This window comes from Mycobacterium sp. KBS0706, assembly GCF_005938675.2.
Classification (GTDB): domain Bacteria; phylum Pseudomonadota; class Alphaproteobacteria; order DSM-16000; family Inquilinaceae; genus Inquilinus.
Window position 1 is genome coordinate 1 of record NZ_VCCH02000004.1, and the last position, 54934, is coordinate 54934.

Genomic DNA, 54934 nt, shown 5'->3' on the forward strand with positions numbered 1-54934 from the left:
CAGGCTGATGCCGGACTGGGTGGCGCCGAGCGCGTCGGCCGCCCGGGTGAAGCTGCCGTGGTCGGCGACCAGGACGAAGGCCCGGACGGCGTCGAGGTCGAGGGAGCGCATGGCCTTATCATTTCAGATCATCATCATTGTTAGTGATATCGAGTTCATTCCGAAATGATCAAGCCTGCGGTAGATAGGGTGCATCGCGGCACCAGCCGCCCGACATCGGAGACATGCCATGCCCCTCGTCCGGATCTCGCTGCGCAAGGGCAAGCCCGCCGGCCACATCAAGGCCATCCGCGACGGTGTCTACCTGGCCATGCGCGAGACCTTCAACGTGCCGGAGAACGACCGCTTCATCCTGGTGCACGAGCATGACGACACCGGCTTCGACTATGACCCGGCCTATCCCGGCCTGGCCCGGACCGGCGACGTCGTGTTCATCCAGATCACCGCCAACAACACCCGCACGGTCGAGCAGAAGCAGGCGCTGTACCGCCGCATCGCCGACCGGCTGGCCGAGAGCCCCGGGCTGCGCGGCGACGACGTGTTCATCAACCTGGTCGAGGTGGCGAAGGAGAACTGGTCCTTCGGCAACGGCATCGCGCAATACGTCTCGCCATAATCCCGCGCCCCTTCCGGTAATACAAGCACCGAAGGGGAACGATGCGGGGGGATCATGGCCAGGAGGGGATCGACGCGCCGACGCGTGCTGGCGACGGGTGCCGTGGCGCTGGGCGCGGCGGCGCTGGGGGGCGTGGGCGGGGCCTGGCTGCAGCGCCTGTCGGACGCGGCCAAGCTGCCGCCTCCAGCCCCGCCCCGGACCCTGCTGGACGATGCCAGCGGCCTGAACCCGACGCCGGTGCGCGGCGTCGCCTTCGCCGAGGCGGAGCCGGATGCTGCGGCCAGGCAGCTGGCGCCGCTGCTGCAGCGGATCGCCGCCGGGCAGGAGCCGGGCCTGGCCGTGTCCGGCGCGCGCCATTCGATGGGCGGGCAGAGCCTGCTGCGCGACGGCTGGGTGCTGGACGCGCTGCCGCTGAACGGGCTGGCGATCGACGCCGAGGCGCGGGTGATGCGGGTGGGCGGCGGGGCGCTGTGGCGCGACGTGGTGCCGGCGCTGAACGCCGCCGGCTTGTCCCCCGCCGTGATGCAGTCGAACAACGACTTCAGCATCGGCGGCACGCTGAGCGTCAACGCCCATGGCTGGCACGCCAACAGCCCGCCGGCCGCGGGGACGGTGCGGCGGCTGCGGCTGCTGACAGCCGACGGCGCGGTGGTGGAGTGCGGCCCGGGCGACGAGCTGTTCGGCCTGGCGCTGGGCGGCTATGGGTTGTTCGGGGTGATCCTGGAGGCCGAGATCACGGTGCTGCCCAACGCGCTCTACGTGCCGGACTTCGCCGCCATGCCCACCCGGGACTACGCGGCCGCCTTCGCCGAGCGGGTGGTCGCCCCGGTGGAGATGGCCTATGGCCGGCTATCGGTCGATCCCGGCAGCCTGTTCGAGGAGGCGGTGCTGGGCTGGTACGTGCCGGTGCCGGAGACCGGCGGCGCGGTGCTGCCCCTGCCCGCTCTGGACCATGGCGGGATGCAGCGGCTGGTGTTCCGCAACGCCGCCGGCAGCGACACCGGCAAGGCGCTGCGCTGGTGGCTGGAACGCGAGGCCGGGCCGTGGCTGGCGGAGCGGACCAGCCGCAACAGCCTGCTCAACGAGCCGGCGGCGGTCTTCGCCAATCGCGAGGCCGGATCGACCGACATCCTGCACGAGTACTTCGTGCCGCGGGCCCGGCTGTGGGACTTCGCCCAGGCGGCCCGCGCGGTGATCCGGCGCGACGAGGGCAACCTGCTGAACGTGACGGTGCGCGACGTCCGCCGCGACGACCGCAGCGCCCTGGCCTATGCCCGCGAGGACGTGTTCGGCCTGGTCATGCTGTTCGTGCAGGAGAAATCCGCCGCCGGGGAGGAGCGGATGCAGCGCATGACCCGCGGCCTGATCGACGCCGCGCTCGACGCCGGGGGCACCTATTACCTGCCCTACCGGCTGCACGCGACCGCGGAACAGCTGCGCCGCGCCTACCCCGCCTGGGACGAGGTGGTCGCGGCGCAGCGCCGGCACGACCCGCAGGGCGTGTTCCGCAACGGGTTGTACCAGCGCTACGCCACGGCCTGACCGGTCACTCCGCCGGGATCCGCAGCGCCTCGTCCTCGCCGTGGATCGGGTGCTGCAGCCGCGACACCATCTCCTTCGGCACCACCTGCCAGAACTTCGACCGTTCGATCGGCCAGTCGTGCAGGATCGAGGCGGCCCAGGCGCTCTGGGTCTCGCGCACATGCTCGGCGATCAGAGCGCGCAGCTGGTCGTCATAGTGCCGGGTCTCGACCCGCTGCCACAGCACGCTCTCCGGGTTGACCCGGCGGGCGAAGCTGCCCTCGGCGTCGTAGACGAAGGCCATGCCCCCGGTCATGCCGGCGCCGAAATTGTCGCCGACCGGGCCGAGGATCACGGCGGTGCCGCCGGTCATGTATTCGCAGCCGTTCGAGCCGCAGCCCTCGACCACCACCACGGCGCCGGAGTTGCGCACCGCGAAGCGCTCGCCCGCCTGGCCCGCCGCGAACAACTTACCCGCGGTAGCGCCGTACAGCACCGTGTTGCCGATGATGGTGTTCTCGTTGGTCTTCAGCGTCGACGCCGCGAAGGGCCGGACCACGATGGTGCCGCCGGACAGGCCCTTGCCGACATAGTCGTTGGCGTCGCCGAACACCTCCAGCTTCAGCCCCTGCACCGCCCAGGCGCCGAGCGACTGGCCGGCATTGCCGCGCAGCCGCACCGTGACATGGCCCGGCTGCAGCCCGGTCATCCCGAACTTGCGGGTGATCATCGCCGACATCCGCGTGCCCACGGCGCGGTGGGTGTTGCGGATCGAGTAGGTCAGCTGGGTCTTCTCGCCGAGCTCGAACAGCGGCCGGGCGTCGGCGATCATCTGCGCGTCGAGCGTGTCCGGCACCGGGTTGCGGCCCTCGAGCGTGCAGTACATCGCATGCTCGCCCGGATCGGCCTTGGCCAGCAGCGGGTTGAGGTCGAGGTCGTCGAGATGGGCGGCGCCGCGGCTGACCTCGCGCAGCAGCTCGGTCCGGCCGACGATCTCGTTGATCGAGCGGTAGCCGAGCTGGGCCAGGATCTCGCGCACCTCCTCGGCGATGAAGCTGAACAGGTTCACCACCTTCTCGGGCGTGCCGCTGAACTTCGCCCGCAGCTCCGGATCCTGGGTGCAGACGCCGACCGGGCAGGTGTTGGAGTGGCACTGCCGGACCATGATGCAGCCCATGGCGATCAGGCTGGCGGTGCCGATGCCGTATTCCTCGGCGCCGAGGATCGCGGCGATCACCACGTCGCGCCCGGTCTTGATGCCGCCGTCGGTGCGCAGCCGGATGCGGTGGCGCAGCCGGTTCAGGGTCAGCACCTGATGCACCTCGGACAGGCCCATCTCCCACGGCACGCCGGCGAATTTCAGCGAGGTCTGGGGCGAGGCGCCGGTGCCGCCGACATGGCCCGAGATCAGGATGATGTCGGCATTGGCCTTGGCGACGCCGGCGGCGATGGTGCCGATGCCGGTGCGGCTGACCAGCTTGACCGTGACCTTGGCGTCCGGGTTGATCTGCTTCAGGTCGTAGATGAGCTGGGCCAGGTCCTCGATCGAGTAGATGTCGTGGTGCGGCGGCGGGCTGATCAGCATCACGCCCGGGGTGGCGTGGCGCAGCTTGGCGATCTCCACCGTCACCTTGAAGCCGGGCAGCTGGCCGCCCTCGCCGGGCTTGGCGCCCTGGGCGACCTTGATCTCCAGCTCGCGCGCCTGGTTCAGGTATTCCGCCGTGACGCCGAAGCGGCCCGACGCGACCTGCTTGATCGCGGAGTTCCAGTTGTCGCCGTTCTTGTCCGGGCGGAACCGGGCCGGGTCCTCGCCGCCCTCGCCCGAATCCGACTTGGCGCCGATCCGGTTCATGGCGACGTTCAGCGTGCCATGCGCCTCCGGCCCCAGCGCGCCGAGCGACATGCCGGGTGTGACGAAGCGCTTGCGGATCTCGGTGATGCTCTCGACCTCGTCGATCGACACCGACTCGCGCACCGGCACGAAGTCCAGGAGGTCGCGCAGCGCCACCGGCGACTGGCGCCGGATCAGGTCCGAGTATTTGCGGTACAGGGAATAGCTGTCGGTCGCCACCGCCTGCTGCAGCATGTGGATCATCTGGCCTTCCCAGGCGTGCCGCTCCTGCCCCTGGCGGTAGCGGTAGAAGCCGCCGATCGGAAGGGTGACCACGCTGCGGTTCCACGCCGCCTCGTGCATCTCGATCGCCTTCATCTGCAGCCCGGCCATGCCGATGCCGGAGATGCGGCTGGGCATGCCGGGGAAGTATTCGGCGACCAGCGAGCGCGACAGGCCGACGGCCTCGAAGTTGCAGCCGCCGCGGTAGGACGAGATCACCGAGATGCCCATCTTGGACATGATCTTCAGCAGCCCGTCATCCACCGCCTGGCGGTAGCGCTTCATGCAGGCGTCGAGCGACAGGTCGCCGAACAGGCCGCGGCGCTGCCGGTCGGCGATCGCCTCCTGCGCCAGATAGGCGTTCACCGTGGTGGCGCCGACGCCGATCAGCACCGCGAAATGGTGCACGTCGACGCATTCCATCGACCGCACGTTCAGCGAGGTGAAGGTGCGCAGCGACTGGCGGATGAGATGGGTGTGGACGGCGCCGGTGGCCAGGATCATCTGGATCGCCACCCGGTCCTGGCCGACATGCTGGTCGGTCAGGACGATGTGGGTGGCGCCGCCGCGCACCGCGTCCTCGGCCTCGCGGCAGATCCGGCGCAGCGCGTCGCGCAGGGCGTGCTCGCCCCCACCTTCGCCCGAGGCCCGCGGATCGAAGGTGCAGTCGATCTCCGCCGCCGTCGCGCCCATATAGGCGCGCATCGCCTCGTATTCGGCGTTGGTCAGCACCGGGCTGTCGAGCTGCAGCAGGTCGCACTGGCTGGCATCCTCGTCGAGGATGTTGCCGAGATTGCCCAGCCGGGTGCGCAGGCTCATCACCCGCCGCTCGCGCAGCGAGTCGATCGGCGGGTTGGTGACCTGGCTGAAATTCTGCCGGAAGAAGTGGTGCAGCGGCCGGTTCAGGTCGGACAGGATGGCGATCGGCGCGTCGTCGCCCATCGACCCCACCGCCTCCTTCGCGTCCTCCACCATCGGGTGCAGGATCAGCTCCAGGTCTTCCATGGTGATGTTCATGGCGACCTGGCGCCGGCGCAGCTCCTCGCGGCTCATCGCCGCCTCGGTGCCCTCGCCGCCGGCGCGGATCAGCCCGTCGATCACCTTGATCCGCTTGGTCCAGTCCTGGAATGGCTGGCGCGCCGCCAGCACGTCCTTGATCTCGCGGTCGTGGTAGAGACGCCCTTCGCCCAGGTCGACCGCCAGCATCTGGCCGGGCCCGAGCCGCCCCTTCTCCGCGATCCGGCTCTCGTCGAGCCGGACCATCCCGGCTTCGGACCCGGCGATCAGCAGCCCGTCATGGGTCAGGGTGTAGCGCATCGGCCGCAGGCCGTTGCGGTCCATGCCGCCCATCACCCAGCGGCCGTCATACATGGCCAGCGCGGCCGGCCCGTCCCAGGCCTCCATCACCGCGTTGCAATAGCTGACGAAGGCGCGGTGCGCGTCCGGGATGTCGGCGTCGGCCGGCGTCGCCTGCGGCACCAGCATGGCCTTGACCAGCGGCGCGTTGCGGCCGGCGCGGACCATCACCTCGAACACCGCGTCGAGCGCCGCGGAATCCGAGCTGCCGCCCTGGATCACCGGCTTGATGTCCTGGATCGCGTCGCCGAACACCGGGCTGGCCATGCGCGTCTCATGCGCGCGCATCCAGTTGGTGTTGCCCTTCAGCGTGTTGATCTCGCCGTTATGGGCCAGCATGCGGAAGGGCTGGGCCAGGCGCCAGGTCGGGAAGGTGTTGGTCGAATAGCGCTGGTGGTAGATCGCGAAGTTGGAGACGAAGCGCTCGTCCAGCAGGTCCGGGTAGAAATCGGTCAGCTGCGCCGCCAGGAACATGCCCTTGTAGATGATCGACCGGCAGGACAGCGAGCACAGGTAGAAATCGGCGATGCCAGCGGCCTGCGCCGCCTTCTCGATCCGCCGCCGGATGACGTAGAGGTCGCGCTCGAACTGCTCCTCCGGCACCCCCTTGGGGTTGCCGATCATGATCTGCTCGATCTCCGGCCGGGCGGCGTTCGCCTTGTCGCCGATGATCGCCACGTTGATCGGCACCTGGCGCCAGCCGTAGATGTAGTAGCCGAAGTTGAGGATCTCGCCCTCGACCAGGCAGCGGCACTTCTCCTGCGCCTCCAGGTCGGTGCGCGGCAGGAAGGCCTGGCCGACCGCGATCAGCCCCTGCATCGGCCGGTGGCCGACGCGCTCGACATGCTCGTGGAAGAATTGCTGCGGGATCTGGACATGGATGCCGGCGCCGTCGCCGGTCTTGCCGTCGGCATCGACCGCGCCGCGGTGCCACACCGCCTTCAGCGCGTCGATGCCGGCCTGCACCACCTCGCGCCGCGGCTTGCCGTCGAGGGTGGCGATGAAGCCGACGCCGCAGGCGTCGTGCTCCTCCGCCGGGTCATAGGCATGGGCCGCGGTCAGCCGGGCGACATTGGCCTGGTAGTCCTCGACGAAGCGCTGGCCGGGGGTCTTCTCAAACTGGCTCATGAGCTGGCTCCTTCCGGCTGGCGTCATTCCGCCGCGACCGCCGGAACGGCGACCTTGGCGGCGAGGTGGCTGTGGATCGCGGCGGCGGCGTCGCGGCCGTCGCGGATGGCCCAGACGACGAGGCTGGCGCCGCGGACGATGTCGCCGGCGGCGAAGATGCCCTCGACCGCGGTCATCATGGTCTTGTGGTCGACCCGGACCGTGCCCCACTTCGTCACCGGCAGGCCCGGCGCGTCGAACAGGGTCGGCAGGTCCTCGGGGTCGAAGCCCAGCGCCTTGACCACCAGGTCGGCCTCGATGGTGTGGGCCGACCCCTCGATCACCACCGGGCTTTGCCGGCCGGTGGCGTCGGCGACGCCGAGATGGATCGAATGGGCACGCACGCCGCTGACCGAGGCGTCGCCCAGGAAGGCCTCGGGCGCCGCCTGCCAGACGAACTCGACGCCCTCCTCCTCGGCGTTCTGCACCTCGCGCTGGCTGCCCGGCATGTTGGCGCGGTTGCGGCGGTACAGGCACTTCACCGAGACGGCGCCCTGGCGCACCGCGGTGCGGACGCAGTCCATCGCCGTGTCGCCGCCGCCGATCACCACCACCCGCTTGCCGGCGGCGTTCAGCGTGCCGTCGGCGAAGCCCGGCACGTCGTCGCCGAGGCCGGTGCGGTTCGAGGCGGTGAGGTAGTCGAGCGCCGCGACGATGCCCTTCAGGCCGGAGCCCGGGGCCTGGAAGTCGCGCGCCTTGTAGACGCCGGTGGCGATCAGCACCGCGTCGTGGCGCGACCGCAGCTCCTGCAGCGTGGCGTCGCGGCCGATCTCGAAGTTGAGGTGCAGGGTGATGCCGGCATCGGCCAGCCACTGCGCCCGCCGGGCGACGATCTCCTTCTCCAGCTTGAAGCTGGGGATGCCGTAGATCAGCAGCCCGCCGACCCGGTCGTAGCGGTCGTAGAGATGGACCTGGTAGCCGAGCCGGCGCAGCTGCTCGGCCGCGGCGATGCCGGCCGGGCCGGCGCCGATGATGCCGACCGACTGGCCGCGCTCGCGCAGCGGCACCGGCGGCTTGACCCAGCCCTCGGCCCAGGCGGTGTCGGTGATGTACTTCTCGATCGAGCCGATGGTGACGGCGCCGTGGCCCGACTGCTCGATCACGCAGTTGCCCTCGCACAGCCGGTCCTGCGGGCAGATGCGGCCGCAGATCTCGGGCATCGAGTTGGTGGCCGAGGAGATCTCGTAAGCCTCCTCCAGCCGGCCCTCGGCGGTCAGCTTCAGCCAGTCCGGGATGTTGTTCTGCAGCGGGCAATGCACCTGGCAGAACGGCACGCCGCATTGCGAGCAGCGCGACGACTGCTCCTCGGCCTTCTGCCGGACATAGGGGCCGTAGACCTCGAGCCAGTCCTGCCGGCGGATCTCGGCAGTCCGTTTCGACGGCATCTCGCCGGCGGTCTTCACGAACTGCAGCATCTTCGTCGCCATGGGCGGCTCCCTGGTCACGCGGAGTCGGACAGCCCCGCAACGGCGGGGCCACGCGACATTTACGGATTTCGGCAGACCCTGGCGAGCAGTTTTTCGCGATTAGGTCATATTTGTTGACTAATTTCGCGTTGTTAAGAGCCGTTCGCAGATGGAGCAGCGTTTCAGCACTATTGTTTCAAGAAAATTATGACCGAATCGGCACTATCGGAAAATCATGTCTCTCAGCGGTCTCTTTTGACGATCGTTGTTCCCGTAGAAGGTCGGAGGAAGGGTAGGCGCCCTTTGCGTTGCCTCTTCCCGCGGGTCTCCGGGGAGGAGCGGTCGGGCTCGCGCAGCGAGACCTGGGCGGGCGCCGGCCTCGAGAAAAGTCTCCTCACCCGGGAGGCGCAAGCGCCTGCGACCTCTCCCGTGATCCCCGGGTCAAGCCCGGGGAGGAGAGGCAAAAACAATCCGAACTGTCGCGAGAGGACACGCTGGACAACCGGGGGCGCTCAGCTGCTGTCCGATTTCGGCGGCTTGGGCAGGGGCCGGCCAGCGGCAGACTCGTCCGGCGCCTTGGGCCAATCCTGTGCGGGTTCGCAATCGGCGAGGGCGTCATCGGTTCTCGCCTCGGCGTCCTCGTCCCCGCCCTGCGGCGGAGGGTCCGGAGGCGGCATGCGGCCGATCTTGCGGCAGACCTCGCGCAGGAACTCCTCGGGCGACATCGTGTCGAACTGCGCGTCCAGGATCTCGTCCTCGACCAGCGTCTCCCACACCATCGACCGCACGCGTTCGACGTCCCCGGCCTCGTCCGGCTGGCCCACCGCCTCGGCGACGGAGTCGGCGGCCTGCTCCCGCCGCTGCCGCCGGCGCTCCTGCTCGCCCGATTCCTTCCGCTTGTCCTTGCGCATCAGGTAGTCGGCGCGGATCCGCTCGGTCATCGCGATCGACAGCCGAACCGACCGCGACAGCCGCGACTGCATCAGCGCGTAGTCCGGCATCTGCGACCCCCGCAGGATCTGCGACTGCTCCCGCGCGATCGCCCGCTTGGTGCTGATGTCCAGGTCGACGATCTCGCGCAGCTTGTCCAGCGCCCACCCCGTCCACTTCATGTCGGGATCGGTCGGCTTGACCTCGTCGGAGTCGGATTGGGCCATGTCCATAGAACATATCATGAACGAGAAAGGCCGATAATACTACTGCAATCGCGTTTCCGGCCTTGACCTCAAGCCGGCTTGAACCTTTAGCAGGGTGGCTCCTTCATGCGGAGCCGACCATGACCAAGCCCTATGTCTCGATCAGCGTGATCACGCCGAAGCCCGGCCGGTTCGAGGAGTTCATGGAACTGCAGCTGGCCCAGCACCACCGGGTGCGCGGCCAGGTGCAGGGTCTGCGCGGCGGCCGGCTGTTCCGGTCGCTCGACGGCCGCAGCGTGGTGCTGGCGACTGCCTTCGAGACCGCCGAGGACGCCCAGCGCTTCCGCCAGGATCCGCGCTTCACCGAGCATGTGGCGCGGGTCCAGCCGCTGCTCGAAAGCGCCGTGCCGGGCGGCTATGAGACGGCGTATGAGGTCGGAATCATCTGATCCCGCCGGCCGGCGGCATACCAAGAGGTAATTGGACACCGGTCCCGGCCGGGCCTAACGGCTCGGGCCGGTTCCATTGCCTCCGCCCGCCCATGTCGATCGCGATCAGCGCCCCGCTTCGCCGCTCCGACAGCGATACCCGCGACCTGCTGCTGCTGCTGGCGGCGCATGTCGTGCTGTGGACCGCGTTCTGCCTCTTGTACCTGGCGCCGTCGGACCTGCAGAACGACATGACCGAGGCCTTCTCCTGGGCGCAGGAGATGCCGCTCGGCACCTACAAGCACCCGCCCTTCTATGCCTGGGTGGTGCATGGCTGGTTCAGCGTGTTCCCGACCGCCGACTGGGCCTTCTACCTGCTGTGCGCAGTCAATGCCGCGATCGGCCTGGCCGCGGTCTGGGCCATCGCCGGCCGGTACCTGTCCGGACCGCCCCGGCTGGCGGCGGTGCTGCTGCTGGAGGCCCTGCCCTTCGCCACGGTGCAATCGCTGAACTTCAACGCCAATTCGGTGCTGCTGTCGCTGTGGCCGCTGGTGATGCTGCTGTTCCTGCGCGCCTTCGACCGGCGCGACCTAGCGAGCGCCGCGGCGAACGCCGCAGCGTTGGGCCTGGCGGCGGCCGCGGCGATGCTGTCGAAATACTACAGCGGCATCATCCTGGCCTGCTGCCTGGCCGCGGCGCTGGCCCATCCCGACCGCCGCCGCTATTTCGCCAGCCTTGCCCCCTATGTCGCGATCGCCGTGTTCGCCGCGGCGATGGCGCCGCATGTGCTGTGGCATCTCCACGCCGCCATCGGCCCGCTGCAATACATGGCCAGCAAGGGCAGTTCCAGGCCGCTGGAGATCCTGGGCAAGGCCGCGGTGTTCGTCGCCGGCTGCGCCGCCCTGCACGCGCTGCTGGGCCTGGCGCTGGCCTGGCTGCGGCGGCGCGGGCGGGATGCGCCGCCGGAGGACCGGCCTGCCCTGCCCCCCGTGGGCGATCGCCGCGCTCTGGCGATCTTCGCCCTCGGCCCGTTCCTGCTGACGGTGCTGATCGCGCTGGTGTTCTCGGTGCGGATCAACACCCATTTCGCCATCCCGATCTTCAGCCTGTCGCCGCTGGCCGCGATCGTATGGCTGCGCCTGGCGATCGACCGGGCGGCGCTGCGCCGGCTGGCGCTGCTGGCCGGCGGCGCGGGAATGCTGCTGCTCGCGGCAGCGCCATTGGCCGGGACCTGGACCCTGCGGCACGACATCGAGCACGCGGCCGAGCCGCGGCGGCAGGTGGCCCATCGGGTGACGGCGCTGTGGCGCAAGAAGATCGGCACGACGCTGGCCATCGTCGCCGGCACCGAGAGCTACGCCCTGGGCGCGACCTTCTACAGCCCGGACCATCCGACCGACTTCACCGCCTTCGCCCCAGCCTATGCCCCCTGGATCGACGCCGACCGGCTGCGCCGCGACGGCCTGGCCGTGATCTGCCTGAAGGAGGACGAATGGTGCCTGGACGAAGCGGCGAAGTACGACGGGCTCGACACCTGGCGCACCGAGTTCAGCCTTGCCAAGCGGCTGCGCGGCGTGACCGGACAGGCCTTCGATTTCGTCGTGGTCTTCGTGAAGCCGGGACAGACCTTGCCGACCGAGCCGATTCGGCTGCGGCCATTCTGACGGCCCCGAGGTGCACCGCACCGAGACTCGGTCTAGGCTGGCGGCAACAACCCATCGGGAGCGAACGCATGCGCAAGAACCACACCGCCCCGCGCGGGCGGGTTGACAGCTTCACCATCGACAGCCGGGCGCTGCGGGACAACCTGCTGGGCGATCCGCATGAGCGGCGAGTCGATCTCTACACCCCGGCCGGGCATGACGGGCGGGGCCTGCCGCTGCTGGTCGACCTGGTCGGCTTCACCGCCGGCGGGCCGGTCCACACCAACTGGAAGAATTTCGGCGAGAACGTGCCGGAACGGGCAGACCGGCTGATCGCCGAGGGCAAGCTGCCGCCGGTGGTGATCGCCTTCCCCGACTGCTTCACCCGGCTCGGCGGCAACCAGTACATCAACTCCGCCGCCATGGGCCGGTGGGAGGATTTCCTGATCGACGAGATGCTGCCGGCGGTGGAGTCGCGGCTCGGCTGCGGCGGACCCGGCCGGCGCGGCGTGTTCGGCAAGAGCTCCGGCGGCTACGGCTCGATCATCCACGCCATGCGCCGCGCCGACACCTGGAGCGCGGCCGCGTGCCATTCCGGCGACATGGCGTTCGAGCTCGCCTATCTGCTGGAGATGCCGAATGTGCTGCGGACGCTGGCCAAGCACGAAGGCTCGATCGAGCGCTTCATCACGTCGCTGGAATCCGCGAACAAGATCCAGGATGCCGACCTGCACATCCTGATGTGGCTGGCGATGGCCGCGACCTACGACCCGGACCCGTCGCAGTTCCTCGGCATCCGGCTGCCGGTCAACCCCGACACCTGCGAGCTGATCGAGGAGCGCTGGGCCAACTGGCTGGAATGGGATCCGGCGCTGCTCGCCGACCGGCACGCCGATGCGCTGAAGTCGCTGAAGGGCCTGTACATCGACTGCGGCGACATCGACCAGTTCAACCTGGTCTACGGCGCCCGCCGGCTGCACCGGTCGCTGGAGCGGCTGGGCGTGAAGCACCGCTACGAGGAGTTCCCGGACAACCACTCCTCGGTCGACTACCGGATGGATGAGAGCCTGCCCTTCCTGGCCCGGGCGCTGACGGAGGGGTAGGGCGATGTAGGTCGTGTCAGGCGACCATGCGGTTGCCGAAACGGCCGCCGGGGCGGTAGCGGTCGAGATAGCTCGGCAGGATCAGCTCGGCCGGGGTCGGCTGGATGCCGAGATCGGCTAACGTCTTGGCACTCGGCGCGACGATGTTGTCGATCTTGAGCTGCACCACCTGGTCCGGGGTCAGCGGCGGCTTCGGCAGCAGGCCCAGCAGCTTCGCCTCGAACGCCGCCATGCCCCAGGACAGCGAGACCAGGCGCTTCTTCCGGCCGGTCTGCTGCAAAGTCAGCTCCATCAGCTCGCGGAAGCTGTAGACCCGCGGGCCGCCGAGCTCATAGGCTTGGCCGACGGTGCCGTCCTGCTCCAGGCAGGCGACGACCGCGGCGGCGACGTCCTGGACATAGACCGGCTGAAACTTCGTGGTGCCGCCGCCGAACAGCGGCAGGAACGGCGCCGTGCGGGCGAGGCCGGCGAACAGGTTGAAGAAGCCGTCCTCGGGCCCGAAGATCACGCTCGGCCGCAGGATCGCGGCGCCCGGGACCGCCGCGCGCACCGCCGCCTCTCCCGCCGCCTTGGTGCGGGCATAGGCGGACGGGCTGTCGGCCGAGGCGCCGATCGCCGAGATCTGGACGAACCGGCTGGCGCCGGCGGCCGCCGCGGCGCGGGCGACGCGGCCGGCGGCCTCGCCATGGATGGAGTCGAAGCGCTGCTTGCCGCGCTCGAACAGGATACCGACCAGGTTGACCACGGCATCGGCCCCGGCCACAGCGGCGGCCACCGAGCCGTCGTCGCGGATGTCGGCGAAGACCGGCACGACCTGGCCGACCGCGCCCGCCGTCTTCAGCGGCAGGGCCCGGTCGGGATGGCGCGAGGCGACGATGATGCGCCAGCCGCGCTGGGCCAGCATCTGCGCCACGTAGCGGCCGACGAATCCGGTGCCGCCGAAAAGGGTGACCGTCTTTTGGCCGATGAAGTCCGTCATGATACCGCCTGCGAGCCGATCAGGCCGCCCTGGCTGCGGCCCGGCCCCCTTATATCCGAGCCGCCGGAGGTTTCAAACGACCGGTGCGGAAAAACGCCGGAGGGCCGGATCAGGCGCTTGACAAGCCATCAGCCGGGCACGATATTCCGCGCCGTTCGCCGGGATGCCCAACCGCCCGGATCAGAACTCAGTGGGGCTGTAGCTCAGTTGGGAGAGCGTCTCGTTCGCAATGAGAAGGTCAGCGGTTCGATTCCGCTCAGCTCCACCATCTCCCTTCCACGATAATATCACTCGATAGGCCGGCGGCGATTTTCGCCGCGAATGCACTTGTCGTGTGTCGATGTCGCCTTGTCGGTACGTAGCCCACAAGCTACAGTGCACCATGCGCTCGATCGTCGAGACTGTTGCATTCTCCCGCTGGATCGACGCCCTCGAAGATCGCCGCGCGTCGTCCGCATTGCCGTTCGGATCGACCGACTGGCCGCCGCCATGCCGGTGATGTCAAATCTGTCGGTGATGGCGTCAGCGAACTGCGGATCGACTTTGGCCCAGGCTACCGCGTCTATTTCACCCACCGGGGCAATGTGACGGTGATCCTGCTATGCGGCGGCGACAAGAGCACCCAGGCGAAGGACATCACGCGGGCCAGGGTTCTGGCCAAGGAGCTCCCGGAATGACTGCGACCCGCCCCTATGATTCTGCCCGTTATCTCGACACCCCGGATACCCAGGCCGAGTATCTGACCGCCGCCTTCGAGACCGGGGATCCGGGCTTCATCGCCGAGGCGATCGGAACTGTCGCCCGCGCCCGTGGCATGACCCAGATCGCCAGGGATGCCGGCCTCTCACGGGAGAGCCTCTATCGCACGCTCAGCAGCGGCGGGAATCCCGAACTCGGCACCGTCATGCGTGTGCTGCAGGCAATGGGCCTGCGCCTGGCGGCAACGCCGGCCGATAAGACGGAAGCGGCCTGATCCTCACAACAACGGCCGAACGCCCGTTAAGGCGCCCGGCCGTCGATGTGTGAGCTGAGAGCTGGACTAGCCGCGCCTGAGCAGGCCGGCGACGAGCATGACCACGAAGATCACGATCGCGACCCAGAACAGGAGCTTGGCGCCGGCCATCGCCGTGCCGGCGACGCCGCCGAAGCCCAGCAGGGCCGCGACCAGCGCGACGACCAGGAAGACCACGGCCCAGTGGAGCAGACTGCCGAACATGTCGGGCACCTCGTTCTTGTGAGCCGACCGGCCGGCGGCGCCGGCGCGGACGTTCACTTCGAGAACAGGGCTTGCCGTCCGGCAGTTCCCCGCTTCGCTGCGCCAGCCGCGTCAGCTGGTGGTGATGTATTCGCGCAGGCTCTCGGCCTCGCTCTCGATCTCGTCGAGCCGCGCCTTCACCACGTCGCCGATGCTGATCATGCCGCAGATCAGCCCCTGGCCATCCACCACCGGCAGGTGGCGGAAGCGGCGCTGCGTCATCATCCCCATCAGCTCGGCCACCGTGTCGTCGAGGCCGCAGGTGATGACGGTGCGCACCATGATGGCCGAGACCGGCTCGTCCAGCAGGGCCGGTCCCTTGTCGGCCAGGCGGTGGACGACGTCGCGCTCGGACAGTATGCCGTCGATGTGGCGGCCGTCGCCGCTGACCAGGACGGCGCCGATGCGCTTGTCGCGCAGCAGCGTCACCACCTCGGCCAGCCGGAGATCCGGCGCGACATGGATGACGGTGTTCCCCTTCACATTCAGAATACGGGCAACGTTCATGGCGATTCCCCGATGTGTTCTGATTTCGGCCGGTTCTTGATTTTCGGAATCATAACACGGCTGCGCCGGACCGCGACTCGGCAGTTTCCCGGCGGTCTCCTCCGAAGGTCCTAAGACCCTCAGCCGATCCGCATGGACAGTTCCACGTCGTCGCCGACCGCCACAGACAGGTAGCCGCCATCGCCCGAGCGCATGCGCGCCAGGTAGTCGGGGCTGTGGTCGGCATTGTCGGCGACGATGAAGGCGCCCGGCCTGAGCCGGCTCTCCACCAGGCCCAGGATCTCGGGATAAAGCGCCTTGGCGCCATCGAGCAGCACCAGGTCAATCGTGTCGGGGAGATCGACGCTCAACGTCTGCAGCGCATCTCCCTCCCGGATCTCCACCAGGTCGATGACGCCACCGGCCGCCAGGTTGTCCCGGGCCCGCGCCAGCTTGGACGGCTCGAACTCGCTGGTGATCAGGCGGCCGCCGCCATTGTCTCGCAGCGCCGCGGCGAGATGCAGGGTCGAGATGCCGAACGAGGTCCCGAACTCGACGATCGTCCGCGCGCCGCAGCCCCGCGCCAGCATGTAGAGCAGCGCGCCAGTCTCCCGCGAGACGGGGAGAGCGAGATCCTTCAGGCGCCCGTAGAGGTCGAGATATTCGGTCTTGCTCCGCATCAGGCGCTCCCGCTCTTCCGCCGAGAGGTCCGCCACGGCGGGGCTTGCCGTCGGCGAGGACTCGTCGGCCTCCGTGAACAGGCGCTCCAGCAGCGGCGCGATCGGTGCGGTGGTCAGGGTGGTCATGCAGGTCTCCGGTCGAAACAGGCGCGTCCTTGCGCCGGACCGAAAATACGACTAGTTCGTCAGGTTTCTGAGTCGCGTTGCCGAAGCCGCCCATGCCCGACCGCCGAAGACCGCAGATTTCCTCGCGAAAACAGCCCCGGCAGGCTCGCTCGACGGACCTCGTCGCAGCGATCCTGGAAGCGGCTGTTCAGGTTTTGGCGAAGGAGGGCGCCCAACGCTTCACCACGGCGCGGGTGGCCGAGAAGGCCGGGGTCAGCGTCGGGTCGATCTACCAGTATTTCCCGAACAAGGCGGCGATCCTGTTCCGGCTGCAGAGCGACGAGTGGCGGCAGACGACCGAACTGCTGTGCCGCACGCTGGAGGATGTCTCGCGGCCGCCGCTGGAGCGGCTGCGCCTCCTGGTCCACGCCTTCCTGCGCTCGGAATGCGAGGAGGCCGCGATCCGGGGCGCGCTGAACGACGCCGCGCCGCTCTATCGCGATGCGCCCGAGGCGAGCGAGGTGAGGGCGTCAGGGCGCCGGGCGGGCGAGGCCTTCATGCGGGAGGCGCTGCCCCGGGCCTCGGACGCCACCCGGAGCCTGGCGGGCAACCTGATCATGACGACGCTGAGCGAGGTGGGGAAAAGCTTCTCGGAACGCCCTCGCACCCCGGCGGAGATCGAGACCTACGCCGAGGCGCTGGCCAGCATGCTCTGCGCCTATCTGGCGGGGCTCCACGCCGCCGCTCCGGACCAGCCCTAGGCGCCCGGCCGGTCCTTGGCCATTGCCAGCCATGGGCCGCCATCATCGTCCAGCGGATGGAACCCCGCCCCCTCCAGGCAGCGGACGGCGCGGTGGTTGGTGCGGGCCGGCCGGGCCAGGATGCGCGAGGCCCGCCCGCCCTTCAGCAGCCGGTCGGTGTAGGCGCCGAGGAAGGCGGTGCCGAGGCCCTTGCCGACATAGCTCGGCTCGCCGATGAACAGGTCGATGCCGAAGCTGCCGGGCTCGGCGTCGCCGCCGGGTGCCGCGGCGGCGGCGTCATAGGCCTGGAGATAGCCGATCTGCCGGCCCTGCCAGGCGACCAGCATCGGCTCGGCCCAGTCCGATGCCATCAGCCGGCGGATCTCGCGGATCCCGGTGTCCGGATCGCCCCACCAGGCGCGGACATGCGGCATGGCGAGCCACAGGCGCAGGCGCGGCAGGTCGGCGGGGCGGAGCGGCGTGAAGGTGAACATCCGCGCCAGTCTAGCCGGGTTTCGCGGCCGCCCGACAGTGCCGCAGCGAGGCGGTCAGCTGCGCCGGCGCAGATGCGGGGTGATCTTCCACTCCACCGCCCGCACGCCCTGCGCCACCACGAAGTTCATGGCGAGGTAGAGGATGCCGGCGGCGGTGAACACCTCGAAGGGCGCGAAAGTGCGGGAGTTGATCTGCTTGGCGATGCCGGTGATCTCCATGATGGTGATGATCGAGGCCAGCGAGCTGGCCTTCACCATCAGGATGATCTCGTTGCCATAGGCCGGCAGCGCCTGGCGGATGGCGATCGGCACGGTGATCCGCCGGAACACCAGCGACCGCGACATGCCGCAGGCCCGCGCCGCCTCGATCTGGCCGAAGGGCACGGCCTGCAGGCCGCCGCGGATGATCTCGCTGGTATAGGCGGCGGTGTTCATGGCGAAGGCGATCACGGCGCAGGGGAAGGCCTCGCGCAGCGGCCAGTCCCAGACGCCCAGCGCCTCCCAAAGCGGCTTGAACTGGCCGAGGCCGAAATAGATCAGGAAGATCTGGACCAGCAGCGGCGTGCCGCGGAACACGAAGACATAGCCGCGGGAGATGCGCGACAGGATGCCGTTGCCGGACATCCGCATCACCGCCAGCACCATCGCCATGACGACGCCGAGGGCGAGCGCCGGCACGATCAGCTCGATGGTCACCAGGGCGCCGCCGAGCAGCTTGCCGAAGGTGTCGAGGATCAGGTCGAGATCCATGCTCAGCCCGCCCGCCGCACGCCGCGGTCGTAATGCGCCTCGGCCTTGCGGAACATCTTGGTCGAGAAGGTGGTGATGACCAGGAACAGCACCGCCGCGCTGATGAAGAACGGGAACGGCTCGCGCGTCGACCGCGCCGCCACCTGGCTGATCCGCATCAGCTCGGTCACCCCGACGACGGAGACCAGCGCCGTGTCCTTCAGGATCAGCTGCCAGATATTGCCGAGGCCGGGCAGCGCCAGGCGGATGGTCTGCGGCAGGATGATGCGGCGGAACACCATGAAGCCGTGCATGCCGAAGGCCCGGCCGGCCTCGATCTGGCCATGCGGGATGACCTGGATGGCGCCGCGCAGCACCTCGGTCGCATAGGCGCCGGAGATCAGCCCGACGGCGAGGACGCCGATCGCGAACTCGTTCAGCTGGAACGACCCCGTGATCCCCATCAGGCCGAGGATGGCGTTGATCGCCCGCTCGTTGCCGAAGAACAGGAGATAGATGATCAGGAGCTCCGGCACACCGCGGACGACCGTGGTGTAGATCTCCATCAGCCCGCGCAGCACGAAGCCGCCCCAGACCTTGAGGCAGGCGGCGATCAGCCCGACCACGACCCCGAAGATGTAGCTGGCGGTGGACAGCAGCACGGTCATCCCCGCCGCCCGGACGAACTCGTCGCCCCAGCCCTGGTCGCCCCAGGAGAACAGCTGCGCCCAGTGGGACAGCGAATCGATCAGTCCTTGCATGCCTTGCGCGCTGCCTCGAACGGAACGGGCGGCCGGTCAGGCCGCCCGAAGCCTTCCTAATTGCTGGGAGCCAGCGGGTCGTAGCCGAACCACTGCATCGCCAGCTTGGTCAGCGAGCCGTCGGCCTTCATGGACTCGATCGCCTTGTCGAGCTTGGCCTTGAGCTCCTTGTCCTCCTGCCGCAGGCCGATGCCGATGCCCTGGCCGAACAGCGGGTTGTCCTTGCCGGTCAGGGTCGGGCCGTAATGGCTGTAGCCCTTGCCGGCGTCGCTCTTCAGGAACGAATCCCAGGACGTGCTGTCGCCCAGCCCGGCGTCGATGCGGCCGTTGACCAGATCGAAATTGAGCTCGTCGACCGTGTCGTAGAGCTTGACGGACGCGTCCTTGAACTCGGCCTCGAGGAAGTTCTGGTGGGTGGTCGAGCGCTGCACGCCGATGGTCTTGCCCTTCAGCGCGGCGTGGACGTCGGCCAGGGTCTTGGCGTCCTTCAGGAGCCCGTCCTTGGCGCCGACGAACCAGGCCGGCGTGTCGGTGTAGGGCACCGAGAAGGCGATCTGCTTCAGCCGCTCCTCGGTGATCGACATGCCGTCCATGAGGGCGCCGCAGCGCTTGTTCAGCAGCGCCGGGATGAAACCGTCCCAATCCTGCTGCACGACCTCGCAGGTCAGGCCGGCCTGCTTGCACAGGCTGTTGGCGACATCGACCTCGAAGCCGACGATCTTGCCGGTGGAATCGGTGTTGTTGAAGGGCGGGTAAGCGCCTTCCATGCAGATGCGCACGGTGTCGGCAGCTGCCGTCCCGGCGGCCAGCGTCAGCGCCGCCGCCCCGATCAGGGACACCCAGATCTTGGTCATGAACCTCTCCCGTTGGAACCTGCGGTCCCGGTTGGGGCCGGGCGCCGGCACCGCATCCGCCGACGCCCGCTCCTGCTACTTGATCCCCGCCTTACTTGATCGAGGTGTCGATGCCGAACCACTGCACCGACAGCTTGGTCATCGTGCCGTCAGCGTTCACCTCGTCCAGCGCCTTGTCCAGCTTCGCCTTCAGCGCCGTGTCCTCCTTGCGCAGGCCGATGCCGACGCCGAGGCCGAAGATCGGGTCGTCCTTGCCGGTCAGGCCCGGGCCGAAATGGTCGTAGGCCTTGCCGGCGTCGCTGGCCAGGAAGTCCTTCCAGCCGAGGCTGTCGGCCAGGCCGGCGTCGATGCGGCCGTTCTGCAGGTCGAGGTTGAGGTCGTCCTGGGTGTCGTAGAGCTTCACCTCGGCGCCCGGCACCTTGGCCTCGAGGAAGTTCTGATGGATGGTCGAGCGCTGCACGCCGACCGACTTGCCCTTCAGCGCCGCCTGGATGTCGGCCAGGGTCTTGGCGTCCTTCAGCACGCCGTCCTTGGCGGAGACGAACCAGGCCGGGGTGGTGCTGTAGGGCTTGGAAAAGGCGATCTGCTTCAGCCGCTCCTCGGTGACCGACATGCCGGCCATGATCGCGTCATAGCGCTTGTTCATGAGCGCCGGGATCATGCCGTCCCAATCCTGCTGGATGATCTCGCAGGTCATCTGGGTGCGCTTGCACAGCTCGTTGGCGAGGTCGATCTCGAAGCCGACCAGCTTGCCCGAGGCGTCGGTGGCGTTGTACGGCGGATAGGCGCCTTCGGTGCCGACCCGCAGCGTCTCCGCCGAGGCGGTGCCGGCGGCCAGCACGAGGGCCGCGGCGGCAGCCAGTGACAACCAGCTCTTCATCATGAAGTCTCCCGTTCAAATCTGGGACCCTGCGGTCCCGGGTTGGATGGGCCGATTTCCGCGAATTCGCCGCGCGCGGTCAAGCATCGCAGCGAAGCGGCGCCCATCAATGCTGTGCCTTGAGAAATTGCCGGATCCGCTCGGAGCGCGGATTGTCGAACACCTCGGCCGGCGTCCCCTCCTCCTCCGTCCGCCCCTGGTGCAGGAAGATCACCCGGCTCGACACCTCGCGGGCGAAGCGCATCTCGTGGGTGACGAGCAGCATGGTGTTGCCCTCCTCCGCCAGCTGGCGGATCACCCGCAACACCTCGCCGACCAGCTCGGGGTCGAGGGCCGAGGTCGGCTCGTCGAACAGCATCACCTTGGGCTGCATCGCCAGCGCCCGCGCGATCGCGGCGCGCTGCTGCTGGCCGCCCGACAGGTGGCTCGGGTAATGGTCGCGCTTGTCGGCGATGCCGACCTTGGCCAGCAGCGCCTCGGCGCGCTCCACCGCCTGCCGGCGCGGCACCTTCAGCACATGCACCGGCGCCTCGATCACGTTCTCGAGCACGGTCATGTGCGACCACAGGTTGAAGCTCTGGAACACCATGCCGAGCGAGGACCGGATCCGGTCGACCTGCTTGCTGTCCTCGGGTTCGGCCTCGCCGGAGCGCAGCTTCCGCATCCGGATCAGCTCGCCATTGACCCAGACGCGGCCGTCATTGGGCATCTCGAGCAGGTTGATGCAGCGGAGCAGCGTGCTCTTGCCCGAGCCGGAGGAGCCGATGATCGAGATGACGTCGCCCTGCCGGGCCTTCAGCGACACGCCCTTCAGCACTTCGAGCTTGCCGAACCGCTTGTGCATGTCCTCGACGACGATCGCCCCGTCCGAGGGCGCCGCGGCGGCAGCAACAGAGACCACGATAAAAGAGCCTCACCCGAGTTCTTGTTGCAGTCGAAACAACCATTGTTTCGCGGTGCCGGTCAACCGCCGCCCGATGCCGCGACGCCGCAACCGCGATGGCGAAAGTCCGGCGCCGGTTTTCATCTGCATTGTTGCGGAAATCCGGCCGCCTCCGATCATCCGGCGCCGGGGGCGGGCAGCTGGGAGATGCGACCCTCGATCGCCCGGCGCTCCTGGCTGCCCTCCTGGAACTGGTCGCGCATCCGGCCCCACAGCCGCCGCGCCTCCTCCGGCTGCCCGCTCTTCTGCGCGGCGACGCCGAGGAACCACAGGGCGATGGCGTCGTTCGGGTCCGCTGCCAGGATGCGGCGCAGCCCGGTCTCCAGCAGCGGCGGCACCTCCTCGCCCCGGCCAGCGGCCAGCAGGGAGTCGGCATAGGCGCGCAGCAGATCGTTGTTGTCCGGCGCCAGCGCCGCAGCCCTTGCATAGGCGTCGGCGGCGGCACCGACATCGCCCAGCACACCGCGGGCCCGGGCCAGCCGGACCCAGCCTTCGAGGTCGTCCGGCGACTGCTCCAGCCGTGCCGCCAGGCCGTCGACCATGCCGCGGATCGCCTTGGCCTGCTCGTCCGGCGGCAGCGACGCGATGCCCGCCGCCGGGCCGTTCGCCGGAGGAGCGGCCCGAGCGACGGGCGGCTGCGGCTCCGGCGTCGCGGATTTCGGGTCGAGGCCGAGCCGCTGCGCCGCCTCGGCCAAATGCTGGCGGACCGAGGGCAGCCAGGGCGCATCGGCCGGAGACTCCCGCGCCAGCGCCTGCCACAGATCCAGCGCAGCCCGGTCGTCGCCGGCCTGGGCGTTGCCGAGCGCCAGGAAGTAGCGGGCGCGGATGTCGCCGGGCTTGAGCTGCAGCGCCTGCTCGAAGGCGGCGCGCGCGGTCTCGGTGACGGTGCTGCCATTGGCGCCGACCAGGGCCTCGCCATAGCGGCCAGTCAGCTCGGCGTCGGCATTGCCAAGCCCGATGGCGCGGCCATAGGCGTCGGCGGCCTTGGCGCTTTCGCCCAGCTGGCTCCAGCGCTGGCCGAGCTCGATCCAGCCGGCGCGGTCCTGCGGGCTGGCGGCCAGGCGCTGCTCCAGGGCCCGCGCCTCTGCCACCGCGGACTGGGCCGCCATGCGCTCGCCCGGATCGCGGCTGGCGAAGGGCTGCGACGGCAGGCCGGGCGTGCCCTCGACCATGTAGATCGCCAGCGCCGCCACCGGCAGCAGCACGGCGAGGCCGAGCGCCACGCGGCGCGGCGGGAGCGCGGGTGCGACGGCTGCCGGCGGCGCCTCACCGGCCGCGGCCAGCAGGCGGCGGGCGATCTCGGCCTTCGCCGCCTCGGCTTCGGCGGCGCCGATCTCGCCGGTGGCGCGCTCGCGCTCCAGCTCCCTCAGCTGATCGCGATAGATGGCTGCATCGGCACCGGACGCGACCGACGCGCCGGCGGCGAACAGGCGGTGCAGCAGCAGCGCCACGGCGCCGCCGGTCATCAGCGCCGCGACGATCCAGAAAACCCAGCCGGTCACGGCGCCTGCTCCTCGTCCATCAGGCGGGCCAGGCGGCGGCTCTCCTCCGGCGACAGCGGCGCCACCTCGGCCGGGCGCCGGCGGCGGCGCAGGATCAGAAGGGCGATGGCGGCGAACAACAGCACCACCGGACCGAACCACAGCGCCAGCGTGCCGGCGCGCAGCGGCGGCCGCAGCAGCACATAGTCGCCGTAGCGGGCGGTGACGAAGTCCAGCACCTGGGCATTGCTGTCGCCGGCCTTCAGGCGCTCGCGCACGATGGTGCGCAGGTCGCGGGCCAGGTCGGCGTTGGAATCGTCGATCGACTGGTTCTGGCAGACCAGGCAGCGCAGCTCCTGCCCGAGCTCCCGCGCCCGTGCCTCCAACGCCGGGTCGGCCAGTTGCTCCTGCGGCTCGACCGCGAAGGCGGGGGCGGCGAGGGTCAGGGCCAGCAGCAGCGCCGCAAAGATGGCAGGTGCCCTCACTTCGCCAGCTCCGCCAGCAGCGGCCGGATCTCGCGGTCGACGATGTCGGGGGTCAGTGGGCCTGGGTGGCGGTAGCGGATGCGGCCGGCCTTGTCGATGACGAAGGTCTCGGGCACGCCGTAGACGCCGAGGTCGATCGCGGTGCGGCCCTCGACGTCGGCGCCGATCCGGCGGTACGGGTCGCCGTTGCGCTTCAGCCAGGCCAGCGCGTCCTCCGGCTTGTCCTTGTAGTTGATGGCCAGGACCGGGATGCCGTCCTCGCGGCCGAGCTTGGTGATCACCGGATGCTCGGCCAGGCAGGGCACGCACCAGCTGGCGAACACGTTCAGCAGCATCGGCTGGCTGCCGAAATTACCGGTCGAGAGCCCGTCCGACCGGCCCGGCAGCGCCGCCAGGTCGAAGGCCGGCAGCGGCTTGTCGATCAGGGCCGAGGGCAACGCCTGCGGGTCGCTGCCGGACAGGAGCTTGGTCCCGACCCCGACGGCCAGGGCGGCGAGCAGCAGCAGCGGCAGGAGGAACAGCAGTCGGCGCATGGTTTCGCGATCCTCAGGCCGGCGAACCGACGGCCGGCGCCGCCGCCCGCCGCGGCGCGCCGACGCGCAGCCGGCGGTCGCTCAGCGACAGGGCGCCGCCGAAGGCCATGACCAGGGCGCCGCCCCAGATCCACGGCACCAGCGGATGGTGGTAGAGCCGCAGGCTCCAGCGCCCATCCGCCTGCTCCTCGCCCAGGGCGACATAGACGTCGCCGGCCAGGGTGGTGTGGATCGCCACCTCGCTGGTCGGCATCTGCGCCACCGGGTAGAAGCGCTTCTCGGGCGCGAGGTCGGTGACGACGGCGCCGTCGTGCAGCAGCGTCATGTCGCCCTCGCGGGTTTCATAGTTCGGCCCCTGCCCCACCCGCACGCCGTCGAACTGGACCGCGTAGCCGGCGGCGAGATCGATGCGGTCGCCAGGGCCCGCCAGCACCAGCCGCTCGGTCGACCAATAGCTGGTGGCGATCATGCCGAGCAGCGCGATGCCGAGCCCGGCATGGGCGAAGGCGGTGCCCCAGGCGCTGCGCGGCAGGCCGATGGCGCGGGACAGGCTGTCGCGCAGCGGGATCCGGAACAGCCGCACCCGCTCGGCGATCTCGGTGGCGGCGCCGAGCACGACCCAGGCGCCGAAGGCGATGCCGAGCAGCGCCAGCACCGGGCCGCCACCCTGCAGCCAAAGCGCGGCAAGGGTGACGATCACGGTGCCGGCGGCGGCGAATTTCAGCCGGCCGAGCACGCCGGGCAGGTCGCCGCGCTTCCAGGCCATCAGCGGCGCGATCACCATCACCACCACCACCGGCGTCATCAGCGGCACGAAGGTGAGCTGGTAATAGGGCTTGCCGACCGAGACCGCCTTGTCGAGCAGCGGATAGAGCGTGCCGACGAACACCGTCACCGTGGCGGTGCAGATCAGGAGGTTGTTCAGCACCAGCGCCCCTTCCCGGCTGATCGGGGCGAAGACGCCGCCCAGCTTCAGCCGCGGCGCGCGGATGGCGTAGAGGGTGAAGGCGCCGCCGACGGTGATCGCCAGCAGCAGCAGGATGAACACCCCGCGCTCCGGATCGACCGCGAAGGCGTGCACCGAGGTGATGATGCCGGATCGCACCAGGAAGGTGCCGACCAGGCTGAGGCCGAAGGTGAGGATGGCGAGCAGGATCGTCCAGCTCTTCAGCGCGTCGCGCTTCTCGACCACCAAAGCGGAGTGCAGGAGCGCGGTGCCGGCCATCCAGGGCATCAGCGAGGCGTTCTCCACCGGGTCCCAGAACCACCAGCCGCCCCAGCCGAGCTCGTAATAGGCCCAGTAGGAGCCGAGCGCGATGCCGACGGTCAGGAACGACCAGGCGGCCAGGGTCCAGGGCCGCACCCAGCGCGCCCAGGCGGGGTCGACCCGGCCCTCGATCAGCGCCGCGACGGCGAAGGAGAAGGCCATCGAGAAGCCGACATAGCCGAGATAGAGGAAGGGCGGGTGGAAGGCCAGGCCGGGGTCCTGCAGCAGCGGGTTCATGTCCCGGCCGTCGAGCGGCGCCGGGTCGAGCCGCAGGAACGGGTTCGAGGTCAGGATGATGAAGGCCAGGAAGCCGACGCCGATCATGCCCTGCACCGCCAGCACCCGGGCCTTCAGCGTCGCCGGCAGGTTGCCGCCGAACAGCGCCACCGCGGCACCGAACAGCGCCAGGATGAGGACCCAGAGCAGCATCGAGCCCTCATGGTTGCCCCAGACGCCGGTGACCTTGTAGAGCATCGGCTTGGTGGAGAGGCTGTTGTTCGCGACCAGCGCCACCGAGAAGTCGGAGACGACATAGGCCCAGGTCAGCGCCGCGAAGGCGATGCCGATGGCGGCCAGCTGCAGCGTCGCCGCCGGCTCGGCGATCGCCATCAGCCCCGGATGGCGCCGGGCGGCGCCCCACAGCGGCAGGGTCGACTGCACCAAGGCGAGGATCAGCGCCAGGACCAGCGCGTAGTGGCCGAGCTCGGGGATCATTGCGCGGCCACCGTGCCGGTGGCGGGGGGCGCGGCCACCGTGCCGGTCGGGAGGGCGGGCTTGCCAGCGCCGCCGGGCGCGCCCGGATGGCCGGCATCCTGCAGGGCCTTGGCGACTTCGGGCGGCATGTATTTCTCGTCGTGCTTGGCCAGGAGCTCGTCGGCGACGAAGGTGCCGTCGGCCCCGACCCGGCCATGCGCCACCACCCCCTGGCCCTCGCGGAACAGGTCGGGAACGATACCGGCATAACGCACCGGCACGTCATAGGCGGTGTCGGTCACGGTGAAGGTGATGGTCTGCCCGTCGGGCAGGCGCTGCAGCGAGCCGTCGACCACCAGGCCGCCGAGGCGGAAGCGCTGCCCTTCCGCCACCTTGCCGTCATGCAGCTCGGTCGGGCTGTAGAAGAACAGCAGGTTGTCCTGGAAGGCGGTCAGGGCCAGGGCCGAGGCGGTGCCGAGACCGAGGGCGGCGAGGCCGAGCAGCATCAGGCGGCGGCGCTTGCGGGTCATGCGCGCCGTCTCCGCCCGTTCAACTGTTCCAGCGCCTCGAGGCTGCGCCGGCTGCTGCGCCGCCGCGCCAAGGTGGCGACGGTCAGCCCGACCAGCACCACCAGGGCCGCGCCATAGGCGGTCCAGACATAGGCGGCGTATCCGCCCATCGCGAAGAACTCGGTCATCCGATCGGCTGCTCCAGCCCGGGCGCTTCGCCTCGCCGCGCGGCCATGGCGGTGGCCAGGCGCAGGGCGCGGATGCGGCGCTCGGCGATCTCGGTCTCGGTGCGCAGCAGCACCAGCCAGGCGAACAGCGCGGTGAAGGCGACGGCCATCAGCAGCAGCGGGTAGAGCATCGAGGAGTCGAGGGTCGAGCCGCCGAGCTTCATCACCGAGGCCGGCTGGTGCAGCGTGTTCCACCAGTCGACCGAGAACTTGATGATCGGCAGGTTGACGGCGCCGACCAGGGTCAGCACCGCGCCGGCCTTGAGGCCGCGCTGCGGGTCGTCGAAGGCCGAGACCAGCACGATGTAGCCGAGATAGATGAAGAACAGGATCAGCACGCTGGTCAGCCGCGCATCCCACACCCACCAGGTGCCCCACATCGGCTGGCCCCAGAGCGAGCCGGTGAGCAGGCACAGCGCGGTGAAGCCGGCGCCCAGCGGCGCCGCGGCCTTGGTGTAGAGCTCGGCCACCGGATGCTTCCACACCAGGCCGACCGCCGAGGCGACGGCCATGGTGGTGTAGACCATCATCGCCATCCAGGCCGAGGGCACGTGGATGTACATGATCCGCACCGTCTCGCCCTGCTGGTAGTCCGGCGGCGAATCGAACAGCGCCAGCCACAGCCCGGCGACCAGCGTCAGCAGGGCGACGCCGAGGGCCCAGGGCCGCAGGGCGGCGCTCAGGCGCAGGAAGCGGGCCGGGTTGGCGAAGCGGTGCATGAGCGTGGCGTGGCGGTCGTTGATCCCAGGATAGACAAAGCTACGTCGCGTGTCGGCGGTTCAATTGCCGCGCCCCGCGGGGCCGCCGGCCGCTCCACCCGACGCGTGGATGGCGTCGCGCAGCTCCGGATGGAAGGCGCCGTAGTCGCAGGTCAGCTCCTCCCCCGCCGCGATGTCGCGCCGGGCGACGCAGACCTCGCCCACCGTCTCCAGCGTCGGGTCGTCGCTGTGGTTCATGAAGCGGGCGTCGTCGAGGTTCAGCGACAGGCCGCCAGGCAGCTCCGGCGCCGGATAGGCATAGCGCTCGAGGAAGCCGCGTGCGGTCTCCGGCAAGGCGGCGACCTGGGCGTCCGGAACGAAGACGTCGAACACCGGATGCCAACGCCACACCTCGGTGCCGGCGGCGATCGGTTCGGCGGCAAGCAGGCCCAGCCCTTGGATCCGGCTGGGACCGACGGTGGTGGGGACGAGAAGCATCGGCCGGGTTCCTTTTCCCACAGCATTACGCGAGCCCGGCCCCCGCGTCACCCCGGACGAAGGGCCGAGAGGCGATCCAGGTGCTTCAAACCGCTCAACAGCTGCTTTCGTCCAGCGGCGGCCACTGCTGGGCCGCGTGCAACACCCGAAGGACCGCAACCGTCCGGGCATCTTCGCTGTAGATCACCACATAGTTACGCCGCACGACCATCTCCCTGGTTCCGGCGACGCGACCATGGCGATAGAGCTTCGGGTGCGTCGGTAGGTCGGCCACCTTGGCTTCGATCTCGTCCTTCAACCGCTGAGCGGCATCCGGGTTGTCGTCGGAAATGTAGTCGACGATCGCCAGCAGATCGGCGCGAGCGATCTGCCGCCATTCAAGAGCGGGCACGGCGCTTCCGGTCGATCAGCGCCTGGGCTTCATCCATGACCTGCTGGTGCGGCACGGCCGGGCGCGTGTCCACCAGCGCCTCCTGCACCTTTGCGCGGAACCAGGCGTCATAGGCTTCGGGATCGGCGGTCAGGCCGGCGGGCAGCGCTCCCTCCCTGACCACGCGGGTGAGGAGGATCCGCACGGCGTCCGAGACTGTCAGCCCGAAGCCGGCGAGCGTCTCTGCGGCGGCAGCCTTGAGGTCATCGTCCACGCGGACGTGCAGCATCGAGGTGTGAGTGGCCATCGGCATCCTCCATGTCGAGGCCAATTGTATCTCGATTGAGATACAATTGGAAGTAATCTCAGACTGCCTAAGACTGCGCCTGGCGCAGCGCCGCCGCGGCGGCGATCGGGGCCAGGGGCAGGGCGGCGGCGAGGCAGCCGCCGAGCAGCAGCAGGTGCGGCCGGGCCGTGAGGCCGGTGGCCACCGCCTCCACCGCCGCGGCGCCGAAGATCAGCACCGGAACAAAGAGCGGCAGGATCAGCAGCGCCAGCAGGGCCCCGCCGCGCCGGGCGCCGAGGGTGAGGGCCGAGCCGACCGCGCCGATCAGGCTGAGGCAGGGCGTGCCCAAGAGCAGGGACAGCGCCAGCACCGGCCAAGCCGATGCCTGCAGCCCCAGCATCGCCGCCATCAGCGGCGACAGCAGGATCAGCGGCAGGCCGGTCAGCAGCCAATGGGCCAGCGCCTTGGCCAGCACCGCGGCCTCCAGCGGCAGCGGCGACAGCATCAGGAGGTCGAGCGACCCGTCCTCATAGTCCTGGGCGAACAGGCGGTCGAGCGCCAGCAGCGTCGCCAGCAGGGCCGCGACCCAGACGACGCCGGCGGCGATCCGGCCGAGCAACGCCAGCTCCGGCCCCACGCCGAGCGGGAACAGCACCACGGTGATGACGAAGAAGGCCAGCACCGCGGCGACGTCGCCGCCCGAGCGCAGGGCCAGGCGCAGGTCGCGCGACAGCAAAGCGAGGAAGGCACTCACAGCGGCAGTTCCTCCGCCGCGTAATCCTGCAGCGCCAGGAAGCGGGCGCCGTCGAGCGCCAGCGGCACATGCGTCGCCAGCATCACCAGCCCGCCCGCGGCGCGGTGCCGGGCGATGCGCCCCTCCAGCCGCGCCACCGAGGCGGTGTCGAGGCCGAGGGTCGGCTCGTCCAGCAGCCACAGGGCGGCATGGCCGAGCTCGAGCCGCGCCAGGGCCAGGCGGCGGCGCTGGCCGGCGGACAGGTAGCGGCAAGGCAGATCGTCCAGCCCTTCGAGCCCGACTGCGGCGATCGCGGCACCGACGGTCCCCTCCCCCGCCGCGGTGCCGGACAGGGCGGCCCAGATTCGCAGCGCCTCCCGCACGGTCAGCGCCGGCTTCACCGCGTCCTGGTGGCCGAGATAGGCGATCGAGCCGGCGGCGCCGGTCCAGTTCAGCGTGCCGGCGAAGGCCGGCACCAGCCCGGCGACCAGGCGCAGCAGGCTGGACTTGCCGCTGCCGTTCGGCCCGGTCAGCACCAGCGCCTCGCCCGGGTCGAGCCGGAAGGACAGCCCGGCGAAGACCAGCCGCCCGCCGCGCAGGCAGGCCAAGTCCGTCCCCACCAGGCCGTCGGCGGTCAGACTCGGCTCAGGCTGGGGCGCGGCGATCATCCCCCGCCAATAGCAGCCCCATGCCCCCAAACGGAAGGGGCAGGACCGCGGACGGCCCTGCCCCCTTGTGCCGCGCCGCCCCCCGGCGGCACGGCATCCCCCCGCGGCGGATCAGTAATGCGGGTTGTTGGCGTTCGAATTGCCGATGATGTCGAAGCGCTGGCTGGCGCCGCCGGTGCAGTTGCGGATCTGCAGCCGGGTGCCGTTGGTGTTGTCGACCACGTCGGCGCAGCGGCCGTTCATGCCGATCAGGCGACCGTCGGACTGCAGCTGCCATTTCTCGCTGGAGCCGCCGTCGCAATCCCAGATGTGCAGCTTGTCGCCGTTGTTGCCGTTGCCGCCGTCGATGTCGAAGCAGTATTCGGCGTTGCCGACCGCGCGCAGCTGGGTCTCGTCGCTGGTGATCCACTGCTGCGGCACGCCGCTGGTGCAGGGGCGCTGGTTGAGGTCCGAGCCGTTGGCGTAGAGGCCGCTCTGGATCTCGACGCAATAGCCGCTGGAAGCGCTGCGCAGGTTGAAGCCGGTCGGGACCGAGCGTCGGATTCCGTTCAGCGGCAGCTTGCCGGAGAAGGTGTCGAGGCTCTCGCGGCTGATCATCGAGGCGCCCCAGCCGACCGCCAGATACATCTGCTGGAAGGCGTCGAACTGGTTCTCGCTGCTGGACCAGAGATTGACGATCTGGCCGTTCTGCTGGGCGGTCAGCGTGTCCTTGTACCAGTACTGCACCGCCTCGTGGTTGCCGCAGACCACCCATTTGTTGGTGTTGGCGTCGTCGAAATCGTTGGCGTTGCCGCTCCAATAGAAGTCGTTCGGCTCATGCGCCTCGGGGCAGACGAAGATCTGCGCCGCGCTGCCGAACTGGTTCACATACTCTTCCTGGGTGTCGTTCTTGTCGCCGATCGGCCCACCCATCATCAGCACCAGGATCTTGCCGCGCAGCGAGTCCACGGTCGGCCAGCCGGCGCGGTAGACGCCCTCGCGCAGCGAGGCATAGCCGGTGAAGGCCCGCAGCGTCTCCGGCTTGTAGACCTTGGCCCCGAACTCGTTCGCGACCAGCGTGTTCAGCGCCGACATGTAGGAGGCGTCCCAGCCCCACAGGCCCAGGCTGGGCTTGAGGTCGAACTGCACCGTGATCGGCAGGTGGCCGGGATGGGCGTCGCTCCACGCCTTGATGTCGCGCAGGCAATCCTGCAGCAGGCCGCCGGCGCCGGCCTTGCAGTTGTTGGCGGTCGCCGCCTCGCCCAGCTCATGCTTCACCGGGAAGCCGCTTTCGTCATAGACGTCGATCTCGACCACCTGGTTGCCGCGGTCCAGCACGTCAGTCAGCTTGGCGAAATGCGCCTTCTCATAGGCGTTGTGCGGCCGCGACCAATACGCGGCGTTGTAGGTGGTGGTCCCGGCCAGCGGCTGACCCGCCGGCACCTCGGCCGACACGCCAGCCGACAGCAGCAGGACGGCCGCGACGGCCATCCCGGACAATGCATTCCACTCCATCATTTCCCCCCTTCGTCGGATGCCGAGGTCCGGCCGATCCGGCCGGCGCGACGGCGATGCTAAGCGGCTTCGAAGACGGCCGCGTGACGATTTGAACACGTGTTCATGACGATCGGACACGTGTTCATGGAGAGCAAGGCTGAGGCAGGGGAGGGCCGCCCATCGCGGCCCTCCCCTGCCCGTCACGCAGCCGGCGGCTCGTTGCGGGCCGCCTCCGCGGCAGTCGGCGTCGCGGCGTACCAGTCGATCCGGCGGGTCACATACATCACGCCGCTGAGCGCCAGGAACAGGCCGAGCGAGCCGAGCAGCAAGGCCAGGTCCTCGAGCTGCATCAGCGCGTAGAGGGCGCCGTACAGGATCGCCAGCAGCGCGCCGAGCACCAGGCTGCGCTTCCAGGTGCCGAGCACCGGCCGGCAATACAGCACGATCTGCGCCACCACCGCGGCGGCGCCGACGCCATAGGCCGCGGCGAAGCCGATCTGCTCGGCGAAGGACAGCAGCAGCAGGTAGAACAGGCACAGCGACAGCCCGACCAGCCCGTACTGGAAGACGTGGATGCGCAGCCGGGCCACCGCCTCGAACAGGAAGAACAGGGTGAAGGTGAAGACGATGAACAGCATGCCGTATTTGGCCGAACGCTCGGTCTGCTGATAGGCGTTGACCGGCTGGAAGAAGCGCACGCCGAAAGCGGAGCCAGAGATGGCGGAGAGATAGTCGCCCTCCCCACCAACCCAGGCCTGGGGATAGCCGCGGCCGAAATAGGACAGCTCCCACTCGGACGTGAAGCCTTGCGGCCCGGTGCTGGAGCGCACCGGCAGGAAGGCGCCGTCGAAGCTGGGGTCCGGCCAGTTCGAGCTGGCGGTCACCCGGGTGGAGCGGCCGAGCGGCAGGAAGTCGAGGCGCTGGCTGCCGTTCAGCCGCAGGGTGGTGGCGAAGGGGATGGCGGATTGCGCCGACGCCGCCGACAGGTCCGGCAGGCGCAGCGTCATGCCGGCGCCGAAGCGCTGGCCTAGTTCGCCCGGCGCGCCGGGCTGGGACGGCAGATCGCGCCCGCCCCAGCGCAGCGACGCGCCCTCGCGGATGCTGCGCGGGTCGGCGACGCCGACATAGAGGTAGGCCGCGGACCAGTCGATCGCCGCCTGCGGCCCGGCCAGGGCCGCGGCGTCGCCGATCAGGAACTGCCCGGACAGAGCGAGGTCGACCGTGTAGACCACGGCCTCGAACAGGCCGCGCCGGCGCGTCTCCGGCGCCGCCTTGGCCTCGACCTCGTACCGGTCGGGCAGGATGACGAGCTGGCGTTCCAGCGGCGGCAGCGGCGTGCCGTCGGCGCGCGGCTCGGACGGCACCCGGAACGGCGCCACCAGGATCGGCCCGATGACGCGCTGCGGCCCGCCCCAGCTACTGCCGATCTCGTCCACCACCGACCGGTAGCGCTCCTCGCGCTCGCCGATCACGTCATAGACCAGGAAGACCGGCAGCAGGAAGGCGACGGTCAGGAAGACGATGGCCAGCACCTTCAGCGCCGGCGACCCGGCGCGGAGGCGCCGGACGGGCCAGGCGGCGGCCGGTGGGACGGAGTCGATGCTCATGGCGGGCCTCGCTCATGGATGCGAAGCCCGCAGCGTCCAGGCCGCCGATGGCCGCTTCGTGGCGGCGCGGCGGAAAGCTGGGGGCGCGCAGCGGCGCCCCCCGGATCTCACCTGGCCTGGACCAGCTTCCAGCCATTCCCCGAGGGATCGCGGAAGCTGGCGTCCACGCCGCCATAGCGCTCCATCGGCTCCTGGGTGAACTCCACGCCGCGGGCGAGCATCCGGTCATGGGCGGCGCGGCAGTCGTCGACGACCAGCACGAGCGGCGGCATGGCGCCCTTCGCCACGATCTCGCGCAGGGCCTGGACGGTCGCCGCGTCGACGGTCGGCGACTGCGGCGAGAACAGGCCGAGCTGGAAGGAGGGCTGGTCCGGATGCTGCACCGTCAGCCAGCGATAGTCGCCGTTCTGCGCATCGGTGTGGATGCGGAATCCGAGTTTCTCGACATAGAATTCAAGGGCCTCGTCCTGATCGCGGACATACAGGCCGACCACCGCGACACCCTGGCTCTGGCTCATGGGACCTCCGTTTGCTGAGACGCGGGCACCCTATCGTCCGCCTCCAGCCGCCGCTTCTCCGAAACTGCGATTGTGAGGTCGGGCCGGTGGGCGGCGCTGAGAAAGCAGCCCGGCACCCGCTCGCGCTGGTGCGGGGCGGCCTTCTCGCGGGCCCGGAGCTGGCCCGGGCTTTCGCCGGTGACGTCGCGGAAGGTGCGCCCGAAGGTGCCCAGGCTGTTCCAGCCGGTCTCGAATGCGATCTCCGTGATGGACAGGTCGGTGTCGCGGAGCAGCGCCGTGGCCCGCTCGATCCGGCGCGTCAGCAGGTAGCGATGCGGCGGGACGCCGAAGGCGTCCTTGAAGGATCTTGCGAAATGGGCTTCGGACACGCCGCTGACCCGCGCCAGCCGCTGCACGGGCCAGTCCTCGTGCGAGGCGGCGTCCATCCGATCCTTCGCGCGCAGCAGCCGGCGCAGCAGCGCCGGATCCTGGCGCCTGACCGCAGCGGCGTCGGCTGTTACATCGGCCATGGTGCGTTCCTCCCCCGGCGGGAAGGTGCACCATCGGGCGCCGGGAGAGAAACACCATAAGAATCTCGTGAAGCAGTTGCGGCCCCGACCTATGCCAAGGGCCAGGATTTCTCACCTTTCGATGTGCGGGATCAGCGGTGGGCACAATAGCCGAAGGGCTCGGGGATCCGCAGTCTTCCGTCATCATCTCCGGCATGAGCGGCGTCAGGATTTGATGACGCTGGCGTCAGGCCGGGTGCGGCGCGTCCTTCGAGATCAAGCCATGACTCTCAAACCCCTGATCGGACTTCTCGGAGTCCTCGTCGCCGCCCTCAACGCCGAGTTCAACGAACTCGTGATGGCGACAGCCCTGCCCGATTTCCGAGGCGCGTTCGGCATCAGCCACGACCCGGGCATCTGGCTCGAGAGCCTCTACGCCTTCGGCATGGTGGTCGGGATGGCCCTCTCGCCTTGGCTCGCGGTCACCTTCACGCTGCGCCGCTTCACCCTGTTCGCCATCGGGCTCACCTGCGGCACGACGCTGCTCATCCCCTTCGCACCGGATTGGGCGACGATGCTGGGTCTGCGCCTGTTCCAGGGGCTCGGCGGCGGCTTCACCATTCCCCTGCTGATGACCACGGCGCTGCGCGTGCTGCCCCCGCCGATCCGTCTCTACGGGCTGGCGGTCTACGCGCTGACCGCCACCTTCTCCCCGGCGATCAGCAGCTCGATCGCGGCGCTCTGGACCGACATCGTCGATTGGCGCTTCGTGTTCTTCGAGGCGCTGCCGCTCGGCGCGATCTCAGCCGTCCTCGTCTGGCATGGGCTGCCGCAGGAGTCGCCGCATTACGAGCGCCTGCGCCGGTTCGACTGGCGCGGGGCCGTGCTGCTGGCCTTGGGCGCCGGATCCCTGACCACGCTGATGTACCACGGCAGCCACCTGGACTGGTTCAACTCGCCGCTGGTCTGCGTCCTGACCGCCCTGTGCGTGGTCGCGTTTCCGCTGCTCGCCCTCAACGAGTGGTTCCATCCGCTGCCGCTGCTCAAGCTGCAGTTGCTCGGCCGGCGGAACTTCGCCTATGGCGTGCTCGCGTTGTTTCTCTTCGTCGTGCTCAGCCTCTCCTCTTCGGTGGTGCCGCTGACATACCTTGCCGGGATTCAGGGATATCGCGCGCTGCAGGGTCACTGGATCATGCTGGTGATCGCGCTCGGACAATTCCTGATGCTGCCGGCCGTGGCGTTCCTGCTCGACCGCAGATGGGCGGACGCCCGCATCGTGACGCTGTGCGGGCTGGGGCTCGTCGCCTGCGCCTGCCTGGGCGCCGCTGCGATCGACGCGTCCTGGAACCGGGAGCAGTTCTACCTTTGGCAGGCTCTGCAGGCGATCGGGCAGCCGATGGTGGTGGTGCCGTTGTTGATGATGGCCACGAATTCCCTGAAGGGGCCCGAGGAAGGTCCCTTCGCCTCGGGGCTGATCAACACGGCGCGCAGCCTGGCGGTACCGGTCGGCACCGGCATCCTGGAGCTTGTCGAACGCTGGCGCGGTGCGTTCCATTCCGAGCGCCTGGTGAACCAGGCCGGCCTGAACCGCTTTCAGCCGATGTCGTCCCCGATGGGGCTGACCACCGCGACCGGCGACCATGGGGAGGCCTTCGCCCATGCGGTCGAGACGCAGGTCAGCGTGCTGACCACCGCCGACACCTTCCTGGTCCTGTTCGCGGTCGGGGTCGTCCTGGCCCTGCTCGTCCTATTCCTTCCGGTCCGCACCTATCCGCCGCGCATCCTGTTCGCGAAGCATTGAGGGCCTCATGGACACCCATGCAAACGACCCGCAGCCGCCGACCGTGACCGGCCCGGCCGCTCCCTCGTCAAGCGTCGCCCCGGTCCCGAGGAAGGGCAGGTTCGCAGCGTCCTGGCCATGGGCGCTCGCAGGCCTGATCGTCGTCGGGTTCGTCGCCGTGGTGACCTGGCGCATCGTCACGCCCCAGGCGGACGTCTGGACGGACAACGCCTATGTGCGCGTGCACTCCGCCGTCATCGCGCCACGCATCTCCGGCCAGGTTACGGCGGTCCGCGTCGGCAATGACGACGTCGTCAGAGTCGGGCAGGTGCTGGTCGAGCTCGACGACCTCGATGCCCGCGCGGCCGTCGCGGCGGCCGAAGCGGGCCTGTCCCGTGACCACGCCATGGTCGAGAATGCGGCGGCCTCCATCCTCCGCCAGAAATCGGTCATCGATCAGACCGGCGCCCAGGTGAACACCGCGAGTGCCCAGCTGGACTTCGCCAAGGCCGATGCCACCCGCTACGACTATCTGGCGAAGACCGGCTCGGGGGCGGTCAAGGCGCAGCAGCAGGCCGACAGCGCCCTGCGCCAGAGCCGGGCGGCTCTCGACGAGGCGAAGGCTGCGCTGGAGGCGGCTCAGGCGCAGATGAGCGTTCTGCAGACCCAGGAGGTATCGGCCCGGGCCAGCGTCCGCGCCAGCGAAGCCCAGCTCGATCAGGCGCGCCTCAATCTCTCCTACACGAAGGTTCTGGCTCCGGTGGACGGCATGGTCGCCCAGCGCGGCGTGCAAGTGGGCAACTACGTCAATGCGGGCGCCGGCATGATGGCCGTCGTGCCCCTGTCCGAGGTCTATGTCGAGGCGAATTATCGCGAGGTCGAGCTCAAGCACGTCCAGACCGGCCAGCGGGCCCGGATTCACGTGGATGCCTACGACATCGACCTGGAAGGCACGGTGGTCGGCGTGCCGGCCGCGACCGGAGCGACATTCGCGACGATCCAGCCGGACAACGCCACCGGCAACTTCACCAAGATCGTGCAGCGCCTACCTGTTCAGATCGTCATCGCGCCGAACCAGCCTCTGGCCCGGCTGCTGCGGGCCGGCCTCTCCGTCCAGGCGACGATCGAGACCCAGCTCGCCGACGTGGTCGGCCGCTACCGCACGGCCGCGGAGCCCGCCGTCGCCGAGCTTCCAATATCCCGCTGAGCCTTCGGCAATCTCCTGGCTAGTAGTTGGCGCGCAGCCCCGGCGTCGCCAGCTCGATGGCGTGGCCGTCGGGGTCGCGGAAATACAGGCTGCGGCCGCCGCGCCGCCAATGGGTTTCGCCGGCCAGCGGAACGCCCTCGCGCTCCAGCTTCGCCCGCCAGGCCGGCAGCTCCTCCGAGGCGACGGCGAAGGCCATGTGCAGCCGCCCCTGCCCCTCATGGCCCGGGATGGTGCCCTCGTCGTCGACCATGCCGTCCGAGGTCAGGCCGTGGCGGAACAGCAGCAGCGCGCCCTGGCGCCCGGCATCCAGCGCCGCCAGCCGCGGCGAGCGGGACAGCAGCTCCAGCCCCAGCACCCGCTGGTAGAACTCGGCCGAGCGGTCGACGTCCTCGACATAGAGGCAGGTCTCGGCCAGCCCGTTGATCCGCGGTGTCGTGTCCATCCCCGGCTCCTCCGTTTCGGGAGGCCAGGATGAGGCGGCGGGCGGCACCCGTCCACGCATCAGTCCGGCAGCACCTCGAACACCAGGGCTTTGGTCGCCTGCACCGGGTTGAAGTTGTCGTCGGACATCACGACCAGGCTGCGATGGCCGTTGGCGAGGTCCGGGCCCCAACCCATCGCCTCGAAATTGTCGAGGGCGACGCCGAGGGTGCCGAAATCCAGCAGCAGTGTCTTCGGCATGGCGAGCCAGCTGCCGTCGAGCAGCGAATCGAGCCCGGAAACATCCGTGGCCAGGGTGGGGTCGGCGCGGTACAGCCGGATCGAATTGCCGCGGCCCTGGGCATAGGCACGCTCCAGCACCAGGAGCGTGCCGTCACCGGCGGGCAGGATCTCCGACACGCCGTTGTCGGCCGAGCCGCCCGGGAGCAGCGGCGCCACCGGGATCGGGTCGGTGACGTAGACATGCTCCGGCCCCGGCGCGCCGCTCGCCGTGTCGAAGCTGGCGATCCGCACCGGGCTGCCCCGGGCCAGCGAGGCGATCGGCCCGTCCTGGACCAGGGCGTTCTCCAGCGACGCGAACAGGGTGCGCCCGTCGGGCGAGAGCGCCAGCCCCTCGAACACCAGGTTGTCCCGCGGGCCCAGGTTCCTGTCCTCGGAGACGCGGTAGCGCTGCGGCAGGTCGAAGCCGCGCTGCCAGCGCCCGTCCGGCGCGGCGACGCTGATCATCGGGTCGATCCCGGCCTTCACCCCGCCCTCGCTGCTCCAGTAGAGCAACCCGGCGATGGGGTCGCGGCGGATCGCCTCCGGATCGACGCTCTTCGGCGCGAAGCCGGCGCCGGACGCGTCCTGCAGCGTGGTCACGCCGGTGACGGTGATGCCGCGCACTGCGCCGGCGTCGTAGTCGATCGTGAGGGTGTAGAAGCGGGCCGGCGCCTTCTCCGACCGGTCGTCGCTGAGGGCGATCCACTGCCGGGCCGCCGGGTCCCAGTCCAGCCCCGACAGGCCGCCGACGATGGTGCCCTGATAGTCCAGGCCCTTCGGCAGCGTCGCCTCGCCGATCAGCCGCAGCGTCCCGATCCCCTCGGCCTCGGCCGGCAGCGCGGCACAGGCCAGCAGCACGCCGACCATGGCGATCCCGATCCTGCCCATAACCGATCTCCCCCAATTCCTGCGCAGCCCTGTTGACCACGGCGGCGCGACAACGGCATGACGAGCTTGTGTTGCCTTAGTGACGGAGCGGCGGATGGACAACCCGGCGGCCACCCCGGCGAACGATTCCGCCCCGCTGCGGCGCAGCGAGGGCTTCGCCCGCATTGACGGACACCGCCTGTATTGGCAGCGCCTCGATCCGCCCGGCAGCGCCGGGCGCCTCCCCATCCTTCTTTTACACGAAGGGCTGGGCTCCGTCGCGCAATGGACGCGGCGCGGCGTCGACGTCGCGGCACGGCTGGCCGAGGCGACCGGCCATCCGGTGCTGGCGCATGACCGGCTGGGCTTCGGCCGGTCCGACCCGCTGCCGGCGCCGCGCGGCGTCGACTATCTGTATCAGGAAGGGCGAGAGGCGCTGCCGCGGGTGCTGGACGCGCTCGGCATCGACCGTGCCGGGCTGGTCGGGCACAGCGACGGCGGCAGCATCGCCCTGATCTTCGCCGCCGCCCATCCCGGCCGCGCCGCCTGGGCGGTGACCGAGGCGGCCCATGTCATCGTCGAGAACGTGACCCTCGCCGGCATCGCCGACGTCCATGCCGCCTTCCACACCCCGGAGTCCAAGTTGCGCGCCGGGCTGGCCCGCTATCACGGCGCCAAGACGGAGTTCACCTTCGCCAACTGGGCCGAGCTGTGGCCGACCCCCGGATTCCGCAGCTTCGACATGCGCGACGCGCTGCGCTCGGTCCGCTGCCCGGTGCTGGCGATCCAGGGCGCGGAGGACGAATACGGCACGCCGGCCCAGCTCGACGCCATAAAGGCCGGGGTTTCCGGCCCTTGCGAGACCTGGCTGGTGCCGGAGTGCCGGCACGCGCCGCATTTCGAGGCCACCGACCGCGTGCTGCCCCGGATCGCCGATTTCGCAGTTGCGAACGGTTCTTAACCCGTTGCATTTGAACGGCTTGCGCGGACGCGCTACATGAAGGCCGCACACCCAATCGCGACCAGCCTTCGACCGAAGGAGCCCTTCCGTGACCTTCACCGGACATGACACGCTCAAAACCCGCCGTCAGCTGACGGTCGACGGCAAGAGCTATGACTATTTCAGCCTCGAAGCCGCCCAAGCCCAGCTCGGCGACGTCGCCCGCCTGCCCTTCTCGCTGAAGGTGCTGCTGGAGAACCTGCTGCGCTTCGAGGATGACCGGTCGGTCACGGTCGATGACGTCAAGGCGATGGCGCAGTGGCTGAAGGACCGCCGGTCCGACCGCGAGATCGCCTACCGCCCGGCGCGCGTGCTGATGCAGGACTTCACCGGCGTGCCCGCCGTGGTGGACCTCGCGGCGATGCGCCAGGCGATGGTCGCGCTGGGCGGCGACCCGCAGCGGATCAACCCGCTCTCGGCGGTCGACCTCGTCATCGACCACTCGGTCATGGTCGACGCCTTCGGCACCCCGAACGCCTTCCAGCAGAATGTCGACCTGGAATTCGAGCGCAACCATGAGCGCTACGCCTTCCTGCGCTGGGGCCAGACCGCCTTCGACAATTTCCGCGTCGTCCCGCCCGGCACCGGCATCTGCCACCAGGTCAACCTGGAGTACCTGGCGCAGACGGTGTGGGTGGAGAAGGACCGCAACACCGGCAATCAGGTCGCCTATCCCGACACGCTGGTCGGCACCGACAGCCACACCACCATGGTCAACGGCCTGGCCGTGCTGGGCTGGGGCGTCGGCGGCATCGAGGCGGAGGCGGCGATGCTGGGCCAGCCGGTGTCGATGCTGATCCCCGAGGTGATCGGCTTCAAGATCACCGGCAAGCTGAAGGAAGGCCGCACCGCCACCGACCTGGTGCTGACGGTCACCCAGATGCTGCGCAAGAAGGGCGTGGTCGGCAAGTTCGTCGAGTTCTACGGCGAGGGCCTGGACCACATGTCGCTGGCCGACCGCGCCACGATCGGCAACATGGCCCCGGAATACGGCGCCACCTGCGGCTTCTTCCCGATCGACGCCGAGACGCTGCGCTACCTGGAGTTCTCCGGCCGCGACCCGCACCGCGTCCGTCTGGTCGAGGCCTATGCCAAGGCCCAGGGCATGTGGCGCGACGCCAATTCGCCGGAGCCGGTCTACACCGACAGCCTGTCGCTCGACCTCGGCGACGTCGAGCCGTCCCTGGCCGGCCCGAAGCGGCCGCAGGACCGGGTCGCCCTGACCCAGGCCGCTACCGCCTTCACCAAGCTGCTGGCCGATGCCGGCACCGCCGCCGCCCCGACCAAGGTCGACGGCATGGACCATGACCTCGACCATGGCGATGTGGTGATCGCCGCGATCACCAGCTGCACCAACACCTCGAACCCGTCGGTGATGGTCGCGGCCGGCCTGGTCGCCCGCAAGGCGCGCGAGCGCGGCCTGACCCGCAAGCCCTGGGTCAAGACCTCGCTGGCCCCGGGCAGCCAGGTGGTCACGGAGTACCTGAACGCGGCCGGCCTGAACGTCGATCTGGACGCCGTCGGCTTCAACACCGTCGGCTATGGCTGCACCACCTGCATCGGCAATTCCGGCCCGCTGCCGGACGAGATCGCCGCGGCGGTCGAGAAGGGCAACCTCAACGTCGCCGCCGTGCTGTCGGGCAACCGCAACTTCGAGGGCCGCATCAGCCCGCATGTGCGGTCGAACTACCTGGCCTCGCCGCCGCTGGTGGTGGCCTACGCCCTGCTCGGCAGCATGACCAAGGACATCACCACCGAGCCGCTGGGCACCGGCAGCGACGGCCAGCCGGTCTATCTGAAGGATGTTTGGCCGACCGCCCAGGAGATCGCCGAGACGATCGAGCAGTGCCTGACGCCGGAAATGTTCCGCAGCCGCTACGCCAATGTGTTCGAAGGCCCGCAGGAGTGGCGGGGCATCGAGACGGTGGCGAGCGAGACCTACAACTGGAACCCGGGGTCGACCTACGTTCAGTACCCGCCCTTCTTCACCGGCATGCAGAAGGAGCCGGAGCCGCTGACCGACATGCGCGGCGCCCGCCTGCTGGCGGTGCTGGCCGACAGCGTCACCACCGACCACATCTCGCCGGCCGGCTCGATCAAGAAGGACAGCCCCGCGGGCGACTACCTGCTGGAGCACCAGGTCCGGCCGCTCGACTTCAACAGCTACGGCGCCCGCCGCGGCAACCATGAAGTGATGATGCGCGGCACCTTCGCCAACATCCGCATCAAGAACGAGCTGGTGCCGGGCGTCGAGGGCGGCTTCACCAAGCACCAGCCCTCGGGCGATGTGCTGCCGATCTACGACGCCTCGATGCGCTACCAGGCCGAGGGCGTGCCGCTGGTGATCATCGCCGGCAAGGAATACGGCACCGGCTCCAGCCGCGACTGGGCGGCCAAGGGCACGCGCCTGCTGGGCGTCAAGGCGGTGGTGGCGGAGAGCTTCGAGCGCATCCACCGCTCGAACCTGGTCGGCATGGGCGTGCTGCCGCTGCAGTTCACCGGCGGCACTACCCGGGCGGACCTGAAGCTCGACGGCACCGAGCAGTTCGACATCCTCGGCATCGCCGAGGGGCTGAAGCCGCGGCAGGAGATGGTGCTGACCGTCACCCGCGCCGACGGCAGCCGCCAGGACGTGACCCTGCTCAGCCGCATCGATACGCTGGACGAGCTGGAGTACTTCAAGAATGGCGGCATCCTGCAGTATGTGCTGCGCAGCATGGTGAAGCAGGCGGCGTAAGCCGTTCCACGGCCTGAGTCTTTGGAAAGGCCCGGCGCGAGCCGGGCTTTTCTGCTTTCCGGCGCTTGCGCGCTGGCGGCAGCGACGATGCGGCGCACCTACGCCAAAAGAGGGAACCGAACCGCCGTTCGATCCTTGTTGGGCGGTGGCGACGGCGCGACCGGAAACTCGTTTCCGGCGGGAATAGGAGTCGCCACCCGGACGTCCTTGGAAGGTCACCGGATAGAGCAACAGCAACGAGGGGGCCGGATGCCCATCGATGAGATCGGCGCGGCGGCGCTGTCGACGCCGAACCAGGTTCTCGAAGTCACCGCGGCGATCGTCGCCGCGCATCTGCGCGGGACCTCGACCTCGGCCGCGCATGTGCCGGACATCATCCGGCAGGTCTATGACGCCCTGACCGAGCTGGTCGAGGGCTCCGGGGCGGAGGAGGCGCCCCGTCCCGTGGTCGATGCGGCCCCGCGCCGCCAGATCGCCGAACCGCCGGCGGAGGCCGCGCTGCCCTGGCGCGAGACGACGGCCCTGCGGGGGATGCGCGCCGGCACCCGGATCGGCGAGACCCCGCGCGAGCGCTTCCGCTCACGATACCGCTGACGCCGGGTCGCCGCGGCACTGCCCAACAAAAAGGGCGGCATCCGTCTCGGATGCCGCCCTTTTGATTCAGCTTCGATGCGGACCGTCAGGAGACCTGCAGGTTCGCCGCCGACTCCCGGCCGTCACGGCCGCGCGCCAACTCGAACGTGACCTGCTGCCCCTCGTTGAGGGACCGCAGCCCGGCCGCTTCCACGGCCGAGATGTGGACGAACACGTCCTTGCCGCCGTTGTCCGGCTGAATAAACCCGAAGCCCTTGGTGGTGTTGAACCACTTCACGGTACCAGTCGCCATACGTCTTCACTCCATAGGCGGCCGAAGCCACCGTCGTTCACGGCCGAATGAGATCCCGGCCGGTCGGCCAAGTGAGCCGAAGCCAGTCAGATAGGCAACCTTCCGGCCGTCGCCTAGTCACCCGATGCGGATTCGACCGAAACTTGCGCGAGCGGGGGCGCAACGGCGCAAGCCGTAACCCGGCCGGAATACGCGGATATCACCCCCGCATGCGCTTGGCGATATGCGGCACTGCCTGCGGGCGGAGGGCGCTGATGGATGGGCGGCACCCTGATTTTGCTCCGCTTTGACGACCGATTCTGGTTTCAGATTCGCTTGATGGCGTTCGGCGACGCTTTCCGAAATTTGGTCACGGCCAAATCGGGGCTTCGCGAGATTCATCCTCAGAGATCGCATTTTTGACACAGCTTCCGGTTTGAGTACCTCAACCCCAGGCATCAAGCCGCTCACAGCGATTTAAACGCTTATCCGCAAAATGCATGAGACATCGCCGTTCGGTTTCACATCGAAACCTATATGTAGACACGACGGAAATCTTATGATGATTCATGCAACGGTCATGTTTCTGAGTATTATGCCCATGGGCATAAGGTTTCCAGCATACGGGAGTAATCAATCATGACAAATCTGATCCTGGGAGGACTGGGCGACGACATCCTCGTCGGCGGCACGGGTGACGACCTGATCATCGATCCCTGGGGCAACGACCGGATCAACGGCGACCTGGGCAACGACACCATCCGGGCGGGCGAAGGCAACGACGTCGCCAAGGGCGGCAGCGGCGACGACAACGTCGATGGCGGCTCCGGCAACGACCTGATCCAGGGCAATGACGGCGCCGACACCCTGACGGGCAATCTCGGCGACGACACTGTCCGCGGCGGCGCCGGGGTCGACCACATCAACGGCGACCAGGGCAACGACACGGTCTATGGCGACGACGGCGACGACTTCGTCTTCGGCGGCCAGAACATCGACCATGTCTATGGCGGCGCCGGCAACGACCACGTCTTCGGCAGCGAGGGCAATGACGCCGTCTATGGCGGCCTGGGCAACGACGTCCTCGCCGGCGACAACGGCCGCGACACGGCCCGCACCGATGTCGGCGAAGGCAACGACAAGCTCTATGGCGACGCCGGCAACGACACCCTCATCAGCGGCGACGGCAAGGACTACCTCACCGGCGGCGCCGGCGACGACACCTTCCTGTTCCGCTTCCATGACCCGAAGGCGGGCTCGATCCAGGGCTACAGCAACGTCACGGATTTCGACCCGAGCCATGACAGCTTCGCCTTCGACGCCGCCGGCCTCGGCCGCGACGGCGTCGGCGCGAACTTCGTCGACAATGGCGACGGCACGTCTGGCGGCGCGGTGACGAGCTTCTTCAGCGGCGCTGCCGCCGATGCCCATGGCGAGGCCGCGGTGGTGATCACCGACAAGGGCTTCGCGTCGGCCGATGCCGCCGCCAAGGGGATCTCGGGCGAGACCGCCGGCGACATCATCGCCTATTACGACAGCGCGACCAGCACCGCCAACCTGGCCTATGTCACCTCGGCCGACCACGCGGACACCTTCGTCCATCTGACGAATGTGCACAGCGTGGCCGACCTGGCGGCCCTCGGCCTGACGGCGTCCGACTTCACCTTCGTCTGATCCGGACCTCCGGCAGAATCGCGCCCCGCCGCTTGCGGCGGGGCGTTTCTTTTGGCGGCTAGCCCTGGAGCTTGTCCTGGGTCCGGGTCGCGAAGTCGCCGGCATCGTGACGCTCGTGCAGCTGCTCCGACGGGTCGCCGCTGAGGCGGTTGACGATGCGGCCGCGCTTCACCGCCGGCCGGGCGTCGATCGCCTTGGCCCAGCGCTGCACGTGCTTGTAGCTCTGCACGTCCAGGAACTCCGCCGCGCCATAGGCCCGGCCCAGGGCCAGGCCGCCGAACCAGGGCCAGTTCGCCATGTCGGCGATGGTGTATTCGCCGCCGGCGACGTATTCGGTCTCGGCCAGGCGGCGGTCGAGCACGTCGAGCAGGCGCTTGGCCTCCATGGCATAGCGGTTGATGGCGTATTCGATCTTGGTCGGGGCATAGGCGTAGAAATGGCCGAAACCGCCGCCGAGGAAAGGCGCGCTGCCCATCTGCCAGAACAGCCAGGACAGCGTCTCGGCGCGGGCCGGGCCGGATTTCGGCAGGAAGGCGCCGAACTTCTCGGCGAGATGGACCAGGATGGCGCCGGATTCGAAGATCCGGATCGGGGTCGGGCCGCTGCGGTCGAGCAGCGCCGGGATCTTGGAGTTCGGGTTGATGTCGACGAAGCCGCTGCCGAACTGGTCGCCGTCGCCGATCCGGATCGGCCAGGCGTCGTATTCGGCGCCGCTGTGGCCGGCCGCCAGCAGCTCCTCGAACAGGATCGTGACCTTCTGGCCGTTAGGCGTCGCCAGCGAGTAGAGCTGGAAGGGATGGCGGCCGACCGGCAGCGCCTTGTCATGCGTCGGGCCGGCGATCGGGCGGTTGATGCTGGCGAACTGGCCGCCGCTCGCCTTGTCCCAGGCCCAGACAGTCGGCGGCACGTACTCGGACGAATTGCTCATCTCATGGCTCCCGGTGGGGCGGAGAGGGAATCGCGGCGTTCAATGGAACTTCGACCCTAGACCGCCATTGCCGCGGAATGAAGCGTTTCCGTTGCCATCACGTTCATGGTCTGGGTTTGTTCCGTTCACAGGGCGAGGCCGGCGCGTGGTCGGCGGCGGTGTAGCGCAGCAGCAGGCGCTGCAGCCGGCCGCGGCTGCCATCGGCGGAGAAGTCGACCGCGGTCAGCGCCACCTGGGCCGAAGGAAAGCGCCACAGCCGTGTCACCAGGCCGGATTCGACCACACAGTTCTCGGCCGGCGGGCCGAGCCGGGCGTGCAGGTCGTTGACGAAGGATTGCAGCTCGTCCGGGCCGGGGATCGGCGAGCGCCGCTCGAACAGGATCTGGACCAGCCGGCCGTTCTTGCGCGCCAACTCCGGCACCAGGTCGAAGGCGATGCCGCCGACCACCACGTTCTGCACCATGCGCTCTGCATAGAGCGGCCCGAAATCCCAGGGCGGCGACAGCGGCACGGCCTGCGGCAGGGCGGAGTCGACCTGCTCGGCGGTCATGCCCCAGGAGAGCTTGTCCCAGCCGCGGATATCGGTCTCCACGGCAAAGGCATGGGACGAGAGGGAAAGCCAGGCCAGGGCCGACGACAGCGCCAGGCCGAGGCGCCTCATCCCCGGTGGACGACATGCGGCCGCGGCCCGTCGATGCGCGGCCAGCGGATGAAGGCGATGACCCAGAGCACGATGACGTCGAGATAGGGCACCAGGAGCAGGATCGACCACAGCGGCGTCACCCGCGCCTTAACCAGCGCATAGGCGGCGAAGCTCATCAGCAGCACGATGTAGATGCCGATGATCAGGTTGGTGCCCCAATGCGGGAAGGTCGCCATCCAGCCGGGGCCGTAGAAGGACGACAGCGCCTCGAGCACATCGCTCATCGCTGGCCCTCCCCCAGCGCCGCCACCGACGGCCAGCGCCGGAACAGCAGCACGGCGAAGACCAGCATGACGCCGACATGCGGCACCAGCGCCAGCAGGGCCCAGCTGCGGGCCAGGCCGGCGCGGGCGAGCATGCGGGCCAGCGCCGGCATCGCCAGCAGGGCGAAGAGCAGCGCCCAGGCGCCCGGGGTCTGGAAGAATTCGGCGAGGGTCATGCAGCGATCAGTGCGCGGCGGCCGCGGCGGCGGCGCGGGCCGAGGCGCGCTGGCGCACGCTGTCCGACTTCAACTGGCCACAGGCGGCGAGGATGTCGCTGCCGCGCGGCGTCCGGATCGGGCTGGCGTAGCCGGCCTCCATCAGGATGTCGGCGAAGCGGTCGATCGCCTCCGGCGTCGAGCATTCGAAGGGCGCGCCCGGCCAGGGGTTGAAGGGGATCAGGTTCATCTTGGCCGGGATGCCCTTGAGGATGCGCACCAGCTGGCGGGCATCGGCCGGGGTGTCGTTGACGTCCTTCAGCATCACATATTCGAAGGTGATGCGGCGGGCGTTGTTGACGCCGGGGTATTCGCGGCAGGCGTCCAGCAGTTCCCTGACCGGGTACTTCTTGTTGATCGGCACGATCTGGTCGCGCAGCTCGTCGGTCACCGCATGCAGCGACACCGCCAGGTTGACGCCCAGCTCCTCGCCGCAGCGCTTCATCATCGGCACCACGCCGGCGGTCGACAGGGTGATGCGGCGGCGCGACAGGGCGATGCCCTCCGGGTCCATTACCAGCTTCAGCGCGCGCTTGACGTTCTCGAAATTGTACAGCGGCTCGCCCATGCCCATCATGACGATGTTGGTGAGCTGGCGGTCGTCCCCTTCCCGCCCCCAATCCTCCAGGATGTCGCGGGCCAGCATGACCTGGCTGACGATCTCCGACGCCTCGAGGTTACGCACCAGGCGCTGGGTGCCGGTGTGGCAGAACTTGCAGGTCAGGGTGCAACCGACCTGGGAGGAAACGCAGAGCGTGCCGCGATCCTCCTCCGGGATGTGCACCGATTCGATCTCCTGCCCGTCTTCCATCCGGGCCAGCCATTTGCGGGTGCCGTCAAAGGATTGCTGCTGCCGCACCACCTGCAGCCGGTCGAGGGCGTAGCCGTCCGCCAGCTTGGCGCGCAGGCCCTTGGCCATGTCGCTCATCGCCTGGAAGTCGGTGGCGCCACGCTTGTAGATCCAGCCGAACAGCTGGCGCGCGCGGAATGCCGGCTCGCCCAGAGCCGCCAGCGTCTCCGCCAGCTCGGCACGGTCGAGCCCGACCAGGTTGATGCGGCCGTCGGCGCGGGGCGCGGGCGGCGCGAAGGTGGTGGCGTGCGTTTCGATACCCATCGGGACCTCCGGAGGACCCACAAATGGCGACGGCCCCTCCCCGAGGGAAGGGGCCGCGCATTGTAAAGAACTTGCGGTCAGGCGCCGCAGGCTTTGTTGATCTCGCCCAGCGCCGCCGAGATGCCGGCGAGGGAGAAGGTGTAGTTGGTGCCGGTGCCGCGCGAGGAGGTGGCCTTGACCGTCATGGTCGAGCCGCCCTTCATCGCGTTGACCAGCGCGTCATCCGCCGCGGCGTCGCGCGACCAGGCGGTGTTGCCGTCGGTGAACAGCTGGAAGTTCTTGCCGCCGATCGTCAGGGTGACATCGGCTCCCGACTTCAGCGTGTAGCCGACCTGCAGGCTGACCACGTTCTTCTGCTTCTCCGCCGGCCGGTTGGTGACCAGGATGAAGACGTCGCCGTGGCGGACATTGGCCGGCTCGGACTTGGTCGGCTTGCTGGCGATGTAGCAGGCCTTGCCGCCGTTCTCGCTGAACTGGAAGGCGTGCCAGTCGCGGCTGGAGGAGATGTATTGCACGTTCTGCGCCGAGGCCGCGCCCGGCACGGCGACGCCGGCCGCGACGGCAAGGCCGGCCAGGGCACCGAGGACAAACTTGCGAGGACGGGTTCTCAGCATAGCGCCACTCTGGATTCGGGGTTGCAAGGCTGGACGACGCGGCCCGATGCGACCCCACGACATACATGGATTTATGCGCGACGGGAACCACCCGAACGCATACTGCGTTGTCGATCCCGTCGGATCGGCTGCCTAGCGCAGCGCGACGGCACTATCCCCTGCAGGCGCAAGCGGCAGCGGCCCCTCCCGCAAGGCGCAGGAGAGGCGAAGCACCAGCCGATCGAGGATGCGCGCCGCCTGCTCGGCATCGGCCTGATCGGGGTCGAGATCGGGTGCTCTGAAAAGCTCTCGCAATGCGCATGACGGCCCGGGCGCGTCCTGCGTCCGGGCCGTCCGGGTTTCAGAGCACGAAGTCCGCCGCGGTCAGCGCATGGTCGGAGTAGACGGTGATGATCGAATCCGGGCTCTTGTCGCCGTTGGCGTCGAGATAGACGCCCTGGCGGCCGTCACCGAAATCCACCACCCGAAGCTGACCGGCGACGCCAGTGAAGCCGCCGGTGCCGAAGGTGAACGCGGTATCGCCATTGTCGGGATTGCCGTCAGCGTCGATGCCGGACAGGTCGATCCTGTCGCCGGTGGCGAAGTCCGCGATCGTGTCCTTGCCCGACGCGGCCACGGTGCTTTCGGCGACGTTGCTGTAGGTGAAGACGTCGTTGCCGGCCCCGCCCTTCAGCAGGTCGGCTCCGGCCGCCCCGGCGATGACGTCGTTGCCGGCCCCGCCCCAGAGGGTGTTGTTGCCGGCGTCGCCGCCGAGATTGTCGGCGAAGGCGGAGCCGACCACCTGCTCGACCCCGGCCAGCGTGTCGCCTTGGGCATCGCCGCCGGTGCCGGTGCCGGCCTGGAGGCTGATGGTCACGGCCCCGGCGGAATGGCTGTAATCCGCGGTGTCGATGCCGGCGCCGCCGGTGATGGTGTCGGCCCCGGCCCCGGCCTCGATGAAGTCGTTGCCGTCGCCGCCGTCGATCTCGTCATGGCCGCTGCCGCCACGAATCGTGTCGTCGCCGGCGTCACCGAAGATCAGGCCGTCGTCGCTGCCGCCATCGATCGAGTCGTTGCCGATGCCGCCATGGATGGTGTCGATCCCGGCGCCGCCGACGAGACGGTCGTTGCCGGCGCCGCCGTCGAGATTGTCGTCGCCGGCCTCGCCGGAGAGACTGTCGTCGCCGCCATTGCCGACGATGGTGTCGTTGCCGAGCTCGCCGCCGATGATGTTGCGCGCGTCGCTGCCGGTGAGCTGGTCGTTCTGGCTCGAGCCGTAGAGATTCTCGATATTGGTCAGCGTGTCGCCCTCGGCGTCGCCACCGGAGGCGGTGTTGGCCAGCAGGTTGACGATCACCCCGGCCGCCGAGCCCTGGTAGTTGGCGAAATCCGAGCCGTCGCCGGCGCCGCCGTCGAACGCATTGGCGTCCGCGCCGCCGTAGATGTGGTCCGCGGCAGCGGTGCCGGTGATGTTCTCGATGCCGGTGAAGGTGTCGCCCTCGGCATCGCCGCCGGTGCCGGTGCCCGCCGCCAGGTCGATCGTGACACCGGCCACCGAGGCCGAATAGGTCGCCCAATCGATGCCGTCGCCGCCGTCGAGGGCATCGGCCCCCGCGCCGCCGATCAGCGTGTCCAGGCCGCATGGCCCTGGAGCGAGTCATTGCCGTCTCCCCCATCCAGGGTGTCGCCGCCGTCCAGGCCCCAGAGCGTGTTGTCACCGGCGTCGCCGGTCAGCGCGTCGCCGAAGGCGGTACCGTACAGGCCCTCGATGCCGGCAAAGGTGTCTCCGGCGGCATCGCCCCCGCTCACGAAGCCGGTGGCGAGGTTGATCGAGATGGCGGCCGTCGAGTTCCAGTAGTTGGCGATGTCGAGGCCGGCTCCGCCATCGAGCGCGTCCGCGCCGGCGCCGCCGACGAGGAAATCGTTTCCGTCCCCGCCGGAGAGCGTGTCGGCGCCGTCCAGCCCGACGAGGTCGTTCGCGCCGGCGTCGCCGGTCAGCGTGTCGGCGAAGTTGGTGCCACGGAGGAACTCGATGTTGGTGAGCGTATCGCCCGCCGCCGCCCCGCCGGTGACGCCGGTCTGCAGATTCACGATGACCCCGGAGGCCAGGACCTCCAGATCATAGGCGACGCCGTCATTGCCGGCGCCGCCGTCGATGGTGTCGGCGCCGGGCCCGCCGACCAGGACGTCGTCGCCATCGCCACCGGACAGCGAGTCGTTGCCTTCGCTGCCATGAAAGAAGTTCGGCCCGGCGTCGCCGATCAGCACGTCATTGAAATTGGTGCCGATCACATTCTCGATGCTGATCAGCGTGTCGCCCGCCGCCTGGCCGCCGACCACGCCGGTCGCCAAGTTCACGGTGACGGCGGCGTTCTGCGGCTCGAGGCCGTAATTGACGGCATCGATCCCGGCGCCGCCATCGAGCGTATCCGAGCCCAGGCCGCCGGCGATGATGTCGTCCCCATCTCCACCGTTCACGGTGTCGTTGCCGTCGGCTCCATTGAGCGCATCGTCGTTGCCGCCGAGGCCGTTGATGGTGTCGTTGCCGTCGGCTCCATTGAGCGCATCGTCGTTGCCGCCGAGGCCGTTGATGGTGTCGTCGGTCGCGGTGCCGAGCAGGTCGTCGGCCCCTTCGGTGCCGTTGATGATCGCCATTCTGTGCTTCTCCGTCGAAATCAGCGTTGCTGTCACGGGATCAGGGACTCCGTGCATTGCCGGAGAATGCGGCCCTGGACCCTCCCTCACGACCTGTTTGCTTTGGAACGTTCCCACCGGCGTGGGCAGCCTTGCCTGAAAAGCACTCCCCGGGATCGAGGACTAAACAAAAATGTCAAGTCAGGCAGGACCAACCGCCTATCAAGTCAATTCATTAACAAATGCGGAAGTATTAGAAAACATTTTTGTCGGAATTCTCAATGAAATCCTGAATTCAACAAAAATTTCGGGAACAGAGTCAGCATGGATTGCGGCAAAATATTTGGAGAACAAGCACAATTTTTGATTATCATTTTATAAATCCTGAACGATGGAACAAGGCCGGGCGCCCCTGGGAGCGCCCGGCCCGGGAAACGCTACAGCACGAAATCCGCCGCCGTCAGCGCATGGTCCGAATAGACCGTGATGATCGCATCGGTGGTCTTGTCGCCGGTGGTCTCGAGATAGACGCCCTGGCGGCCGTCGCCGAAATCCACCACCCGCAGCTGCCCGGCGCCGGCGGTGAAGTTGCCGGTGCCGAAGGTGAAGGCGGTGTCGCCATTGGCCTCGTTGCCGTCGGCGTCGATGCCGGACAGGTCGATCTTGTCGCCGGCGGCGAAGTCCGAGATCACGTCCCGGCCGGCGGCCGCCACGGTGCTGTCGCCGATCGCGATGTAGACGAAGCTGTCGGTGCCGATGCCGCCCTTGAGCGTGTCGGCCCCGGCCCCGCCGGCGAGGACATCGTTGCCGGCGCCACCCCAGAGGCCGTTGTTGCCTGCGTCGCCGGTCAGCGTGTCGTTGGAATTGGATCCTTCCAGCTGCTCGATCCCGACCAGGGTGTCGCCCTGGGCGTCGCCGCCGCTGCCGGTGCCGGCCGCGAGATCGACCGTCACCCCGGCCCGGCTGGAGGTGTAGACGGCGGTGTCGATGCCGGCGCCGCCGGTCAGGGCATCCGCCCCGGCCGCACCCTGGAGGCGGTCATTGCCGTCACCGCCGTCGATCTGGTCATCGCCGGTGCCGCCCCACAGCGAGTCGGTGCCCGCGCCGCCCGAGACGGTGTCGTTGTCGCTGCCGGCGTCGACCGAGTCGTTGCCGGCGCCGCTGTTGATGGTGTCGGTGCCGGCGCCGCCACGGATGATGTTGTCGACGTCGCTGCCGGTGAGCTGGTCGTTGAAGGCGGAGCCGATCAGGTGCTCGATGCCGCTGAGGGTGTCGCCCTCGGCATCGCCGCCGGTGCCGGTGCCGGCCACCAGGTCCACGGTCACCGCCGCGGCCGAGCCCTCATAGCCGGCGAAGTCCGACCCGTCGCCGCCATTCAGCGTGTCGGCGCCGGCGCCTCCGGTCAGGATATCGTCGCCCTCGGTACCGCTGAGCGTGTTTGCCGCCGCATCGCCGGTCAGGATGTCGTTCAACTGGCTGCCGCTCACGCCTTCGATGCCGGAAAGCTGGTCTCCGGCGGCGAAACCTCCCGTCGCCTCGCCGGTGGCGAGATTGACCGTCACCCCGGCATCCGAGTTGAGATAGGCGGTGACGTCGAGGCCGTCCCCGCCGATGAGCGTGTCGGCGCCCCAACTGCCGTGCAGCTCATCATTGCCCGCACCGCCATTGATGACATCGTCGCCTGCCATGCCGATGATCCGGTCATCGCCTTCGATGCCGAGGAGCGTGTTGGCCTCCGCATCGCCCCACAGGTTGTCGTTCAACTGGCTGCCGCTGACGCCCTCGACGCCGGTCCAACTGTCCCCGGCGGCAAAGCCCCCCTCCGCCTGGCCGGAGCCGAGATTGATCGTGACGGCGGCGTCCGAGTTGAGATAGGCGATGATGTCGATGCCATCCCCGCCGTTCAGCGAGTCGTTGCCCCAGCTGCCATGCAGCTCGTCATCGCCCGCGTCGCCATTGACGACGTCGTCGCCTTCCATACCGATCAGCCGGTCATTGCCGTCCAGGCCATTGATGGTGTCGTTGTCGGCGGTGCCGCTCAGATTGTCCACACCGGCCGTGCCGTTGATGATCGCCATTGGTCGGATTCCCTCCAGAATGCCATGTGGATGCGTTCGCTCCCGGGGCCGCGCGCGGAAAGGAGAGGCCTTACAGGGAACGCTGAAACAAACGTTACTATGACAGTAGGATATTTCACCTACATGGCCGATGTATTAACCAAGGACAAAACATTGGCAAGGTATTTTTGCCATTATCCGTGCGAAATTTTTGACCCGAATGCAATTTTTTGATGAATTGACTTCATATAGTTGCATCAACCCCGCATTATAATGGCGATTTGGACGTCTCTCCAGACAACCCGTCGAGAATCCTGCCGCCAGGCAAGATGAGAACGCTCCGGCCGGGGGCGCGGCAGGAGCGCGGGGACCGGGTGCCGTTGGACGGACGACGCCAACATACCTCGACAAGCTTGCTCGCCCACCGATAAGAATGGCAATCGATTGCCAAAATTGTGGCAACGTTACCCTGCTTTGCAACGGCTTTTTTCCCGGGTCTATTGGAACGGATTTGATCGACCATATCGGCCGCCGACCCTGCCGGTGACGACACGTCGTCCGGGCAAGGACAGCGGCAAAGCGGAAAGAATACGCAGATTATGGGCAGGCGCCCGAGCGGCCATGAGGCTTTCGCCCCCCTTATGCGCGATGTCGCGAAGCTGGCCGGCGTTGCGACATCGACGGTCAGCCGCGCGCTGGCCAATCCTGGCAGGGTCAACGAGACGACGCGCCGCCGGATCGTCGCGGCGGTCGAGCAGCTCGGCTACGTCCCCAACGCCACCGCCCGCAACCTGCGGGTCGGCACGTCCAACATCGTCATGGTGGTGATGTCGGAACCGGCGATCGCCAACGACGTCTCGCAGGTCACGTCCGAAGCCCTGCAGAGCGCCGCCTCGACCCTCTCGGACGCCGGCTTCAACCTGGTGATCGCCAGCCGCAGCCGCTCGGGGGAGAAGCACATTCCCGACCTGGCGATCGGCGGCATCGTCGCCGGCGCGATCGTCCTGGGGTCCGGCGAGCTGCCGTCCTATGGCCGGCGGTCGCTGGCCGGCGCCGGCATCCCGATCGTGTCGCTGCTGCACGACCGCAGCGCGGAGGGCATTCCGACCGTGGTCGCCAACGACCGAGAGGCGATGCGCGAGGCGATGCGGCACCTGATCGGCCTCGGCCACCGCTCGTTCTTCTACAGCGCCGGGCCGGACGGCAACTATCACGAGACGGAGCGGTTCGCCGGCGTCGCCGAGGCGGTGGCGGCGGCCGGTCTGCCCAGCCGGGCGGTGGTCCGCCACGGGGGCGGCCATTCGTTCCAGGACGGCTTCCAGTGCGGCATCGACGCCGCCCGGGCCTATCTGGCGCGGAAGCGGCGGCCGACGGCGGCGGTGTGCTGCTGGGATGACGCCGCCATCGCCCTGATGAGCACGGTCCGGGCGCAGGGCGTGTCGGTGCCCGGCGACCTGTCGGTCATCGGCTTCGACGGCGCCCCGGTCGGCGCCTTCTGCGAGCCGCCCCTGAGCACGATCCGGCAGCCGACATCCGGCCTGGGAGCGACGGTCGCGCGGATCCTGCTGAAACTGCTGGACGGCGACGCCGCCGATCTGCCGCTGAAGACGACGCTGCCGTGCCGGCTGCTGCTGCGGGCCAGCACGGCCGCGCCGAGGAGCGG

General features: G+C 69.0%; 58 protein-coding genes and 1 tRNA gene (1 of these 59 cut by a window edge). 17 read left to right on the forward strand and 42 right to left on the reverse strand.

All coding sequences use genetic code 11. The annotated features are described in order from the left end of the window. Positions 1–111: LysR family transcriptional regulator (locus FFK22_RS03020; protein WP_143956791.1), on the reverse strand; the 111-nt coding region annotated here is incomplete at its 3' end. 118 nt (positions 112–229) lie between these two features. On the opposite strand from FFK22_RS03020, the gene FFK22_RS03025 reads away from it, so the two are divergent. Both FFK22_RS03025 and FFK22_RS03030 read left to right on the forward strand, forming a co-directional pair. Beyond that, positions 230–616: a tautomerase family protein gene (locus FFK22_RS03025; protein ID WP_138887219.1), complete on the forward strand. Its 387-nt coding sequence runs from the start codon at positions 230–232 to the stop codon at positions 614–616. Positions 617–670: 54 nt separating this feature from the next. After that, positions 671–2158: an FAD-binding oxidoreductase gene (locus tag FFK22_RS03030; RefSeq protein ID WP_138887218.1), complete on the forward strand. Its 1488-nt coding sequence runs from the start codon at positions 671–673 to the stop codon at positions 2156–2158. A gap of 4 nt (positions 2159–2162) precedes the next feature. On the opposite strand, the gene gltB is transcribed toward FFK22_RS03030, so the two are convergent. The 3 genes from gltB to FFK22_RS03045 form a co-directional block, all read right to left on the reverse strand. After that, positions 2163–6734, reverse strand: coding sequence for a glutamate synthase large subunit (gene gltB / locus FFK22_RS03035; RefSeq protein WP_221938344.1), 4572 nt, complete (start codon positions 6732–6734; stop codon positions 2163–2165). A 23-nt stretch (positions 6735–6757) separates the two neighbouring features. Next, the gene (locus FFK22_RS03040; RefSeq protein WP_138887216.1) at positions 6758–8200 is read right to left on the reverse strand and encodes an NAD(P)-dependent oxidoreductase; all 1443 of its coding nucleotides are present in this window, start codon (positions 8198–8200) and stop codon (positions 6758–6760) included. A 491-nt stretch (positions 8201–8691) separates the two neighbouring features. Continuing rightward, the gene (locus FFK22_RS03045) at positions 8692–9342 is read right to left on the reverse strand and encodes a hypothetical protein (RefSeq protein ID WP_138887215.1); all 651 of its coding nucleotides are present in this window, start codon (positions 9340–9342) and stop codon (positions 8692–8694) included. A gap of 113 nt (positions 9343–9455) precedes the next feature. On the opposite strand from FFK22_RS03045, the gene FFK22_RS03050 reads away from it, so the two are divergent. The 3 genes from FFK22_RS03050 to FFK22_RS03060 all read left to right on the forward strand — a co-directional run bounded on the left by FFK22_RS03050 (position 9456) and on the right by FFK22_RS03060 (position 12489). After that, positions 9456–9764, forward strand: coding sequence for an antibiotic biosynthesis monooxygenase (locus FFK22_RS03050; protein ID WP_138887214.1), 309 nt, complete (start codon positions 9456–9458; stop codon positions 9762–9764). Between the two features lie 92 nt (positions 9765–9856). Next, complete coding sequence (locus FFK22_RS03055) at positions 9857–11407, forward strand: glycosyltransferase family 39 protein (protein ID WP_138887213.1); 1551 nt, start codon at positions 9857–9859, stop codon at positions 11405–11407. Between the two features lie 68 nt (positions 11408–11475). After that, positions 11476–12489 (forward strand): alpha/beta hydrolase family protein, encoded by a 1014-nt coding sequence (locus tag FFK22_RS03060; protein WP_138887212.1) that lies wholly within the window; start codon positions 11476–11478, stop codon positions 12487–12489. Between the two features lie 16 nt (positions 12490–12505). Here FFK22_RS03060 and FFK22_RS03065 read toward each other — a convergent pair whose 3' ends face one another. Continuing rightward, positions 12506–13468: a complex I NDUFA9 subunit family protein gene (locus FFK22_RS03065; protein ID WP_138887211.1), complete on the reverse strand. Its 963-nt coding sequence runs from the start codon at positions 13466–13468 to the stop codon at positions 12506–12508. Positions 13469–13660: 192 nt separating this feature from the next. Between FFK22_RS03065 and FFK22_RS03070 the strand changes: the two genes are divergently transcribed. The 3 genes from FFK22_RS03070 (at position 13661) to FFK22_RS03080 (ending at position 14441) form a co-directional block, all read left to right on the forward strand. Beyond that, a tRNA-Ala gene (locus tag FFK22_RS03070) sits at positions 13661–13736 on the forward strand. A 136-nt stretch (positions 13737–13872) separates the two neighbouring features. Further along, entirely contained in the window at positions 13873–14145 is a 273-nt protein-coding gene (locus FFK22_RS03075) for a type II toxin-antitoxin system RelE/ParE family toxin (protein ID WP_306770065.1), read from the forward strand. Continuing rightward, positions 14142–14441, forward strand: a complete 300-nt coding sequence (locus tag FFK22_RS03080; protein WP_138887210.1) for an addiction module antidote protein — start codon at positions 14142–14144, stop codon at positions 14439–14441. Before FFK22_RS03075 ends, FFK22_RS03080 begins: the two co-directional genes overlap by 4 nt. A gap of 66 nt (positions 14442–14507) precedes the next feature. Here the strand turns inward: FFK22_RS03080 and FFK22_RS03085 are convergent, their stop codons facing one another. From FFK22_RS03085 to FFK22_RS03095, 3 genes are all read right to left on the reverse strand, one after another. Further along, positions 14508–14672, reverse strand: a complete 165-nt coding sequence (locus FFK22_RS03085) for a DUF1328 domain-containing protein (protein ID WP_221938363.1) — start codon at positions 14670–14672, stop codon at positions 14508–14510. Positions 14673–14795: 123 nt separating this feature from the next. Then, the gene (locus FFK22_RS03090; RefSeq protein ID WP_138887208.1) at positions 14796–15230 is read right to left on the reverse strand and encodes a CBS domain-containing protein; all 435 of its coding nucleotides are present in this window, start codon (positions 15228–15230) and stop codon (positions 14796–14798) included. A gap of 119 nt (positions 15231–15349) precedes the next feature. Beyond that, positions 15350–16015: an O-methyltransferase gene (locus FFK22_RS03095; RefSeq protein WP_138887207.1), complete on the reverse strand. Its 666-nt coding sequence runs from the start codon at positions 16013–16015 to the stop codon at positions 15350–15352. 92 nt (positions 16016–16107) lie between these two features. Here FFK22_RS03095 and FFK22_RS03100 point away from each other — a divergent pair, with 92 nt between their 5' ends. Then, on the forward strand, positions 16108–16755 hold the full coding sequence (locus FFK22_RS03100) for a TetR family transcriptional regulator (protein WP_138887206.1): 648 nt from the start codon (positions 16108–16110) through the stop codon (positions 16753–16755). On the opposite strand, the gene FFK22_RS03105 is transcribed toward FFK22_RS03100, so the two are convergent. From FFK22_RS03105 to FFK22_RS03210, 22 genes are all read right to left on the reverse strand, one after another. Continuing rightward, positions 16752–17228, reverse strand: coding sequence for a GNAT family N-acetyltransferase (locus FFK22_RS03105; RefSeq protein WP_138887205.1), 477 nt, complete (start codon positions 17226–17228; stop codon positions 16752–16754). The genes FFK22_RS03100 and FFK22_RS03105 overlap by 4 nt on opposite strands. Positions 17229–17282: 54 nt before the next feature. Then, on the reverse strand, positions 17283–17978 hold the full coding sequence (locus FFK22_RS03110) for an ABC transporter permease (protein ID WP_138887204.1): 696 nt from the start codon (positions 17976–17978) through the stop codon (positions 17283–17285). Between the two features lie 2 nt (positions 17979–17980). Further along, entirely contained in the window at positions 17981–18718 is a 738-nt protein-coding gene (locus FFK22_RS03115; RefSeq protein ID WP_138887203.1) for an ABC transporter permease, read from the reverse strand. Positions 18719–18774: 56 nt separating this feature from the next. Continuing rightward, complete coding sequence (locus FFK22_RS03120; RefSeq protein ID WP_138887202.1) at positions 18775–19572, reverse strand: transporter substrate-binding domain-containing protein; 798 nt, start codon at positions 19570–19572, stop codon at positions 18775–18777. A 91-nt stretch (positions 19573–19663) separates the two neighbouring features. After that, a complete protein-coding gene (locus FFK22_RS03125) occupies positions 19664–20455 on the reverse strand; it encodes a transporter substrate-binding domain-containing protein (RefSeq protein WP_221938345.1) in 792 nt (263 codons plus the stop codon). A gap of 103 nt (positions 20456–20558) precedes the next feature. After that, positions 20559–21296 carry an ABC transporter ATP-binding protein gene (locus tag FFK22_RS03130; protein ID WP_138887340.1) on the reverse strand — a complete coding sequence of 246 codons (738 nt, stop codon included), beginning with the start codon at positions 21294–21296 and terminating at the stop codon, positions 20559–20561. A 215-nt stretch (positions 21297–21511) separates the two neighbouring features. Then, positions 21512–22897, reverse strand: a complete 1386-nt coding sequence (ccmI, locus tag FFK22_RS03135; RefSeq protein ID WP_138887201.1) for a c-type cytochrome biogenesis protein CcmI — start codon at positions 22895–22897, stop codon at positions 21512–21514. Beyond that, entirely contained in the window at positions 22894–23361 is a 468-nt protein-coding gene (locus tag FFK22_RS03140; RefSeq protein ID WP_138887200.1) for a cytochrome c-type biogenesis protein, read from the reverse strand. The genes ccmI and FFK22_RS03140 overlap by 4 nt, the downstream gene beginning before the upstream one ends. Next, positions 23358–23894, reverse strand: a complete 537-nt coding sequence (locus FFK22_RS03145) for a DsbE family thiol:disulfide interchange protein (RefSeq protein WP_138887199.1) — start codon at positions 23892–23894, stop codon at positions 23358–23360. The genes FFK22_RS03140 and FFK22_RS03145 overlap by 4 nt, the downstream gene beginning before the upstream one ends. A 13-nt stretch (positions 23895–23907) precedes the next feature. After that, a complete protein-coding gene (locus FFK22_RS03150) occupies positions 23908–25875 on the reverse strand; it encodes a heme lyase CcmF/NrfE family subunit (protein WP_138887198.1) in 1968 nt (655 codons plus the stop codon). Next, a complete protein-coding gene (ccmE, locus tag FFK22_RS03155; protein WP_138887197.1) occupies positions 25872–26384 on the reverse strand; it encodes a cytochrome c maturation protein CcmE in 513 nt (170 codons plus the stop codon). The genes FFK22_RS03150 and ccmE overlap by 4 nt, the downstream gene beginning before the upstream one ends. After that, on the reverse strand, positions 26381–26551 hold the full coding sequence (gene ccmD, locus FFK22_RS03160) for a heme exporter protein CcmD (protein WP_138887196.1): 171 nt from the start codon (positions 26549–26551) through the stop codon (positions 26381–26383). The genes ccmE and ccmD overlap by 4 nt, the downstream gene beginning before the upstream one ends. Continuing rightward, entirely contained in the window at positions 26548–27309 is a 762-nt protein-coding gene (locus tag FFK22_RS03165) for a heme ABC transporter permease (protein WP_138887195.1), read from the reverse strand. The genes ccmD and FFK22_RS03165 overlap by 4 nt, the downstream gene beginning before the upstream one ends. Positions 27310–27369: 60 nt before the next feature. After that, positions 27370–27786 (reverse strand): SET domain-containing protein, encoded by a 417-nt coding sequence (locus FFK22_RS03170; RefSeq protein WP_186002274.1) that lies wholly within the window; start codon positions 27784–27786, stop codon positions 27370–27372. A 94-nt stretch (positions 27787–27880) separates the two neighbouring features. Next, positions 27881–28177 (reverse strand): type II toxin-antitoxin system RelE/ParE family toxin, encoded by a 297-nt coding sequence (locus tag FFK22_RS03175; RefSeq protein ID WP_138887193.1) that lies wholly within the window; start codon positions 28175–28177, stop codon positions 27881–27883. Further along, positions 28164–28463: a type II toxin-antitoxin system RelB/DinJ family antitoxin gene (locus tag FFK22_RS03180; RefSeq protein ID WP_138887192.1), complete on the reverse strand. Its 300-nt coding sequence runs from the start codon at positions 28461–28463 to the stop codon at positions 28164–28166. The genes FFK22_RS03175 and FFK22_RS03180 overlap by 14 nt, the downstream gene beginning before the upstream one ends. A 67-nt stretch (positions 28464–28530) precedes the next feature. Further along, positions 28531–29196: a heme exporter protein CcmB gene (gene ccmB / locus FFK22_RS03185; protein ID WP_138887191.1), complete on the reverse strand. Its 666-nt coding sequence runs from the start codon at positions 29194–29196 to the stop codon at positions 28531–28533. Continuing rightward, entirely contained in the window at positions 29193–29795 is a 603-nt protein-coding gene (gene ccmA, locus FFK22_RS03190) for a heme ABC exporter ATP-binding protein CcmA (protein ID WP_221938346.1), read from the reverse strand. The genes ccmB and ccmA overlap by 4 nt, the downstream gene beginning before the upstream one ends. 159 nt (positions 29796–29954) lie before the next feature. Beyond that, positions 29955–31313 carry a Ca2+-dependent phosphoinositide-specific phospholipase C gene (locus FFK22_RS03195; protein WP_186002275.1) on the reverse strand — a complete coding sequence of 453 codons (1359 nt, stop codon included), beginning with the start codon at positions 31311–31313 and terminating at the stop codon, positions 29955–29957. A gap of 206 nt (positions 31314–31519) precedes the next feature. After that, positions 31520–32926: a cell envelope integrity protein CreD gene (gene creD, locus FFK22_RS03200; RefSeq protein ID WP_138887188.1), complete on the reverse strand. Its 1407-nt coding sequence runs from the start codon at positions 32924–32926 to the stop codon at positions 31520–31522. A gap of 107 nt (positions 32927–33033) precedes the next feature. Then, positions 33034–33444 carry a VOC family protein gene (locus FFK22_RS03205; protein WP_138887187.1) on the reverse strand — a complete coding sequence of 137 codons (411 nt, stop codon included), beginning with the start codon at positions 33442–33444 and terminating at the stop codon, positions 33034–33036. Further along, positions 33441–33953: a helix-turn-helix transcriptional regulator gene (locus FFK22_RS03210; RefSeq protein ID WP_138887186.1), complete on the reverse strand. Its 513-nt coding sequence runs from the start codon at positions 33951–33953 to the stop codon at positions 33441–33443. Before FFK22_RS03210 ends, FFK22_RS03205 begins: the two co-directional genes overlap by 4 nt. Before the next feature lie 262 nt (positions 33954–34215). Here FFK22_RS03210 and FFK22_RS03215 point away from each other — a divergent pair, with 262 nt between their 5' ends. After that, complete coding sequence (locus tag FFK22_RS03215; protein WP_138887185.1) at positions 34216–35733, forward strand: MFS transporter; 1518 nt, start codon at positions 34216–34218, stop codon at positions 35731–35733. 7 nt (positions 35734–35740) lie between these two features. Continuing rightward, positions 35741–36919, forward strand: a complete 1179-nt coding sequence (locus tag FFK22_RS03220) for an HlyD family secretion protein (protein ID WP_138887184.1) — start codon at positions 35741–35743, stop codon at positions 36917–36919. 19 nt (positions 36920–36938) lie between these two features. Here FFK22_RS03220 and FFK22_RS03225 read toward each other — a convergent pair whose 3' ends face one another. Both FFK22_RS03225 and FFK22_RS03230 read right to left on the reverse strand, forming a co-directional pair. Next, entirely contained in the window at positions 36939–37361 is a 423-nt protein-coding gene (locus tag FFK22_RS03225) for a VOC family protein (protein ID WP_138887183.1), read from the reverse strand. A gap of 59 nt (positions 37362–37420) precedes the next feature. Continuing rightward, the gene (locus tag FFK22_RS03230; protein WP_186002276.1) at positions 37421–38509 is read right to left on the reverse strand and encodes an esterase-like activity of phytase family protein; all 1089 of its coding nucleotides are present in this window, start codon (positions 38507–38509) and stop codon (positions 37421–37423) included. A 94-nt stretch (positions 38510–38603) separates the two neighbouring features. Between FFK22_RS03230 and FFK22_RS03235 the strand changes: the two genes are divergently transcribed. The 3 genes from FFK22_RS03235 (at position 38604) to FFK22_RS03245 (ending at position 42819) form a co-directional block, all read left to right on the forward strand. Further along, positions 38604–39449, forward strand: coding sequence for an alpha/beta fold hydrolase (locus FFK22_RS03235; protein ID WP_138887181.1), 846 nt, complete (start codon positions 38604–38606; stop codon positions 39447–39449). An 88-nt stretch (positions 39450–39537) separates the two neighbouring features. Then, positions 39538–42225, forward strand: a complete 2688-nt coding sequence (acnA, locus tag FFK22_RS03240) for an aconitate hydratase AcnA (RefSeq protein WP_138887180.1) — start codon at positions 39538–39540, stop codon at positions 42223–42225. 249 nt (positions 42226–42474) lie between these two features. Beyond that, complete coding sequence (locus FFK22_RS03245) at positions 42475–42819, forward strand: MucR family transcriptional regulator (protein WP_186002277.1); 345 nt, start codon at positions 42475–42477, stop codon at positions 42817–42819. Positions 42820–42904: 85 nt separating this feature from the next. Here FFK22_RS03245 and FFK22_RS03250 read toward each other — a convergent pair whose 3' ends face one another. Beyond that, positions 42905–43111 (reverse strand): cold-shock protein, encoded by a 207-nt coding sequence (locus FFK22_RS03250; RefSeq protein WP_138887178.1) that lies wholly within the window; start codon positions 43109–43111, stop codon positions 42905–42907. Between the two features lie 618 nt (positions 43112–43729). On the opposite strand from FFK22_RS03250, the gene FFK22_RS03255 reads away from it, so the two are divergent. Next, positions 43730–44764, forward strand: coding sequence for a calcium-binding protein (locus FFK22_RS03255; protein ID WP_138887177.1), 1035 nt, complete (start codon positions 43730–43732; stop codon positions 44762–44764). A 58-nt stretch (positions 44765–44822) separates the two neighbouring features. Here the strand turns inward: FFK22_RS03255 and yghU are convergent, their stop codons facing one another. The 8 genes from yghU to FFK22_RS03300 form a co-directional block, all read right to left on the reverse strand. Next, positions 44823–45692 (reverse strand): glutathione-dependent disulfide-bond oxidoreductase, encoded by an 870-nt coding sequence (gene yghU, locus FFK22_RS03260; protein ID WP_138887176.1) that lies wholly within the window; start codon positions 45690–45692, stop codon positions 44823–44825. A 103-nt stretch (positions 45693–45795) separates the two neighbouring features. Beyond that, entirely contained in the window at positions 45796–46353 is a 558-nt protein-coding gene (locus FFK22_RS03265) for a hypothetical protein (protein ID WP_138887175.1), read from the reverse strand. Beyond that, positions 46350–46619 (reverse strand): hypothetical protein, encoded by a 270-nt coding sequence (locus FFK22_RS03270; RefSeq protein ID WP_138887174.1) that lies wholly within the window; start codon positions 46617–46619, stop codon positions 46350–46352. The genes FFK22_RS03265 and FFK22_RS03270 overlap by 4 nt, the downstream gene beginning before the upstream one ends. Continuing rightward, the gene (locus FFK22_RS03275; protein ID WP_138887173.1) at positions 46616–46834 is read right to left on the reverse strand and encodes a hypothetical protein; all 219 of its coding nucleotides are present in this window, start codon (positions 46832–46834) and stop codon (positions 46616–46618) included. The genes FFK22_RS03270 and FFK22_RS03275 overlap by 4 nt, the downstream gene beginning before the upstream one ends. Before the next feature lie 7 nt (positions 46835–46841). Continuing rightward, on the reverse strand, positions 46842–47987 hold the full coding sequence (gene rlmN / locus FFK22_RS03280; protein ID WP_138887172.1) for a 23S rRNA (adenine(2503)-C(2))-methyltransferase RlmN: 1146 nt from the start codon (positions 47985–47987) through the stop codon (positions 46842–46844). A 77-nt stretch (positions 47988–48064) separates the two neighbouring features. Then, positions 48065–48601 carry an invasion associated locus B family protein gene (locus tag FFK22_RS03285; protein WP_138887171.1) on the reverse strand — a complete coding sequence of 179 codons (537 nt, stop codon included), beginning with the start codon at positions 48599–48601 and terminating at the stop codon, positions 48065–48067. A gap of 340 nt (positions 48602–48941) precedes the next feature. Then, positions 48942–50135: a calcium-binding protein gene (locus tag FFK22_RS03290; RefSeq protein WP_138887170.1), complete on the reverse strand. Its 1194-nt coding sequence runs from the start codon at positions 50133–50135 to the stop codon at positions 48942–48944. Between the two features lie 68 nt (positions 50136–50203). After that, positions 50204–51235 (reverse strand): calcium-binding protein, encoded by a 1032-nt coding sequence (locus FFK22_RS03300; RefSeq protein ID WP_186002278.1) that lies wholly within the window; start codon positions 51233–51235, stop codon positions 50204–50206. Positions 51236–51407: 172 nt separating this feature from the next. Here FFK22_RS03300 and FFK22_RS42670 point away from each other — a divergent pair, with 172 nt between their 5' ends. Continuing rightward, entirely contained in the window at positions 51408–51581 is a 174-nt protein-coding gene (locus FFK22_RS42670; protein WP_186002279.1) for a hypothetical protein, read from the forward strand. A gap of 70 nt (positions 51582–51651) precedes the next feature. Here the strand turns inward: FFK22_RS42670 and FFK22_RS03305 are convergent, their stop codons facing one another. Then, positions 51652–53292, reverse strand: coding sequence for a calcium-binding protein (locus tag FFK22_RS03305; protein ID WP_138887455.1), 1641 nt, complete (start codon positions 53290–53292; stop codon positions 51652–51654). Positions 53293–53912: 620 nt separating this feature from the next. Here FFK22_RS03305 and FFK22_RS03310 point away from each other — a divergent pair. After that, positions 53913–54934 carry the 5' portion of a LacI family DNA-binding transcriptional regulator gene (locus FFK22_RS03310; protein ID WP_138887454.1) on the forward strand. 28 nt of this gene lie beyond the right edge of the window, so the window shows 1022 of its 1050 coding nt (coding positions 1–1022); it begins with the start codon at positions 53913–53915; the stop codon falls past the right edge of the window.

Coding starts and splice junctions, on each gene's coding strand:
- FFK22_RS03025 (WP_138887219.1), top strand. CDS start 230: ATGCCCCTCGTCCGGATCTCGCTGCGCAAGGGCAAGCCCGCCGGCCAC.
- FFK22_RS03030 (WP_138887218.1), top strand. CDS start 671: ATGGCCAGGAGGGGATCGACGCGCCGACGCGTGCTGGCGACGGGTGCC.
- gltB (WP_221938344.1), bottom strand. CDS start 6,734: ATGAGCCAGTTTGAGAAGACCCCCGGCCAGCGCTTCGTCGAGGACTAC.
- FFK22_RS03040 (WP_138887216.1), bottom strand. CDS start 8,200: ATGGCGACGAAGATGCTGCAGTTCGTGAAGACCGCCGGCGAGATGCCG.
- FFK22_RS03045 (WP_138887215.1), bottom strand. CDS start 9,342: ATGGACATGGCCCAATCCGACTCCGACGAGGTCAAGCCGACCGATCCC.
- FFK22_RS03050 (WP_138887214.1), top strand. CDS start 9,456: ATGACCAAGCCCTATGTCTCGATCAGCGTGATCACGCCGAAGCCCGGC.
- FFK22_RS03055 (WP_138887213.1), top strand. CDS start 9,857: ATGTCGATCGCGATCAGCGCCCCGCTTCGCCGCTCCGACAGCGATACC.
- FFK22_RS03060 (WP_138887212.1), top strand. CDS start 11,476: ATGCGCAAGAACCACACCGCCCCGCGCGGGCGGGTTGACAGCTTCACC.
- FFK22_RS03065 (WP_138887211.1), bottom strand. CDS start 13,468: ATGACGGACTTCATCGGCCAAAAGACGGTCACCCTTTTCGGCGGCACC.
- FFK22_RS03080 (WP_138887210.1), top strand. CDS start 14,142: ATGACTGCGACCCGCCCCTATGATTCTGCCCGTTATCTCGACACCCCG.
- FFK22_RS03090 (WP_138887208.1), bottom strand. CDS start 15,230: ATGAACGTTGCCCGTATTCTGAATGTGAAGGGGAACACCGTCATCCAT.
- FFK22_RS03095 (WP_138887207.1), bottom strand. CDS start 16,015: ATGACCACCCTGACCACCGCACCGATCGCGCCGCTGCTGGAGCGCCTG.
- FFK22_RS03100 (WP_138887206.1), top strand. CDS start 16,108: ATGCCCGACCGCCGAAGACCGCAGATTTCCTCGCGAAAACAGCCCCGG.
- FFK22_RS03105 (WP_138887205.1), bottom strand. CDS start 17,228: ATGTTCACCTTCACGCCGCTCCGCCCCGCCGACCTGCCGCGCCTGCGC.
- FFK22_RS03110 (WP_138887204.1), bottom strand. CDS start 17,978: ATGGATCTCGACCTGATCCTCGACACCTTCGGCAAGCTGCTCGGCGGC.
- FFK22_RS03115 (WP_138887203.1), bottom strand. CDS start 18,718: ATGCAAGGACTGATCGATTCGCTGTCCCACTGGGCGCAGCTGTTCTCC.
- FFK22_RS03120 (WP_138887202.1), bottom strand. CDS start 19,572: ATGACCAAGATCTGGGTGTCCCTGATCGGGGCGGCGGCGCTGACGCTG.
- FFK22_RS03125 (WP_221938345.1), bottom strand. CDS start 20,455: ATGATGAAGAGCTGGTTGTCACTGGCTGCCGCCGCGGCCCTCGTGCTG.
- FFK22_RS03130 (WP_138887340.1), bottom strand. CDS start 21,296: ATGCACAAGCGGTTCGGCAAGCTCGAAGTGCTGAAGGGCGTGTCGCTG.
- FFK22_RS03145 (WP_138887199.1), bottom strand. CDS start 23,894: ATGCGCCGACTGCTGTTCCTCCTGCCGCTGCTGCTGCTCGCCGCCCTG.
- FFK22_RS03150 (WP_138887198.1), bottom strand. CDS start 25,875: ATGATCCCCGAGCTCGGCCACTACGCGCTGGTCCTGGCGCTGATCCTC.
- ccmE (WP_138887197.1), bottom strand. CDS start 26,384: ATGACCCGCAAGCGCCGCCGCCTGATGCTGCTCGGCCTCGCCGCCCTC.
- ccmD (WP_138887196.1), bottom strand. CDS start 26,551: ATGACCGAGTTCTTCGCGATGGGCGGATACGCCGCCTATGTCTGGACC.
- FFK22_RS03165 (WP_138887195.1), bottom strand. CDS start 27,309: ATGCACCGCTTCGCCAACCCGGCCCGCTTCCTGCGCCTGAGCGCCGCC.
- FFK22_RS03170 (WP_186002274.1), bottom strand. CDS start 27,786: ATGCTTCTCGTCCCCACCACCGTCGGTCCCAGCCGGATCCAAGGGCTG.
- FFK22_RS03180 (WP_138887192.1), bottom strand. CDS start 28,463: ATGGCCACTCACACCTCGATGCTGCACGTCCGCGTGGACGATGACCTC.
- FFK22_RS03195 (WP_186002275.1), bottom strand. CDS start 31,313: ATGGCCGTCGCGGCCGTCCTGCTGCTGTCGGCTGGCGTGTCGGCCGAG.
- creD (WP_138887188.1), bottom strand. CDS start 32,926: ATGAGCATCGACTCCGTCCCACCGGCCGCCGCCTGGCCCGTCCGGCGC.
- FFK22_RS03205 (WP_138887187.1), bottom strand. CDS start 33,444: ATGAGCCAGAGCCAGGGTGTCGCGGTGGTCGGCCTGTATGTCCGCGAT.
- FFK22_RS03210 (WP_138887186.1), bottom strand. CDS start 33,953: ATGGCCGATGTAACAGCCGACGCCGCTGCGGTCAGGCGCCAGGATCCG.
- FFK22_RS03215 (WP_138887185.1), top strand. CDS start 34,216: ATGACTCTCAAACCCCTGATCGGACTTCTCGGAGTCCTCGTCGCCGCC.
- FFK22_RS03220 (WP_138887184.1), top strand. CDS start 35,741: ATGGACACCCATGCAAACGACCCGCAGCCGCCGACCGTGACCGGCCCG.
- FFK22_RS03225 (WP_138887183.1), bottom strand. CDS start 37,361: ATGGACACGACACCGCGGATCAACGGGCTGGCCGAGACCTGCCTCTAT.
- FFK22_RS03230 (WP_186002276.1), bottom strand. CDS start 38,509: ATGGGCAGGATCGGGATCGCCATGGTCGGCGTGCTGCTGGCCTGTGCC.
- FFK22_RS03235 (WP_138887181.1), top strand. CDS start 38,604: ATGGACAACCCGGCGGCCACCCCGGCGAACGATTCCGCCCCGCTGCGG.
- FFK22_RS03245 (WP_186002277.1), top strand. CDS start 42,475: ATGCCCATCGATGAGATCGGCGCGGCGGCGCTGTCGACGCCGAACCAG.
- FFK22_RS03250 (WP_138887178.1), bottom strand. CDS start 43,111: ATGGCGACTGGTACCGTGAAGTGGTTCAACACCACCAAGGGCTTCGGG.
- FFK22_RS03255 (WP_138887177.1), top strand. CDS start 43,730: ATGACAAATCTGATCCTGGGAGGACTGGGCGACGACATCCTCGTCGGC.
- yghU (WP_138887176.1), bottom strand. CDS start 45,692: ATGAGCAATTCGTCCGAGTACGTGCCGCCGACTGTCTGGGCCTGGGAC.
- FFK22_RS03265 (WP_138887175.1), bottom strand. CDS start 46,353: ATGAGGCGCCTCGGCCTGGCGCTGTCGTCGGCCCTGGCCTGGCTTTCC.
- FFK22_RS03270 (WP_138887174.1), bottom strand. CDS start 46,619: ATGAGCGATGTGCTCGAGGCGCTGTCGTCCTTCTACGGCCCCGGCTGG.
- FFK22_RS03275 (WP_138887173.1), bottom strand. CDS start 46,834: ATGACCCTCGCCGAATTCTTCCAGACCCCGGGCGCCTGGGCGCTGCTC.
- rlmN (WP_138887172.1), bottom strand. CDS start 47,987: ATGGGTATCGAAACGCACGCCACCACCTTCGCGCCGCCCGCGCCCCGC.
- FFK22_RS03285 (WP_138887171.1), bottom strand. CDS start 48,601: ATGCTGAGAACCCGTCCTCGCAAGTTTGTCCTCGGTGCCCTGGCCGGC.
- FFK22_RS03300 (WP_186002278.1), bottom strand. CDS start 51,235: ATGGCGATCATCAACGGCACCGAAGGGGCCGACGACCTGCTCGGCACC.
- FFK22_RS42670 (WP_186002279.1), top strand. CDS start 51,408: ATGTCAAGTCAGGCAGGACCAACCGCCTATCAAGTCAATTCATTAACA.
- FFK22_RS03305 (WP_138887455.1), bottom strand. CDS start 53,292: ATGGCGATCATCAACGGCACGGCCGGTGTGGACAATCTGAGCGGCACC.